This is a genomic window from Bifidobacterium sp. B4079 (genome assembly GCF_026537385.1).
Lineage (GTDB): Bacteria > Actinomycetota > Actinomycetes > Actinomycetales > Bifidobacteriaceae > Bombiscardovia > Bombiscardovia asteroides_I.
In genome coordinates this window covers 230687-288357 of record NZ_JAFNMH010000003.1, presented here as the reverse complement: position 1 = coordinate 288357, position 57671 = coordinate 230687, and the positions used below count along the sequence as shown (strand labels likewise).

The 57671-nt window shown below is 59.8% G+C and carries 47 protein-coding genes, 2 tRNA genes and 1 pseudogene (2 of these 50 running past the window's edge); 14 read left to right on the top strand and 36 right to left on the bottom strand.

Annotated elements, in window-relative coordinates:
* From ffh to rimM, 5 genes are all read left to right on the top strand, one after another.
* Window positions 1-1006 carry the 3' portion of a signal recognition particle protein gene (ffh, locus tag J3T95_RS07860; RefSeq protein ID WP_267451033.1) on the top strand. Its footprint begins 611 nt before the window's first position, so the window shows 1006 of its 1617 coding nt (coding positions 612-1617); its start codon lies beyond the left edge, outside the window; it ends in the stop codon at window positions 1004-1006.
* Window positions 1007-1035: 29 nt separating this feature from the next.
* Window positions 1036-1998, top strand: a complete 963-nt coding sequence (locus J3T95_RS07855) for an endonuclease/exonuclease/phosphatase family protein (protein WP_267451032.1) — start codon at window positions 1036-1038, stop codon at window positions 1996-1998.
* A 171-nt stretch (window positions 1999-2169) separates the two neighbouring features.
* The gene (gene rpsP, locus J3T95_RS07850) at window positions 2170-2628 is read left to right on the top strand and encodes a 30S ribosomal protein S16 (RefSeq protein ID WP_220236852.1); all 459 of its coding nucleotides are present in this window, start codon (window positions 2170-2172) and stop codon (window positions 2626-2628) included.
* 35 nt (window positions 2629-2663) lie between these two features.
* Window positions 2664-2897, top strand: a complete 234-nt coding sequence (locus J3T95_RS07845; protein ID WP_015021362.1) for an RNA-binding protein — start codon at window positions 2664-2666, stop codon at window positions 2895-2897.
* Window positions 2894-3499 (top strand): ribosome maturation factor RimM, encoded by a 606-nt coding sequence (gene rimM / locus J3T95_RS07840; RefSeq protein WP_267451031.1) that lies wholly within the window; start codon window positions 2894-2896, stop codon window positions 3497-3499. Before J3T95_RS07845 ends, rimM begins: the two co-directional genes overlap by 4 nt.
* Before the next feature lie 106 nt (window positions 3500-3605).
* Here rimM and J3T95_RS07835 read toward each other — a convergent pair whose 3' ends face one another.
* The 3 genes from J3T95_RS07835 to J3T95_RS07825 are packed head-to-tail and all read right to left on the bottom strand — an operon-like array spanning window position 3606 to window position 6627.
* Complete coding sequence (locus J3T95_RS07835) at window positions 3606-4310, bottom strand: LutC/YkgG family protein (protein WP_045935029.1); 705 nt, start codon at window positions 4308-4310, stop codon at window positions 3606-3608.
* Entirely contained in the window at window positions 4307-5812 is a 1506-nt protein-coding gene (locus J3T95_RS07830) for a LutB/LldF family L-lactate oxidation iron-sulfur protein (RefSeq protein ID WP_267451030.1), read from the bottom strand. The genes J3T95_RS07835 and J3T95_RS07830 overlap by 4 nt, the downstream gene beginning before the upstream one ends.
* Entirely contained in the window at window positions 5809-6627 is an 819-nt protein-coding gene (locus J3T95_RS07825; protein ID WP_267451029.1) for a (Fe-S)-binding protein, read from the bottom strand. The genes J3T95_RS07830 and J3T95_RS07825 overlap by 4 nt, the downstream gene beginning before the upstream one ends.
* A 348-nt stretch (window positions 6628-6975) precedes the next feature.
* Here J3T95_RS07825 and J3T95_RS07820 point away from each other — a divergent pair, with 348 nt between their 5' ends.
* A complete protein-coding gene (locus J3T95_RS07820) occupies window positions 6976-7992 on the top strand; it encodes a YdcF family protein (RefSeq protein WP_258561541.1) in 1017 nt (338 codons plus the stop codon).
* Window positions 7993-8022: 30 nt separating this feature from the next.
* Here J3T95_RS07820 and J3T95_RS07815 read toward each other — a convergent pair whose 3' ends face one another.
* Window positions 8023-9426 carry an MFS transporter gene (locus J3T95_RS07815; RefSeq protein WP_267451028.1) on the bottom strand — a complete coding sequence of 468 codons (1404 nt, stop codon included), beginning with the start codon at window positions 9424-9426 and terminating at the stop codon, window positions 8023-8025.
* A 281-nt stretch (window positions 9427-9707) separates the two neighbouring features.
* Between J3T95_RS07815 and trmD the strand changes: the two genes are divergently transcribed.
* A complete protein-coding gene (gene trmD, locus J3T95_RS07810; protein ID WP_267451027.1) occupies window positions 9708-10658 on the top strand; it encodes a tRNA (guanosine(37)-N1)-methyltransferase TrmD in 951 nt (316 codons plus the stop codon).
* Window positions 10659-10680: 22 nt separating this feature from the next.
* Here trmD and rsmD read toward each other — a convergent pair.
* The 5 genes and pseudogenes from rsmD to J3T95_RS07785 all read right to left on the bottom strand — a co-directional run.
* A pseudogene (rsmD, locus tag J3T95_RS07805) lies at window positions 10681-11286 on the bottom strand (16S rRNA (guanine(966)-N(2))-methyltransferase RsmD); the annotation flags it as partial.
* 10 nt (window positions 11287-11296) lie between these two features.
* Entirely contained in the window at window positions 11297-13774 is a 2478-nt protein-coding gene (locus J3T95_RS07800; RefSeq protein WP_267451026.1) for an ATP-dependent DNA helicase RecG, read from the bottom strand.
* Between the two features lie 101 nt (window positions 13775-13875).
* Complete coding sequence (gene rpmB / locus J3T95_RS07795; protein ID WP_220236845.1) at window positions 13876-14070, bottom strand: 50S ribosomal protein L28; 195 nt, start codon at window positions 14068-14070, stop codon at window positions 13876-13878.
* A gap of 84 nt (window positions 14071-14154) precedes the next feature.
* Complete coding sequence (locus tag J3T95_RS07790; RefSeq protein WP_267451025.1) at window positions 14155-14439, bottom strand: hypothetical protein; 285 nt, start codon at window positions 14437-14439, stop codon at window positions 14155-14157.
* Entirely contained in the window at window positions 14370-15281 is a 912-nt protein-coding gene (locus J3T95_RS07785) for a helix-turn-helix transcriptional regulator (protein WP_267451024.1), read from the bottom strand. The genes J3T95_RS07790 and J3T95_RS07785 overlap by 70 nt, the downstream gene beginning before the upstream one ends.
* Window positions 15282-15671: 390 nt before the next feature.
* Between J3T95_RS07785 and J3T95_RS07780 the strand changes: the two genes are divergently transcribed.
* Window positions 15672-16454, top strand: coding sequence for an ABC transporter ATP-binding protein (locus J3T95_RS07780; protein ID WP_267451023.1), 783 nt, complete (start codon window positions 15672-15674; stop codon window positions 16452-16454).
* On the opposite strand, the gene J3T95_RS07775 is transcribed toward J3T95_RS07780, so the two are convergent.
* On the bottom strand, window positions 16414-17085 hold the full coding sequence (locus tag J3T95_RS07775) for a sugar O-acetyltransferase (RefSeq protein WP_258561540.1): 672 nt from the start codon (window positions 17083-17085) through the stop codon (window positions 16414-16416). The two genes, J3T95_RS07780 and J3T95_RS07775, sit on opposite strands and share 41 nt — an antisense overlap.
* A gap of 201 nt (window positions 17086-17286) precedes the next feature.
* Between J3T95_RS07775 and J3T95_RS07770 the strand changes: the two genes are divergently transcribed.
* Window positions 17287-17736, top strand: a complete 450-nt coding sequence (locus J3T95_RS07770; protein ID WP_220236840.1) for a GNAT family N-acetyltransferase — start codon at window positions 17287-17289, stop codon at window positions 17734-17736.
* Window positions 17736-18641, top strand: coding sequence for a mechanosensitive ion channel family protein (locus J3T95_RS07765; RefSeq protein WP_258561539.1), 906 nt, complete (start codon window positions 17736-17738; stop codon window positions 18639-18641). Before J3T95_RS07770 ends, J3T95_RS07765 begins: the two co-directional genes overlap by 1 nt.
* Window positions 18642-18795: 154 nt before the next feature.
* Here J3T95_RS07765 and rbsD read toward each other — a convergent pair whose 3' ends face one another.
* The 14 genes from rbsD to leuC all read right to left on the bottom strand — a co-directional run bounded on the left by rbsD (window position 18796) and on the right by leuC (window position 36897).
* Window positions 18796-19191, bottom strand: a complete 396-nt coding sequence (gene rbsD, locus J3T95_RS07760) for a D-ribose pyranase (RefSeq protein ID WP_220236839.1) — start codon at window positions 19189-19191, stop codon at window positions 18796-18798.
* Between the two features lie 80 nt (window positions 19192-19271).
* The gene (locus J3T95_RS07755) at window positions 19272-20219 is read right to left on the bottom strand and encodes a substrate-binding domain-containing protein (RefSeq protein ID WP_267451022.1); all 948 of its coding nucleotides are present in this window, start codon (window positions 20217-20219) and stop codon (window positions 19272-19274) included.
* A 38-nt stretch (window positions 20220-20257) separates the two neighbouring features.
* Complete coding sequence (locus J3T95_RS07750; RefSeq protein ID WP_396020001.1) at window positions 20258-21232, bottom strand: ABC transporter permease; 975 nt, start codon at window positions 21230-21232, stop codon at window positions 20258-20260.
* 33 nt (window positions 21233-21265) lie between these two features.
* Window positions 21266-22765: a sugar ABC transporter ATP-binding protein gene (locus J3T95_RS07745; protein ID WP_267451021.1), complete on the bottom strand. Its 1500-nt coding sequence runs from the start codon at window positions 22763-22765 to the stop codon at window positions 21266-21268.
* 181 nt (window positions 22766-22946) lie between these two features.
* Complete coding sequence (locus J3T95_RS07740; RefSeq protein WP_267451020.1) at window positions 22947-23954, bottom strand: LacI family DNA-binding transcriptional regulator; 1008 nt, start codon at window positions 23952-23954, stop codon at window positions 22947-22949.
* A 768-nt stretch (window positions 23955-24722) separates the two neighbouring features.
* Window positions 24723-25871: a D-alanine--D-alanine ligase family protein gene (locus J3T95_RS07735; RefSeq protein ID WP_267451051.1), complete on the bottom strand. Its 1149-nt coding sequence runs from the start codon at window positions 25869-25871 to the stop codon at window positions 24723-24725.
* Window positions 25872-26164: 293 nt separating this feature from the next.
* Window positions 26165-27163, bottom strand: a complete 999-nt coding sequence (locus tag J3T95_RS07730) for an NAD(P)H-dependent glycerol-3-phosphate dehydrogenase (protein WP_220237352.1) — start codon at window positions 27161-27163, stop codon at window positions 26165-26167.
* Window positions 27164-27279: 116 nt separating this feature from the next.
* Entirely contained in the window at window positions 27280-28173 is an 894-nt protein-coding gene (locus J3T95_RS07725; protein ID WP_267451019.1) for a lysophospholipid acyltransferase family protein, read from the bottom strand.
* 17 nt (window positions 28174-28190) lie between these two features.
* Window positions 28191-29522 carry a UDP-N-acetylglucosamine 1-carboxyvinyltransferase gene (murA, locus tag J3T95_RS07720; RefSeq protein ID WP_267451018.1) on the bottom strand — a complete coding sequence of 444 codons (1332 nt, stop codon included), beginning with the start codon at window positions 29520-29522 and terminating at the stop codon, window positions 28191-28193.
* Between the two features lie 140 nt (window positions 29523-29662).
* Window positions 29663-30715 carry a CPBP family intramembrane glutamic endopeptidase gene (locus tag J3T95_RS07715; RefSeq protein WP_267451017.1) on the bottom strand — a complete coding sequence of 351 codons (1053 nt, stop codon included), beginning with the start codon at window positions 30713-30715 and terminating at the stop codon, window positions 29663-29665.
* Between the two features lie 103 nt (window positions 30716-30818).
* Complete coding sequence (locus tag J3T95_RS07710; protein WP_267451016.1) at window positions 30819-33506, bottom strand: CPBP family glutamic-type intramembrane protease; 2688 nt, start codon at window positions 33504-33506, stop codon at window positions 30819-30821.
* A gap of 169 nt (window positions 33507-33675) precedes the next feature.
* Window positions 33676-34635 carry a CPBP family intramembrane glutamic endopeptidase gene (locus J3T95_RS07705; RefSeq protein WP_267451015.1) on the bottom strand — a complete coding sequence of 320 codons (960 nt, stop codon included), beginning with the start codon at window positions 34633-34635 and terminating at the stop codon, window positions 33676-33678.
* Between the two features lie 114 nt (window positions 34636-34749).
* Window positions 34750-35436: a 3-isopropylmalate dehydratase small subunit gene (gene leuD / locus J3T95_RS07700; protein WP_220236830.1), complete on the bottom strand. Its 687-nt coding sequence runs from the start codon at window positions 35434-35436 to the stop codon at window positions 34750-34752.
* A 57-nt stretch (window positions 35437-35493) separates the two neighbouring features.
* A complete protein-coding gene (gene leuC / locus J3T95_RS07695) occupies window positions 35494-36897 on the bottom strand; it encodes a 3-isopropylmalate dehydratase large subunit (RefSeq protein WP_267451014.1) in 1404 nt (467 codons plus the stop codon).
* Window positions 36898-37032: 135 nt separating this feature from the next.
* Between leuC and J3T95_RS07690 the strand changes: the two genes are divergently transcribed.
* A complete protein-coding gene (locus J3T95_RS07690) occupies window positions 37033-37833 on the top strand; it encodes an IclR family transcriptional regulator (protein ID WP_258561538.1) in 801 nt (266 codons plus the stop codon).
* Window positions 37834-37849: 16 nt separating this feature from the next.
* Here J3T95_RS07690 and J3T95_RS07685 read toward each other — a convergent pair whose 3' ends face one another.
* A complete protein-coding gene (locus tag J3T95_RS07685) occupies window positions 37850-39316 on the bottom strand; it encodes a serine/threonine protein phosphatase (protein ID WP_267444708.1) in 1467 nt (488 codons plus the stop codon).
* 252 nt (window positions 39317-39568) lie between these two features.
* Here J3T95_RS07685 and J3T95_RS07680 point away from each other — a divergent pair, with 252 nt between their 5' ends.
* Window positions 39569-40528 (top strand): polyprenyl synthetase family protein, encoded by a 960-nt coding sequence (locus J3T95_RS07680; RefSeq protein ID WP_267451013.1) that lies wholly within the window; start codon window positions 39569-39571, stop codon window positions 40526-40528.
* A 210-nt stretch (window positions 40529-40738) separates the two neighbouring features.
* Here the strand turns inward: J3T95_RS07680 and J3T95_RS07675 are convergent, their stop codons facing one another.
* The 11 genes from J3T95_RS07675 to J3T95_RS07625 form a co-directional block, all read right to left on the bottom strand.
* Window positions 40739-42232 (bottom strand): cytochrome ubiquinol oxidase subunit I, encoded by a 1494-nt coding sequence (locus J3T95_RS07675; protein WP_267451012.1) that lies wholly within the window; start codon window positions 42230-42232, stop codon window positions 40739-40741.
* Between the two features lie 263 nt (window positions 42233-42495).
* Window positions 42496-44397, bottom strand: coding sequence for a thiol reductant ABC exporter subunit CydC (cydC, locus tag J3T95_RS07670; RefSeq protein ID WP_267451011.1), 1902 nt, complete (start codon window positions 44395-44397; stop codon window positions 42496-42498).
* Entirely contained in the window at window positions 44375-46345 is a 1971-nt protein-coding gene (locus J3T95_RS07665; RefSeq protein WP_267451010.1) for an ABC transporter ATP-binding protein/permease, read from the bottom strand. The genes cydC and J3T95_RS07665 overlap by 23 nt, the downstream gene beginning before the upstream one ends.
* Before the next feature lie 60 nt (window positions 46346-46405).
* Entirely contained in the window at window positions 46406-47458 is a 1053-nt protein-coding gene (gene cydB, locus J3T95_RS07660; RefSeq protein WP_267400541.1) for a cytochrome d ubiquinol oxidase subunit II, read from the bottom strand.
* A 301-nt stretch (window positions 47459-47759) separates the two neighbouring features.
* Window positions 47760-48935: an NAD(P)/FAD-dependent oxidoreductase gene (locus J3T95_RS07655; protein ID WP_267444704.1), complete on the bottom strand. Its 1176-nt coding sequence runs from the start codon at window positions 48933-48935 to the stop codon at window positions 47760-47762.
* 316 nt (window positions 48936-49251) lie between these two features.
* Window positions 49252-49323: transfer RNA gene (locus tag J3T95_RS07650), tRNA-Gln, on the bottom strand.
* Between the two features lie 41 nt (window positions 49324-49364).
* Window positions 49365-49437: transfer RNA gene (locus tag J3T95_RS07645), tRNA-Glu, on the bottom strand.
* Window positions 49438-49505: 68 nt separating this feature from the next.
* Entirely contained in the window at window positions 49506-51032 is a 1527-nt protein-coding gene (gene gltX / locus J3T95_RS07640; protein ID WP_267451009.1) for a glutamate--tRNA ligase, read from the bottom strand.
* A 56-nt stretch (window positions 51033-51088) separates the two neighbouring features.
* Window positions 51089-51811 carry an anaerobic ribonucleoside-triphosphate reductase activating protein gene (gene nrdG, locus J3T95_RS07635; protein ID WP_220236822.1) on the bottom strand — a complete coding sequence of 241 codons (723 nt, stop codon included), beginning with the start codon at window positions 51809-51811 and terminating at the stop codon, window positions 51089-51091.
* Window positions 51812-51880: 69 nt separating this feature from the next.
* Window positions 51881-54277, bottom strand: a complete 2397-nt coding sequence (gene nrdD / locus J3T95_RS07630; RefSeq protein ID WP_258561586.1) for an anaerobic ribonucleoside-triphosphate reductase — start codon at window positions 54275-54277, stop codon at window positions 51881-51883.
* 350 nt (window positions 54278-54627) lie between these two features.
* The gene (locus J3T95_RS07625) at window positions 54628-55632 is read right to left on the bottom strand and encodes a LacI family DNA-binding transcriptional regulator (protein ID WP_267451008.1); all 1005 of its coding nucleotides are present in this window, start codon (window positions 55630-55632) and stop codon (window positions 54628-54630) included.
* A gap of 316 nt (window positions 55633-55948) precedes the next feature.
* Here J3T95_RS07625 and J3T95_RS07620 point away from each other — a divergent pair, with 316 nt between their 5' ends.
* Together J3T95_RS07620 and J3T95_RS07615 are read left to right on the top strand one after the other, a co-directional pair.
* Window positions 55949-57052: an ABC transporter substrate-binding protein gene (locus tag J3T95_RS07620; protein ID WP_267451007.1), complete on the top strand. Its 1104-nt coding sequence runs from the start codon at window positions 55949-55951 to the stop codon at window positions 57050-57052.
* On the top strand, window positions 57049-57671 hold the 5' portion of the coding sequence (locus tag J3T95_RS07615) for an ABC transporter permease (RefSeq protein ID WP_267451006.1). The gene runs 166 nt beyond the window's last position; 623 of the gene's 789 nt are visible here — the first part of the coding sequence; its start codon is at window positions 57049-57051; its stop codon lies off the right edge, out of view. Before J3T95_RS07620 ends, J3T95_RS07615 begins: the two co-directional genes overlap by 4 nt.

Genomic DNA, 57671 nt, shown 5'->3' with positions numbered 1-57671 from the left:
CATCATTGATACGGCCGGACGGCTGGGCGTGGATCAGGAGCTGATGGAACAGGCCCGCAATATCCGCGATGCCGTCCACCCCGACGAGATCCTCTTCGTCATCGATGCCATGATCGGCCAGGACGCCGTCGCCACAGCCAAGGCCTTCGACCAGGGCGTGGACTTCACCGGCGTGGTCCTATCCAAGCTGGACGGCGATGCCCGCGGCGGCGCGGCCCTGTCGGTGGCCTCGGTGACCGGCAAGCCCATCCTCTTCGATTCCAACGGCGAAGGTCTCAAGGACTTCGAGGTCTTCCACCCCGACCGGATGGCCTCCCGCATTCTGGATATGGGCGACATCCTGACCCTGATCGAGCAGGCCCAGCGTCAGTTCGACGAGGAGGAGGCCCGCAAGGCCGCCGGGAAGATGTCCGAGGGCAGCTTTGGCTTGGACGACTTTCTGGAACAGCTCCAGCAGGTTCGCAAGCTGGGCTCCTTCAAGAGCATCCTAGGCATGATCCCGGGCATGGCCCAGCACCGCAAGGAGCTTGAACAGTTCGATGAGAAGGAAGTGGACCGGACCCAGGCAATCATCCAGTCGATGACTCCCCAGGAACGACGCGACCCCAGCATCATCGACGGCTCACGTCGGGCCCGGATCGCCTATGGCGCCGGCACTACGGTCTCAGCTGTGAACGGCCTGCTGCAGCGGTTCGAGCAAGCAGCCAAGATGATGAAGCGGATGACCAATGGCAGCCGTTCAATCCCAGGCATGGGTGGCATGGGCGCTGGCGGCGGCAAGAAGGGCAAAAAAGGCAAGAAAGGCCGCAAGGGTTCCCGTTCAGGCAATCCCATGAAGCGTGAGGCCGAAGAAAAGGCTTTACGCGAGCGCCTGTCCGGCAAGGGCAAATCTTCCGGCGGCTCGGCCTTCGCTAAGCGCCCTCAAACTCCGCAGATGCCTGAAGGCCTGCCGGACCTGCCCCCCAACCTTGGCGGCGGACTGGGCGGTCTCTTCGGCGGTCGCTAACCCCTCCCTCATGCAGGAGACAATGGCACGTGAACACGCTTCTCTGGATTCTCTTGGGTCTCATCGCCTTGTGGATGGCCCTGCGCTTCCTGCCTGCCGGAGCTGATTGGCACCGCCCCCTGGTAGAGCTGATCGCCCTGATCGACCTGCTGACCGCTCCCCTGTTGGCCATACTGATATGGACGGTCTTCGCACACGCCTGGCCCCAATGCCTGCTGGCGCTGATAGAACTCACTCTGGCCAGCTGCCAGCGTCTATGCTACCGACTGCCTCCAGCAGACCGGACCAGTCAATCATCTTCCGACCATGGACTGAGCGTCATGACTCTGAACTGTCGCTTCGGCCAGTCCAATCCTGAAGAGGTCGTGCGTTGCGTGCGGGCCTATGGAATAGAGGTACTAGCCCTGCAGGAGGTAGAGGGGAAGCTGCTGGAATCGCTTCAGGCCGCAGGTCTGGATCGGCTCCTGCCCTACCTGACACAGGGAACTGCGAGCCCTGACGACAATGGCGGCCAGAACGCTATCCTCTCAGCCACGCAACCCGTCAAAACCTCGCCATCGGCTCTGGACCTTCCGGCGGCTGCAGTACCTCTAGTCGAGCTCAAGACCAGCTCTGGACCGATCCGAGTGGCCAGCGTCCATCCCAAATCACCCCAACGAGGTGCCGGACAGTGGGGTTTGGGCATCGCCGCACTGGCCAAACTGACCCATCCGCCTGTACCCACCATCGTCATGGGCGATTGCAACGCCACCCTGCAACATCCGACCTTCCGGGCTACGCTGGCCAAATCCGGACTGCATGACGCATCTTTGCACCTGAAAGCCGGCAGCCATCCGACTTTCCCCTCCGCAAGCACGCTGCCGCCGTTGATCGAAATCGACCATATTTTGACGGACGGCGGCCTAATTCCGCAATCCATGCATGCCCTCAGGATTCCCGGCAGCGACCACCGAGCGCTGGTGGCCCGGTTGACTCTGCCTCGTCGGCTCTGAAATCCTTACAGGCTCACCACCCGCCATATCCCACGGTGGAGGTATACTTTTGCTGTTATTCATGTCCGGAGGAGCCCTCTCATTCCGACGGCCGTGAGGAACACGCCAGGAGCGCCACCATGCCCCACATGGAGACGCCGCCGGGCACACCAAGTACCAAGGAGAGCCGTTTTGGCAACCAGAATTCGTCTGAAGAGAATGGGCAAGAAGTTCTACCCCTTCTACCGCGTGGTCGTGGTCGATTCCCGCAAAAAGCGCGATGGCAAGGTCATTGAGGAGATCGGCACCTACGATCCCAACACCCAACCCTCTTCAATCAAGATCGACTCCGATCGCGCCCAGTACTGGCTGGGTGTGGGCGCTCAGCCCAGTGACCCTGTTTTCAACCTTCTGAAGATCACCGGCGACTGGCAGAAGTTCAAGGATCTGCCCGGCAAGGAAGGCACTCTTAAGGTGCCGCAGGCCGAGGTCGACGCCCAGGCCCGCATCGAGCAGGCACAGAACGAAGCCCAGAAGCTCAAGGCCGCCAAGTCCGAGGCTGACGCCAAGGCCAAGGCTGAGGCGGAGAAGGAAGCCCCCAAGGCCGATGAGTCGGCGGATGCCGCCCAGGCCGAGCAGGCTGCTGAGTAAGGCACATTCACTGAGGACTGGAAGGACCGGCTATCATGCTTGCACAGGCTGTTGAGCACCTGATCAGGAACATCGTGGACTTCCCCGATGACGTGTCGGTCAAGTCCCACGAGAACTCTCGCGGGGAGCTGTTGCGGGTGCGGGTCAACCCCGAGGACATCGGCCGCGTGATCGGCAGGGGCGGCAGGACCGCCAACGCCATCCGCACCGTGATCCAGGCGTTGGCCGACCACAAGGTGCGCGTCGATATCATGGACGTGCGCCGGTGAGCCCCAGCCGGTCCGCCAATCACGACCCGCAGGGTCCGGACCCTCAGCAGCGAAGGTTGCTGAGGGTCTGCCGTATCGGCCGCGCCCAAGGGCTCAAGGGCGAGGTCAACGTATATGTCTGCACCGACGAGCCTGAGCGACGCTTCGCCCCCGGCTCCCAGTTGCAGACCAGGGACGGTCAGGTTTTCACGGTGGTCTCCTCCCGCCGCTTCAAACAGCGTTGGATCGTCCTCTTCCAAGGAGTCGAAGACAGGAACGCCTCCGAAGCATTGAACGGCATCGAGCTGTATACCCATGCCGATCCAGCAGAGGAGCTGGCGCAGGAGGATGCCTGGTACTCCGATGATCTGATTGGACTCGAGGTTCGCATGGCTCCGGGCAACTCACTGGGTGAGCCCTCCGGACGAGTGGTCGGCCAGGTCAGCGACGTGCTGGACGGCGTAGCCCAGCAGCAGCTGCAGATCCGCATGACCGTCGAAGAAGGCGACGAGGAGACGGAAGGGCTGATACCCTTCGTCGAAGCCTTGGTGCCCCAGGTTGATATTGAAAACGGGTATGTGGCCATCGATCCACCTGGAGGACTTCTGCCTGGCCTGGGCTGACCCCGTCTCTTAACAAGAAGGTAGGTGGGGAGTCAGCGGCTCGAAGAAGGACGCTGACTCCCCACCTGCGGGAAATGCACCTGCCGAAGCAGGAAATGATATAGAGCTACATATCTTCAACCACCAGATATGTCATATCCAGAGGGCCATGCACGCCCACCACGATCACCATTTCGATATCGCCCGTGTTGGAGGGGCCAGTGATGAAGTTGATGTTGGAGGTCTTGAGCTCTCCTGAAACCAGGGCTGGATCATAGTAGTCCATGGCCTGCCGGGTTCGCGGCAGGATCTTGGACTTGCGGATGATGCTCAGATAGTGCACCGGGAGGAAGTGGAAAGCACGACCCTGACCAGGAGTGGTTGCCACGGTGATGGTGCCAGACTCTGCCAGCAGGAAGTCCGCAAAGGCAATCGCCGTACCAGACTCGTCAGCAGTCCTGATGTTCTCCTCGCGGCTGGCCCCCGGCTTCCAGAAAGTGGCAGGCGGATTCAGGCCATCCCGCCACTCCTCCAGACCGAAGTCTGCGAACAGGTCGGAGGTGGGCAGCATCACATGGTCGCTGTCGTCCTTGCGCGAATCGATGAACTCGTCCAAGGCAGTGGGCAACCCGGCCTTGGTGCAGGTGCGGAAGTCCACATGGACGGCCTCGCTGCTCTTCCGGGCGATCTCCAGCAGCTCGTCCTGGGTGTGGCCAGACAAAGTGGTCTCCGGCAGATCGTTGACCGGCACCAAAGGATGGTCCTTGAGCTGGTGGCGTGGTCTGCCGCTCTTCTTAGCCAGGTAGTCCAGGAATACCTCACGATCGGTCATGCCTGCTGCTCCTTCTTGTGATGAGCGAACCAACTGCGGAAGTTCTGCCCGTGCTTGGGCGGATCCGGCAGATCACGAACCTTGGTCCAACCGCCGAAGACGAAGGGCATCCATTCCACATGCCGATCACTGGCGAAGAGGTTCTTGGCCGTTTCCGGCTGCTTCTTGGATATGGGCGTCAGCATGGTGTGATCCACCCCTAGGGCGGTACGGAAGAGCGAGGAGTGGCCGGTTCCCAGGCCCATGACCCTCATGACGGTGTCGTCAATCAGATTGGCCTTGGACTGGTCGTCCATCATGATCCTTCTGTGCTCGATCATGAGCTGATGCAGGGGGATCTTGACCGGACAGGTGGCCGTACACGCGGCGCACAGGCTGCAGGCGTAGGGCAGGTCTCCGAAATCGTCGTAGCCGCCATCCAGCACCGGCGAGAGCACCGAACCCACAGGACCGGGATAGATGGATCCGTAGCCGTGACCGCCAATGTGCCGGTAAATGGGGCAGACGTTCAGGCAGGAGGCGCAACGGATGCACTGGAGGATGGGCTCGAAAACCGTTCCCAGAGCGTTGGAGCGCCCATTGTCCAGAATTACCACATAGACATCGTCCGGCCCGTCCGACTCCTGGCCGGTGCGTGGTGCAGTGTAGGTCAGATAGGAGGTCAGCTTCTGGCCGACAGCGGACCGGGCCAGCATGTTGTCCATGGTCTCGGCCTCTTTCATGGTCGGCACCAGACGCTCCATGCCCATGACCACCACCTGGGTCCTGGGGATGCACATGGCCAGGTCGGCGTTGCCCTCGTTGGTCACCAGGTTGATCATGCCCGTGTCAGCCACGGCGAAGTTGCAGCCGGTGATGCCCATGTCGGCCTCAAGGAAGTGCTTGCGCAGAACCTTGCGCGAGAATCGAGCCATGTGCTGAGGATCGTTGTCGCCCTTGTAGCCCAGCTTCTTCTCGAAAACCTGACGAACCTGTTCACGGTTCTTGTGCAGGGCAGGGAAGACCAGATGCGTGGGCTGGTCCCAGTCGTCCTCCTCCAGGATGAACTCGGCCAGGTCGGTCTCCAGCACTTCCAGGCCGGGCACAGTCATCAGCGTAGGATCCAGGTTGATCTCGCTGGTCACCATGGACTTGCTCTTGACGACGTGCTTGGCCTTCTTTTCGATGGCGATCTGCTTGATGTACTGGGCAGCCTCATCGTCGGTCTGAGCGAAGAAGACATGGCCGCCGCGCCTCTCTACGTTGTCGGCGAATTCCTCCAGGTAGTCAGGCAGGTAGCGGATGACGTGCTGGCGAATCTGCTCGCCCAGGTCGCGCCACTGTTCCCAGTTGCCCAGTTCCTGACGGGCGGCCTCCCGCTTGACCCACTGCGCATCCTGGGCCTTGGCCACGGCCTGTTGGGCAAATTCGTCCTGTTCGGACTCTTTGACCCTGGTCAGGAAGGGAGCCTTGCTGGTCCGCAGATATTGCGCAGCCTTCTTGCCATTGACCATGCTGCTCATACCAGAGCCCCCTCTTCCTTGGCAGCCCTGAGGGAACCCGCGGCCCCATCGCCTGCAGAGCGGCCTTCCACATACTTGACGCGGCTCATGTCCGCGTTGTGATTGAGCACCTCAGCCAGGTGCATGATGGTGATCTTCTCGCCACGCCGGTTGAAGCGGCCGCCGATGTTCATCAGACAGCCCGGATCGCAGGAGATGAGGACGCTGGCCTTGGTGCTGAGCACGTCGTTCACCTTCTCATCCACCATCTGCTTGGAGATCTCAGGCTCCTTCATGGAGAACATGCCGCCGAACCCGCAGCAGTTCTCGATGTGCGGCAGGGGGATCATGGTCAAGCCCTTGACATGGTCCAGCAGAACGAAGGGGCTGGTCCGTTCCCCAAGCAGCCGGGTCATGTGGCAGGAGCGATGATAGGTGGCCACAGCGTCAAGTTCGGCGCCCGCATCCAGCACACCCAGCACCCGATAGAGAAACTGTGAGAACTCATAGGTCTTGTCAGCCATGGTCTGGGCTTTGGCCGCGTAGACCGGGTCACTCTTCAGATGGAAGGGCAGCTCCTTGAGCATATTCACGCAAGATCCCGCCGGGCCCACGATGTAGTCGGCATCCACACTCAGCAGAGCATCCACCTCGTTGCGCATGACCTGCATGCTTTCCTTGACATATCCGCTGTTGAAGGTGGGCTGGGCGCAGCATATCTGCTCCTTGGGAAGATAGGTGTCGCAGCCGAACCGCTCCAGCACCTCCACCATGGCCTTCCCCACGTTCGGAAACATGAGGTCCACCACGCAGGTGGAGAAAATCACTACTTTCATTACCACACCTCTCTACAGCCTTGTACGCCAGGTCCGGACCGCCTCCGGATCGTGCAGGAGCCCAAAACAGCATCCGCCTCTCAACGCATCGCTGCCTTGCGACTGGCCATGCCCATGCGGTCACCGATGTGCAATCCAAAAGGACCCCTCATCATCATGATATCGATCTGTGGTGCGCACCGTCGGGAAACACCCACACTCATCCTCCAAGGTGTGAGATTTACCACTTATATGGTACCACGGCTGTCAGGGAACCTCTGGCATGTCAAGGATAGGCGCCGGCTGGCTGATTCGCTACAGTGGAAGCAGACCCTGCGCGGCCATTCTCGTGAAAGGGGCAATCGGCGCATGTCCAACCACCTGCAACTCCTCCTGCTCTATGCACCCGCCATCATCTTCGGCCTGCTTTTCCTCTGGGATCTGCACAAGGAACCACGGCAGTTCCGCAATGCCATCTGGCTCCTGCTCCTGCTGCTGTCCCTGGGCGGAGCGCTTCTTCTGCAGTTCGGGATGCGCTGGCTGATCCTGCCCCTGGTCATCCTGCTCATTGCCTCTCCCCTGCTGGTGATCTGCTTCCTGTTGGCCAACACGGCCATCGTCATCCGACACGAGGGAATCTCCCTGACCACTCTGTTGCCCGGACTGCTAGCACTGGCCGTGGTGGCCTACATGATCCTTTCACCCCTCTTGGCTGGGTTTGGCGCCCCCTCATGGATGCAGAAGCTGGCTGGGCTAATCGACCTAGAAGCCACCTGGTTCTTCTTCTCCTTCCTGGCCCTGCTGCTCTATTCCAGCTTTTACAGGCTGCTGCCCCGCAAGCGTCGCTACGACTACATCATCATCCATGGAGCCGGTCTGCGCGGCGAAGAGCCCACGCCCCTGCTCCGGGGACGGTTGGACAAGGCTGTAGACCTCTGGAAGCGGCAGGGACGGCTGGGGCGCTTCGTGGTCTCCGGCGGGCAAGGCCCCGATGAGGTCATCAGCGAGGCAAGGGCCATGGCTCAGTATTTGCGCAACTCATGCGGGGTGCCAGCCGAGGCCATCATCATGGAGGACAGGTCGACCACCACCTTGGAGAATCTGCGTTACTCCAAGCAGATCCTGGATGACCGCTACAAGATGGGCACGGGGCCTGAACATTACCGGGTGGCCCTGGTCACCAGCGACTACCACGTCTTCCGGGCCAGCGAATACGCCAGCAAAGTGGGACTCAATGCCGACGGAATCGGCTCGCACACCAAGGGCTACTACTGGCCAACTGCATTCATCCGTGAGTTCGTAGCCATCACCCGCATGCACTGGTGGCCCTACCTGGTCCTTGCACTAGGCTGGGCCGTCTGGGTCGGCATCTCATTGCTGAATTAAAACCATTGGTCTTCCAGAAGGAGTCGGAGGTCATACAACCTGAGCCCCACCCTTATCCTGACTGGCCAGGCTGTGCTCTAGGAACCAGGCCACCAGGAGGATGACCAGGACGATGAAAAAGACGAAAGCGAAAGCCCAAACAGCTCCGAACTGGAAAGCTTGAGCGCCGGCATGAATCCCTCTGGCCATTGGCATGCCAGTGATGATGGCAGCCAGGACGCCGGTCGAAGCGGCGCCTGAATACTGTTGAAGGGTGTTGAAGAGCGCGTTGCCGTCGGGCACCAGTTTCGCTGGGACATGCTGCAGTCCAACCGTAAGCAGGTTGTTGAAGACACAAGCCTGACCGACCATGTAGCAGGCGTAGAGAAGAACCATCAGCGGAACGGACAAATGCCGACTGAGAACCAGAAAGCCTAAGGCCGAGAGGAAGAAGGCAGCGCTTCCCACAGCCAGTAGTCCACGCAGGCCATGACCGTCCAAATAGCCGCCTGTGATGGGCTGGCAGAGGGCCGAAAGCAGGCTCCCCGGCAGCAGAAGCAGACCTGCGACGGTGGAGGTTTCTCCCAGGACGGACTGGGCCATGTTGGGCAGGATGAATGTCAGGCCAATCTGGACGAACTGAACCAAAAAGTAGAGGATCAGGGCAGGAGCAAAGATACGGTTCCGAAAAACTGCGATGTTGATCAGGCTGTAGCGCTGATGCGTAAGGGTCCAGATCCCTGCAACCAGGGCCAGAACACCGATGAACAGGGACAGCCAAGTAATAGGACCGTGCACATCCAGGGTGCTCAGACCCATGGTGAGACCAGTCAGGAAAATACCCAGAAGAAGAAATTGGAGCCAGGCGAAGGGACCGACATGGGCGCTCTCCCTGTCGACTGATATGAGTGCTATGACCCCGAAGATCAGCTCTATGGGCAGCACGATCAGAAAGATGGCTCGCCAGGACAAGGCCTGGATAACGGCTCCGCCAAAAGTCGGGCCCAGGGAGGGCGCCAGGGCCACCGTCATGCCGGCGCTGCCCACGTAGCGACCCTGAACGTGAAGAGGGACCTTCCTCATGATCAGGGAAAACACCAAGGGAAGGGCTATACCAGTGCTAATGCCCTGCAGGAGACGTCCCACCATAAGGACGGGGAAGCATGGAGCGAGGATGCACATCAGGTCACTGCCCAGGAATATCCCCACGCTGGCAAGAATCAAAATGCGGGTCGTGAATGAATGCTCCAGCCAGGCGGCAGCCAGAACCGTCAAGGCCACCACCAGCAGATAGCCGGTGGTCAGCCATTGGACCGTGCCCAGCCCAGTTTTGAAGTACCGGGTCATCTCCGGAAAGGTGACGTTGAGCGAGGTCTCCAAGAGGACCCCGCAGAAAGCGAGCCCGGCAGTGCCGGCAATCAGCAGTCTTGTTTTCTTATCAACATGGTCGACCATGGACCGTCCGCTCCTCACGCATCAGACTGTTCGCATAGCCATCACCACGGATCCGTACGGCATGGCATCATCCGATGCCGCTCTCATTGCTGTTTGCGCAACGGTTATAGCTCTCTGGCTGCGTTGATGACATCTTCCAAAGCGGCGCCGGGCTGACAGCCGCATGCTGCGACGAGCCGGTTCGCCTCCACAACTTTTGAAGACCCAGCCAGTGTAGCACCCGCAGACGTACCGATCCGCGTCCGCTACGGACCTAAACAGGCTTAGGTAGAGTTGGTGACATGCAAATCGATATCGTCTCCGTCTTCCCCGAGTATTTTGACGTAACTGGACTCAGCCTGCTGGGCAAGGCCCAGGAGAAAGGCCTGGTGACCATACGCGCCCACAATCTGCGCGACTGGACCCATGACGTGCACCACTCCGTGGACGATACGCCGGTGGGCGGCGGAGCAGGCATGGTGATGAAACCTGAAGTCTGGGGCCGATGCCTGGACGATTTGTTGGGCATTCCAGACCAATCGGCTCTGCAACAAGCCACCACGGACCAAACAGCCAACACTGCTGATGCCGAAGAACAAAAAGAAGCGATGAAGAGTTCCGGCGAGAAAAGCGATGGCGTAGCATCCCAGACAGATACATCTGCAGACAGCCACGAGGCTGGCATGACCGAACCAGTCCTGATCTTCCCCAACCCATCCGCGCCCCTGTTCACCCAGGCCGATGCGACCAGGCTGTCACAGGCGAAGCGGTTGGTATTCGGCTGCGGCCGCTACGAAGGCTACGACGCACGCATCCCCGACTACTACCGAAACAAAGGGGTCGATGTCCGAGAGTACTCCATCGGCGACTACGTGCTCAATGGGGGCGAGGTGGCAGTCTCGGTCATGCTGGAGGCCATCACCCGTCTCCTGCCCGGCTTCATGGGCAATCCTGACTCCATCGTGCAGGAGTCCTACACCGGGGACGAGCCGCTGCTGGAATATCGCCAGTACACACGACCCACCACCTGGCGGGGTATGGCCGTGCCCGAGATACTGACCAGTGGCGACCACGGAAAGGTGGACAGATTCCGACGCGATGAGGCCATCAGGCGAACCAGTCGAATCCGTCCCGACCTGATCGCTCGATTGGACTGCTCCACTCTCGATAAGCATGACCGCCGTCTCTTGGAGGACCTGGGCTGGGATACACGAGAAACCCATCCGAGGCCTCTAAATGAGCCGTCAAATTGATAAGTCTACAATACAGGGATAATCAGCGGGCCGTCATATAGTAGACTGCCGTTTTCCCGTAGGTACGAACCTGATCAATGACCCATCCTTCAGGAGCCGTGGGCGGCGGAGTGCGTGTGGATCGCTCCAGAATGATCATGCCTCTATCGTCCACCATTGCTCGGGCGGTCAGGCCGGTCACAATGCTTTGGCAGTCATCCCTCGACAGATCATAAGGCGGGTCCATGAAGACCAGGTCGAAGCAGGCCTCGGACAGACCGACATCCTCATGACCGGAAGAGAGAGGACGAACAAAGCGCTCGGCACGGTTTCTGCTGACGCGAATATCCATGGCTTGATCCCAGGCAGGATGATGGCGCAACCCTGCGGCCGAACGTGACAGCACTCCGGCAACACGACCAGAAGACTCCACAGCCACCAGGCTCTGAGCACCGCGGGAGAGGGCTTCGAATCCCAAAGCCCCTGTGCCGGCGAACAGGTCCAAGACCCGAGCGCCGGACAACAGGCCTTCGGACTCCAGATGGGAGAAAATAGCCTCCTTGGTCCGATCGGTGGTGGGCCGGGTGCCTTTGAGGGCTGCGGGAATGGGGAATCCCTTGAAGCGGCCGGCGATGATGTGCATATGGTCTGTTGTCCTTTCAGCTGGAGACCAGGAAGCCTTCGTTGCCCCTCATGAAGTCCAGGACAGCGCCAGCCAGCTCGGGCTGCCCGGCCAGAGCGGGGTCGGATTCCAGCAGTTGGCCTGCCTGTGTGCGGGCACGGGCGATCATGGGCGCGTCGGTGACCACCCGCAGAAGCTTCAGGGAGGAATGACCACCGGACTGGGCATCACCCAACACGTCGCCAGCCCCCCTGATGCGAATGTCCTCCTCGGCGATTTTTGCCCCGTCAGTGGTGTCACGAATGACCTCAAGCCGCTCCGCAGCAGGGGAATCCGCAGGGGCGCGCGAGATCAGGAAGGCCCAAGAGTCAGTGCCGCCGCGTCCTACCCTGCCGCGCAGCTGATGAAGCTGGGAGAGCCCGAACCGATCGGCATCGAAGATGACGATGCAGGAGGCTTGGGGCACATCCACCCCCACTTCCACAACCGTGGTGGCCACCAGCAGGGGGGTGCGACCCGAGGCGAAGTCCGCCATAACAGCATTCTTGGTGGCATCGTCATCTCGTCCGGTCAGCGTGGCCATGGCAATGCCTTGGAACTGCGGCAGGGCGGCTAGTCGCTGGCTCATTTCGGCCACTGAATGCAGAGGCGGACGGTGGCCATCGCCCTGGCCCTCCTCAACCAGCAGTTCAGGTTGGGAGTCAGACGCACTGGATTGGCCGGGACGGTCAGAGGAGGTCGAGGGATCATCTTCGTCGTCAATGCGGGCGCAGATGACATAGGCTCGTTCCCCAGCATCGATCCGTCGACGCAGGTGCAGGAACATGGCGCCCATGGTCGCTCCGTCAGACTCGGCGATGACGTGGGTGCGCACTGGTTTGCGGTTGCTGGGCAGCTCGGTCAGGGTGGAGATGTCAAGATCTCCGAACCAGGTCATGGCGGCTGTGCGCGGTATGGGTGTAGCGGTCATGATCAGCAGGTGGGGAACCCGCTCGGATTTGCGGCGCAGCTTCTCGCGCTGCTCAACGCCGAAACGATGCTGCTCGTCGATGACGGTCAAGGCCAGATTTGGAGCCTGGAAGGTCTTGGAGAAGGCCGCATGGGTGGCGACGACAATGCAGGGACGGCCCGAGGCCGAGACAGCCAGGGCAGAGCGACGCTGGGCCAGCCTCATACCTCCGGTCAGCAGCACCAGAGGCAGGACCAGCTGATCCGTCATACGGATCATAGTGACGTTGTCCACAGGCTTATGGCGTCCTTCTACGGCGGTCGCGGTCACATCGGCGCCCATGGCCTTGAGCATGCCGCCGATAGAGGCATAGTGTTGCTCGGCCAACACCTGGGTCGGAGCCACCAAGACAGCCTGATGGCCAGCCTGGACCGCCTGAAGCATGGCTGCCAGGGCCACCACGGTCTTGCCGGAGCCGACCTCGCCTTGCAGAAGCCGCTGCATGGGCTGATCCTGGGCCATGTCGACGCCTATATCGTTGATGACCTGACGCTGGCCATCGGTAAGCTGGAATGGCAGGGAGTCGACGAAACGGGCGGGCAGGGTGTCTGGACGGTCAGCCCCCGAATCCGCGCATGGATAGGTGGGTTGCTGCTGGGTCTGGTGACGGGTCTGCAGAAGGGCCGTCTGCGAGACGAAGGCCTCCTCGTAACGTAGGGTCTTGCGTGCCGCAGCGAAGTCGTCAGGGCTGTCGGGGGCATGCATCTCCAGCAGAGCACGGGCACGATGCATCAGCTCCTGGTCGGCACGGACATGTTCGGGCAGCACATCAGGTATGGCCCGACCCAAGGCTTCTGGATCAATGCGGACCTCGGCGCTGCTCTGCCCCTCCTCGGCGGCACCTGCTACAGGAGTGGGGCTGGATGCATCATCAGCCCGTGTCAGCAGGCGCAGAAAACCCAGAATGACATCGTGAATATGGTCCGAGGAGATGCGGGAGCTGGCGTGATAGACCGGGCGCGGACGACGGACGCGCTCCAGGGCCTCATCAAGGCTGGCCGCACCGGGCCGAGAAGCGTCCGCTGAAGCCTTTTGATCGGCATTGGCAACAATCAGGGTCTCGGGATGGGTGAACTGAAGCTGGTCCATGTAGATGCCGGGCTCACCGGCCACGACCAGATCCGCCCCTACCTGCAGCCGACGGACCATCCAGTCCATATAAGGCTTCTTATGAGAGAAGAAAACCAGTCTGACCGCCAGCGGAGTGCCACCCCGACTGTTGGCGAAGGCTGCATCGTCCACCATCACATCCAGCCGGAAGCCACGGTGAGCGCTCAGTGGCACCAAACGCACCTGATCTACCCGGGCGGCGAAGGCACAGGGCTCCCCAAGCCGAATGCCGGCAATAGTGGTGACCTGCATGGGATCGGTGATGCGGAAAGGATAATAGGTCAGCGCATCCCCGACCGTGACCACGCCTAGAGCCTTGAGCGCGCTCACCCGACGCCTGTTGGCCACCAGCGAGGCCACGGTGCTGTGCAGACCAACACGAGCCACTGCCGACATACCCGATCACCTCCCGCAAGCGCCAACCATCATCCCTCAGGACGACAAGAACCCCCGGAGCTTATGCCTCCGGGGGTCCATATACGACCGACGAACCGCACTTAGGCGGCGACGCGCTGCACCTTACCGGCTTTGAGGCATTTGACGCAGACGCGCAGACGCACGTTCTGACCATCAACGGTGGTGTGCACCGACTGCAGGTTGGGGCGGAAGACGCGCTTATTACGGATATGCGAATGAGAAACACTGTAACCGGTCTGCGGGCCCTTGCCGCACACCGCGCAACGAGCTGCCATGATGACTCCCTTTACGTTGTTTTTCCAAGTCGTTCCAGGTGTTCATACCGGCAGCACAAGGCTACGGTCAAACACACAACTTTGTCAGGCTACTACATTTGACCGACGAAGGCAAGTCATCAGGTCGGCACGAGGGGGCTTGTGGAAGATGCCGATCAGGGCCTGCACCAACCCGCAGACGACTTCGTCGATGACCCAGAAGGCCCAGAATGGCACGTGGAAGCCCAGGAAGTTGTTTTCGTTGCCCGAGAAGAGTATGACCAAGGCCACCACCGTGCACAGGCCCATGATGATGCCGCTTATGGAGTTGGAGACCCGGTTCCCGTCAGCGCCCGAATCCTCGAAGCCATGTTCCTCGCTCTCCCCCACTTCGTTGCCTTGATGTTCATCATTTTTCTGGTGGTGCCGGCATGGACCAGGAGGAGGACCCCGAAGGCCAAGAGGGCGAAGAGGATGAAGCCCCTGACCTGGTCCGACCAGCCCCAGATCAGGAAGCCGGCGGTGTTGATCGGCACATCCAGAAGAATCAGAGCCAGGCCGCAGACCTGCTCCCAGGTGGTCTGACGGGAGGCCCGAGAACACTTCTCATCGGTGTAGAAATCAACCACGCAAGGATGCCTGCAGCGGAAGTCCTTCCTGGCCGAGACCACCGGCAGCAGGCAGGCCAGACCCAAGGCGATGCCGATCATCAGAGAGAGGATGGCCAGGCCGTTCTGCGCGTCCGTCGGGTGGCTCCCTCCGGCGAAGAGGCCACTGAAGGCCAGCCCCAACAGGATGGCGGCGACGCCGAGGGCCGATCGCAGACTGTAGACGTTACTGAAGGAGGCGTATCCGGGCGCGGTCGGCCGAGCGGGCCTGGCCTGGGGGATCGTCGAGGACCCCCGGCCGGTGCCGCCCCGGCCCACGGCGGGCATGGATGAGGATACGGCTTCCGGCTGGTCAGGAGCGCCATCATCCCGCCCAGCCAGGCCCTGCGCTTTCGGATCATCATGCCGACCGGAGCCCGGCCGGCGGACATCGCCCAGGACCAGGTCATCCAGGGTGCAGCCGAACAGGTCGCAGATGGCCAGGATCTTGTCCATCTCCGGGTAGGCCTTGTCGGACTCCCACTTGGACACTGCCTGACGGGATACCCCTACCAGCATGGCCAGTCGCTCCTGGGTCACGTTGCGTTGCGACCGCAGGTCCTGCAGGTTGGTTCTGAAACTCATGATGTTTTTCTTCCGATCGACGGGACGCCGATTCACCCGGCGACGGAACCATGATGGAATACCCAGGTCCCCGGCCGCCACCAGCTTTGGGTCGCCTCTGGCAAAGACACCAATATTTTCTGTCAACCGACGGTTGCATCCTTGCAGTTTCAAGGAAACAAGCGGTCGCTAAGTCCCTGTCAGCCTGTGAATAACGCGCCCATCAATCCCCCTCCCCTCCCTTCCGGAAGGAATGCGAATCTTGCGAACCACAACCCTGAATCGTCCCCGATTCGACCCTGAAAACACCCTGACAGGAGCGCTCGCCATGGTCTTATGGAGGAAGAGACCAAGCAGGCGACGGCCGAAAGGGAGGCAAGGATGCAGCATCGGACGGCAAAGAAACCATACATGCAGACCCCACTCATTCTGAACAAGATCTGCTACGACTACGGAACTCGGCAGAAGCAGGGAGCCCGGGTGCTAGACGAGATCAGCCTGGAGTGTCAGGCAGGGGCCTGGACGGCCATCATGGGCCCTTCAGGCGCCGGCAAATCGACCCTCCTCTATTGCGCCGCAGGGCTGCTCCAGGTCAGGCAGGGCAAGGTGGCCATCGCCGGGGAAGACCTGACACGAATGAAGGAGAAGGAGCTGACCAGACTCCGGCGCGACCATATCGGCTTCGTCTTCCAGGACTACAACCTGGTCAACGCCTTCACCTGCCTGCAGAACACCATGCTGTCAAGCCTCTTCGGCGGCAGGAAAATCTCCGTCCAAGCAGCCCTGTCTGCCCTGTCGAGCGTCGGATTGGAAGGGTACGCCAACACCTATCCGGCCGACATGAGCGGAGGCCAGCAGCAGCGCGTGGCCATCGCGAGGTCCCTGGCCGCCAGCCCGGAGATCATTATGGCCGACGAGCCCACCGGCGCCTTGGACACCCATAGCTCGCGGGAGGTCATGGACCTCTTCGACCTGGCCGTCCGCAGCGGCCAGACCATCCTCATGGTGACCCACGACCCCAATGTCGCCGCCCGGGCCCACCGCGTCATCTTCCTCCAAGACGGACGCATTCAGGCAACCTGCCCGGGCGGAGACCCGCAGAACATAGCCCGGCAACTGGCCAGCATGGATGCTCTGCCAGACCAGGAGGCCTTCAGCCCTCCCCTGGCAGTTCCATCCGATCATCCTCGGTGATGGCCCGGATCGCCCGGCATGGCACGCCCGCAGCCAGGGAGTCAGGCGCAATGTCATGGGTGACCACGGATCCGGCCCCGATGACCGCACCATCGCCGATGGTCACTCCCCCGGCCACGGTCACGTTTGATGCCAGCCAGCAGTTGGATCCGATGGTGATTGGAGCGCCTAACTCGTAGTCGTAGAGGGAGCCATCCTCATGGCTCCTCAGTTTCCGCTCCTGCCACCGCAGAGGATGCAGGGGCGTAGCCAAGGTGACGTTGGGGCCGATCATCACATCGTCGCCAATCTGCACAGGGCAAGTATCCAGAACAGTGAAGTTGAAATTGGCGAAAATACGCGAGCCAAGCTTGGTAAAGCACCCATAGTCGAAGTAGATAGGCCCCATAAAGTCAACGTCCCGACCGTGTTTGGGCACCAGATCGTCCAGAAGTCGGCTGCGCAGGTCCCGCTCCTGCTCAGAAGACGCGTTGAAAAGACGGCAAAGTTCGTGGGCCTTGACCCGCAGCTGGCCCAATTCAGGATCCGAGGCATCATAGAGCTCGCCAGCAAGCATCCGCTCCCTCTGCGAGCGCCAAGCCCCTTTACCGGCTCCGCCAGCTGCACCTGTCAGTTTTGAGTCCTTGTCCATGGCCATCCCATCGTTTCCGCGTCACTTCAGCGTCCCTACTGCAAGTTTGCACTGCTTACAGCTTCTCTATTCATGTAATCGTCTGGGTCAGACAGCCGATAGCCGCACCTACCATTCGTTATCCGGTTCCGGACATGCGTTCACGCCCAGGGACAAACTTGGTAGATTGGAGACAACGGAGGACCGTGGCGAGGAGGAAGCATGCGGTATGAGGTGAGCGAGGCCATTCCCGAGGATGCCAAGGCCATCCGCAAGGCCGTATTTGTGGAGGAGCAGGGCTTTCATAACGAGTTCGATCGAACCGACGATGCCAGCCTCCATATTGTGGCCTATGACGGGAATGAACCCGTCGGGGTATGCCGAATCTTCACCGACCGAGACGAGGCATGGACCCTGGGCCGCTTGGCTGTTCTGAAACCCTACCGCGGTCAGCATTGTGGCGCCAATTTGGTAGGCAAAGCGGAGGAAACCGCTCGAAGCCACGGAGCGGACCGAATCACACTCCATGCCCAAGAACGGGTGTCGGGCTTCTATAAGTCTTTAGGCTATAGGGACATGGGCATTCACGACCAGGACGAGGGATGCCCGCACATGTGGATGGACAAGCCTCTAACGAGCAAGGCCGGCAGCGAGTCAGAGGACGAGGCCTGATGAATCTGACCGTCAATTTTGCCAGCGAGGTTTCAGCTCTGACCAGCACAAGCATCACTACGGATAAGGATCCCATGGGAAGATCCGAACAGGCCATCTCCAGCTTCAGCGATGCCGTCATCTACTGGTTCCGTCAGAACTTCGGAAAGATCATCCTTCTGATCGTCGTGGCCGTATGCGCTGCGTTGATCTCCAAGATTGTAGCGGCGGCCATGCGACGTGCCCTGGAACGGACCAACCTGCCCAGTGCCTCCATCTTCGTCAACATCGTCCGCGCCCTGATCTGGATCTTCGCTGCTGCCACAGTCCTGCAACCCGTTTTCGGAATCAACCCGTCCACTGTGGTCGCCGCCTTGGGCGTCAGCGGCCTTGCCCTATCCTTCGGATTGAAGGATACGATTGCCAACATTGTCGGCGGATTCGGACTGATGGTCAGCAAGGTGGTCCAGCCCGGCGACATCATCACCATCCAGGGCACCACCGGAACCGTCCGCGATGTGACCTGGCGTCATACCATCGTCATCGACAGGACCGGCAACCAGCTGCTGATCCCCAACTCCATCCTCAACACCACGGCGCTCGAGAAGATCACCGAGGCCGGTGAGGCCGCCACCACGGTTCCCTTCACCCTGCGAGGGGATGCCGATATAGCCAAGTCCTCACATTCAATTGCACAGGTGGTGGCCCAGGCAACCAAGGGCATGGCCATGCCATCCAACCCACCCATTGCCCAGCTCCAGGGCTTCACCCCTTACGGCATCAAGGGCCAGGTGGTCATGTTCGCCAAGCAGGGCGTGATCGCCGCCGATATGCAGGATGCCGCCACCCGCGCTTTGGCCGGCCAGGACTACCTGGTCCAGGAGGTCGAGCTGCAGATAGGCGGCATGGAAGACAAGAAGAGCTAAGGATTGCTCATCAGTTTCGAGCAGCCTTCTTATAATCCACAGCTTCTAATCTCGTAGAATAAGAACGAGAAGACGCCTCTGACGATCATTAAGAAGCGGCCAAAATAGTAAAGAACAACTGTACCCTCACCTTGTCTGCTCTTATCAGTCAAATTCAGAAGGGAACCCCGCAGCGAAAAATCACATTAGAATATGAAGTCGTTTCACCGGTGCGTATGACGAATCGCACACCTTTCATTCTGGTTTTGAAACCGTTTTCGCCATCATGCGTGCAGTATGTTAGGGGAATATCGAAACGATCCTTCACCCAGCGTTCGGCTTCGGTCCCTCTAGCTTCATCCGCCATAAGGCCTGACTCCAGAATTAATTCCGGTTTAAGCACATCCAAGACCTGACAAAAACGAGGCACTCCAAAAGCCACTGCCAAGTCAATCACTTCCACACCATCCGGAACTGGCAGGCCTGCATCTGATATGACAAACCTATCCTTGTGTCTGAGCCGAGCCACTGCGGCGGCCATCTGCGCATTCAATATCCCATGAGTTAGCATTTTGTTCCCCTTACATGCTTTGCGCGCACGACGACACGGGTGCGGCAAGAGCCGCACCCGTGTCGTTCGCATGCCAATCTTTACTGGAATTGCGAAACATTTTCCTTGGTCACGGTCTTCACCTCAATTGCCTGTGTCTTTTGGACTTTCTGACCCTTGAGAATCCTCGAAGCCGCCTGGACAGCCTTCTGGCCCAGCACCTTAGGCTGCTGGGCTATGGTGCCCACAGCCTTGCCATCAGCGACTGATTTGAGTCCGTCTTTGGTTCCGTCGAAGCCAAAGATCTTGACATCCTTGCCAGCTTTTTCACCCAAGGCTTGAACGCCGCCTAGGAGCATCTCGTCATTCTCAGCATAGATGCCTGTGGCATCCGGGTGTGATTGCATGAGGTTGGTTGTGACATTGAGAGCTTCTGCACGATCGAAGTTGGCCGTCTGCTCAGCTACGACCTGAATACCTGAGTACTTCTTAATCCGATCCTTAAAGCCCTTGCCGCGATCACGAGTAGAAGCTGCTCCGGGAGTCCCCTGCAGGATGATGACCTTGCCTTTCTCGCCGATAGACTTGGCAAGCTCATCAGCTGCCTGGGCGCCGCCAGCCACATTGTTGGAAGCAATATGAGATTCGACGCTCTCGCCAGTGACGGCACGGTCCACGGATATGACCGGCACCTTAGAGGAGAGGAGAGGAGCAACGGCTGATGCAGCTGCATCTGAATCCACTGGATTGATGATCACAGCCTTGGCCCCTTGTGATTGAGCATTCTGGGCTTGGTTCTGCTGAGTCGCTGAATCATTCTGAGCATCCGAAACCTGAAGGTCGATATTTAGCTTCTGGGCCTCTGCCTTTGCCCCGTCCCGAAGATCCACGAAGAAGGGATTATTGAGTGTGGATACCAGGAGAGTCACCTTTTCATTGCCAGAAGATGAGCTTGACGGTCCGCATGCCGACAGACCCGCCATAAACGTGCCAGCACATACCAGTGCCAGAGCTGCTTTCAAGCCCTTTTGGAATTTTACATTAATCATTTCATTCTCTTTCCTTGTTTTTTGCTACTTGTTTGGTTTCAGTGAGCATCCTCTTTGCGGCGCAAGGTATCAAAGCTCACGGCAGCTGCGATCACAAGACCGATGACAACCTGCTGCCAGAAGGAGGAGACATTCAGGATATTGAGGCCATTACGGATTACTGCAAGAAGAATGGCGCCCACGAAAGTCCCGGAGACTTTACCTTTGCCTCCGGAAAGGGAGGCTCCACCGATGACAGTCGAAGCGATGGCATCCATTTCATATCCCGTAGCAGCCTGCGGCTGTGCAGAGTGGAGTCGACCCGCAATAACCAGCCCGGCCACGGCCGCGAAGATGCCTGAAAGAATGAAGACGACTATCTGCGTCTTATGAACTGAAATGCCAGACAACCTGGAAGCCTCCATGTTGCCGCCGACGGCATACATGGAACGTCCAATGGTTGTGAAATTCAAAATAATAGCTGCGATGATCCCCATGATGATCATCATGACAATGGGTACCGGAATATTGAGGATCGTACCTCCGAAGAAATTTACCACAGCTGAGGTGCTGATAGGTCTGCCGTCCGATATGACCAGTGTCAACCCTCTGGCAACCGACATCATCGCCAATGTAGCAATGAAGGAGGGAAGCTTGAGATACGCATTGGCGATGCCGCTCAAAGCTCCGAAGACAGCACCGGCTACGATGCCAACGACAACAGTCAACCATGCCGGCATGCCCATGGAGGCTCCGGCATACGCAGCGAACATACTGGAAACAGCCGCAACAGATCCGACGGAAAGATCAATGCCAGCGGCAACAATGGCAAAGGTTTCCCCGAAAGCCAGGATGGCGACTGTCGCAGCCTGTATGCCTACGTTAAGGATGTTCGACCCAGTGAGGAAGGCAGGTGCGGCGAGGGAAAGAACGACAGCCAGCAGTATAAGGCCAATCAAGGCCCCATTCCTCATGGCGAATCTCTTGATTTCTTCCCCTGCGGATCTTCTGACAGCTGTGTTGCCCTCATTCATCTTTTCAGACATTTTTTCTCCTTCACGCTTTGATCAGCCGTTTGCGGCTGCTTCATCCATATGGGACACTGCCAACGCCATGACTTTCTGCTGATCAGCCTCGGCGGCGGTCATGGAGCCGCTGACCTTGCCGTTGCTCATGACGATGACTCGATCAGACATGCCCAGGACCTCCGGCAGATCTGAGGAAGCCATGAGCACCGCCCCACCGTTGGCAGTTACCTGGTTGATCAGCTCGTAGATTTCGACACGAGCCCCGACATCCACACCACGCGTGGGCTCGTCCAAAAGCAGGACCTTGACCTGAGCCATGGCCCATTTGCCGAATACGACTTTCTGCTGATTGCCTCCCGACAGGGACCCGGCGCTTTGATTGATGCCCGCCATGCGGATCGACAGTTTTTCGGCAGTCAGCTCTTCGCGTTTCTTTTGTCCAGAGCGATCCACGAACCCCATACGGGCAGTTGAACGCATGGTAGGCAGGCCCAGATTCTCACTGACCGCTGCCTCTGCGATAAGCCCCTGTGCGCGTCTGTCTTCAGGTACTAGACCAACCCCAGCGTTTATAGCCGCATTGATGGAATTCTTAGGAAGAGCCTTGCCTTCTACGGCCACTGAACCAGAGTCATAATCATCAGCGCCGAAGATGGCCCGGATGACTTCCGTCCTACCCGCACCAACCAAGCCGGCCATGCCGACCACCTCTCCTGCCTTGAGTTCGAAGGAAACGTCCTCCATGGTGCCTTGGCGGGTCAGGCCGTCTACTTTCAGAAGCACCTTTCCGGGCTGCTGCGCCTGGCGAGGATACTGATCCTCAATGTTGCGCCCAACCATGAGCTTTATAAGCTCAGGCTCCGGCGTGGTTGCAGGAACAGTATCGATATACTGCCCATCGCGCAAGACAGTAACGATATCGCCCACCTTGGCGAGCTCATCTAGATGGTGGGAGATGAAGACCATGCCCACACCCTTGGCCTTGAGATCACGCATGATGTCGAAGAGATGCTCACACTCACGGTGAGTCAAGGCAGCGGTGGGCTCGTCCAGGATAAGAATGGATGCGTCCTGCATGAGCGCCTTTGCTATCTCTACCATCTGCTGACGGGCCACGCCTAGCTCCCCCATCGGCCTGGAGACATCCTCATCCAGCTGTATCAGCTTCAAGGCCTCTTTGGCCTTGCGCTTCATTGCTCTCTTATTCACTAAGCCAGATGAGGAAGGCAGATTACCCAAGAACAGATTTTCCATGATCGAGAGTTGGGGAACCATATTCAGCTCTTGATGGATGACTGCAATCCCCAGCTTCCTGGCAGCATCGACATTCGGAATGCGTACCTGTTGACCGTCGATTTCGATGTGTCCTTCATCCGGCTGGTAAATTCCGCTCATCATTTTGATGACCGTGGACTTACCTGCACCGTTTTCCCCAAGAAGAACGTGTACCTTGCCTGGTTCAACGGTAATAGATACTCGATCGACCACCTTGGTAACGCCGAACTTTTTCGATACTCCGACAAGAGATAATTGTGTCATAGTGTTCACTTTCATATAAACTCAATGAGCTCCATTGCGGCTGCGCTTATTGAAATCATTCATCGGGCCGTGCGAAAAGCGGGCTACAGCAGTGAAGTACCGCTCTTTATAATCGGCTTACCCGTGCGAACTGGGTCGTCGCCGGTTCCCTCTTCTCCTATTGCAGGTGAGGCAAGGGTGATTACCTTATTCTCGGAGTACCCAGTGAACCTCGGGGTATGTAAATCGTCTTCACTCGCTCGTGAAACTCGATTTCCTTGCCAGCCAACATATCCAGGAAAAGACGTGCACCCTTGTGGCCGATTTCCTGCACTTGTTGGGATATGACCGAGATCTTGGGAGATGAAAGCGAAAAAATGTCCAGATCATCAAACGAGATCATCGACATTTCCTCACCCAGCGTGGCGCCTGTGTCATTCAACAGAGACATCGCTCTCACCGCATCCGGCGAATACCCGAATATCATGGCATCCGCACCTACGTCACTCATACGTTGAAGGACAGAAGCGCAGGAAGCCTGATCAAAACTGGTCGATTCCACGAATAGGTTCTCTTCACCAAACAAACGAGATGCCACCTGCCGAAAAGCCAGTTCGCGCTCTTGCAAGGACGGAGAATCCAACACCGGGCCGGACACATAACCAACCTTGCTGAATCCATGGTCACGAACATCACGCAGAGCCGACTCCATGCCGGGGAAAGGATCGGAATCCACCACCGGGACATCTCGCATGCCCTTGACATGCCGATCAACGAAGATCACCGGCAGGCCGCGTGCTACAAGCTGACGCAGGGCCCTCGTCTGCTCTCCCTGTGGAACGATGATGGCTCCATCGATTCGTTGCGACAGAATGCTCATGATAAAGGCATCCTGACGAGAACCGCTTTCTGAAGAGGTACCAATGAACGTGCTGTAATTTCGTTTAAATAAGGTGTCTTGAATCGCATACGCCAAGTCTGCAAAGTAACCGTTACGGATATCTGGAACCAGCAAACCCACGGTCTTGGTTCTGGAAGAACGCATGGCTCGGGCCCGCGAATCCGGTATGTAATCCAGTTCCTTGGCGATTTGTTCTATTCTCGCTTCGGTCACATGGGATACACGTCCAGCATGGTTCAATGCCCTGGAAACCGTAGATACCGATACCCCGGCACGTTGGGCCACTTCGCGGATTGTCACGTATGCCATCACACCTCCTCTCAGTAAACGCTAGCATTCAGTACTCACCTGACGACGTCCCTTGCGCACCAGCCTGATTGCTCTATCAATCGAGCAGGTACAAAAAGTTCCAGAAGAGTAGGGATGAATGTCTGACTTGATTCATACGACTTCTATAGATCCGCGACGTCGGGGATACGGATTGATTGCGCTCTTTGGGTATGAGTGAACAATCATCGTCCACATCCATAACCAATGCAAAAACGTTTCCGCTATTTATGTTCTCTCCTTTCAGAAAAAAGCGGTAACGTTGCCACAAGTATATATCTTTCTGCACAAGGGCCACAACCTGGCTGAAACAAAAGGCGTGTCGCACGGGAAAATTCAGGAATCCCGCCCACTCGAAAACTAGTCACCCCGAACATCGGATCTGCTCAGGCAAGGCGGAGCAATAAGGGCCGTGAACTATCAAGACGCAAACCAAGTGATTAGAAAGGGACAGAGACACCATCAAGGACATGAAAAGCGATACGGCGTCCACTCACGCTCGGGTTCCAGCTGATTAGTTTGAGACACACGATCCTATGCTGTTGTTATGCAATCGACTCCGGTGCTCAGCTGGCTACCCAAGATCAAGCCCGCTCGGCCTTGCAGAGACAGGATCATTGCACACAAATATGCATCTTCCTCATAACTGCCAGCGCTCTCTCTAAGCGAAAGGGGAAAGTCTGCAAGAGAACGGCCTGCAACTGAAGGGGCGCTCAATGTCGGAACTGGCTTTGTCTGCTCCCATAACCATTAGTCCAGGACACCTTCAATCAACTCGGTTATCAAGTCATGCATATCCAGGCCGGTGGCCTCCCAGGCCTTGGCATACATGGAGATAGGTGTGAAGCCAGGCATGGTATTGATCTCGTTGACAATGACCCTGCCCTCGGACGTTACAAAGCAGTCGACACGGCTCAGACCGGCGCCGTCCACGGTTCTGAAGGCCTTGGCGGCCAGATCGCGAACCTTCTGAAGAGTCTCCTCTGGCAGGTTCGCGGGAACCTCCACGTGGGATGCGGAAGAATCCACATACTTGCTGTCGAAGTCGTAGAAGGACTCGTCCTGATCAGCCTTGTCCAGCACCACCTCGCCAGGCCAGGCAGTACGTGGCTTTCTGCCCTTGCCGGAGGCGAGCACGGCGCACTCGATCTCACGCCCTTCGACACCCTCCTCTATCAGGACCCGCCAGTCATGCTTTGCCGCCTCGGCGACCGCAGCAGCCAGAGCTTCAGCTAGGGGCTCTTCTACCTTGACCACGCCAAAGCTGGATCCTGCGCGGGAGGGCTTGACGAAGAGCGGGTAATGCAGCTCCGCCTTTTTCACAGCGGCCAACAGGTCGGTCCCAGACCGCTGTTCACGGGAGTCAATCGTGATGCTTGGCGCCACAGGTATGGCGGCTTGACTGAGCAGAATCTTGGTGTAGTGCTTGTCCATGCATGCGGCAGAGGCGAAGACCCCGCATCCTACGTAGGGCAACCCCATCATTTCAAGCAGGCCCTGCAGGGTGCCGTCCTCACCATAGGGGCCATGAAGCACTGGGAAAACCGCGTCAACACGCCCCAACGGCTCCAGGGAACCGACGGTCCTCGTAGGCTCGGCTCCAGAGACCAGGTCGGCATGGTCGCCGATCAGAAACCCATCCCTACCACGAGCCATGTCAAGGATGACCGGGCGGCTGCCTTCGGTTATCTGCACGGATGGCAGACTGGCATCACCCAGACCCCACTGCCTGGGATCCTGGCCGCCAATAGTCCATCGACCGTCCTTGGTGATGCCAATGGGAATGGGCTCGTATCGGTCGGTATCGATGGCATTGAGCACGCCGGCCGCCGACACGCAGGATATGGAATGTTCGTCCGCTCGCCCGCCATAGAGCACTACAACACGTTTCCTGACCATCATTCCTCGTCTTTCCTCATCCTGGACATGAATTCCAGCCTCACGCACCTGCCCTGGGCAGATACATCACTCAAGACAGCAGGATATTCCCTTGGCGGGCGGCAGGGCCTAGTCAGGGCCGCTCATCTACAAGCTTGGCACGAACAAGGCATCTTGGGAAGCTGATGCAGACACCAGACAAGCCAGGCATACCGTCTGATTCGGAAAACCATTCATCGCCGAGCAAAGGGCTGATAGCGCCGGTTTCACAGCCTATCCCTATAGCCTTCAGAATTTTCTGATGGGCATCAGCCTCATTCTGCAGTGATCTGCCCGCCGAACAGCTCGTCAATCATGCCCCGGCAACTCAGGCCCTGATCCAGCACATGGCTCATGGCCGTAGCCAGCGGGGTCGCCACCTTGTAGCGCTTGCCCAGGGCGACGACAGCATCGGTGGTAGGCACGCCCTCGGCGACACCCTTGCTGACGCGAGTGGCTTCCTCAATGCTTTTGCCCTGGCCCAGATTAAAGCCGAAAGTGTAGTTCCTGCTCAGGGACGACCCACAGGTGGCCACCAGGTCGCCGACTCCTGCAAGACCTGCAAAAGTCTTGGACTTGGCACCGCAGGCCTCTCCTAAGGCAGTGAGTTCAGCCAGCCCCCTGGCCTGGATCATGGCGGCCGTGTTCTCCCCGAATCCAGCCCCCCGTGACATCCCCACGGCCAGCGCAGTGACGTTCTTCAGTGACCCGCACATTTCGAGGCCGATCACATCGTCCGAGACGAAGGCCTTGAAATAGTCGGTCGTGCAGGCACGGGCTACTCTCATAGCGGTATCGGCATCAGCGCTGGCAACCACGGTGGCGCTCGGTTCGCGGGCTGCCACCTCCTTGCTCAGGTTGGGGCCGGATACGGCCGCAAACCTGACTGGGGCCAGGTCCAGCGTCTGGCAGACCACCTGATCCATCCGCCTGTCAGTGCCCCGCTCAATCCCTTTCATCAAAGAAACTGCAATGGCATCATGGCCCAACAGACCCTTGAATTCCGTCAAGGCCTCACAGGCGTGCTGAGCTGCTATGGCCACGACCACGATTTCTGCCCCCGAGACAGCCTCGGCCCGGTCACCCTCAGCGTGGATGGCCTCGGGAAGCCTCTTCACATTCGGCAGACGGCGAGCATTCGAATGTTGACTGTTGATTTCGTCCACGACATCCGGGGCGACATCCCACATGACCACCTGATTGCCTGAGTCAGCCAACACTTGGGCAAAAGCGGTTCCCCATGCGCCTGCTCCCAATACCGCGATCTTCGTCATCATTCTCCTTTGCATAATGCCGTGCGCACGGGAACGCCGACTAGCAGCCTTATTCTTGTCCCTACCATCCTATGACACCACCGCCAGACAGGAGGAATTAGAGGTGAGTTCCGGCCTTATTGCTCGCTTCTGGGCCGACGGGTCATGGTCAAGTAGTCGAAGTAACCAGCCTTTGGGGGTTCTTCGCCACGAATCTCGGCCATGACCTCCTCCATACGGTTGCGCAGGCGAACACAGAAGGCATGCACGGACTGCTTGGGGGGTTCCGCACCCCACTGATCCATATCTTCAAGCAGGTCGGAATAGTCAAGGAGCCGGTCATAGCACATGACCACGTTCTTGCGAGGCCATGGCCACTTGTGATTGATCGAAGCCGCCCCCCAGGTGATGCTGGGATACAGAGGAACCATGCGACCCAGCTGCCGCGAGGCCTCCAGAGCGATGAATCCGACCCCGGGCTTGAGCGACATGGGCCACTTCAGGGGGTCACGGGTCACGGTTCCCTCCGGCCAGATGGTCAGTGGCCTGCCGGAGGTGATGATGCCGATCGACTCCTCCTCAATCGACCTGGCCTTGCCGGACTTGCGTTCCACCGGCTGCATGCCCACCATGCAGAACCAGCTGCCAATCATAGGCCAATGGGCCATCTCGGCCTTGGCCATGTAGCGTGGACGACGCCCCTGGTGGAAGAGGGCCATCATGGGAATGAAAACATCGAACTGGGTCACATGGGTGGCTGCGGTGATAAAAGGCCCGGTCTGCGGCACCCGCTCCAGCCCCCAGGCATAGACCCGGCAGGAGTCACGCACCACTTGGGAGACCCCGCGCAGTAGACGGGTGGTGCCCACGGGGTGTTGACCGTCTATCTCGTCCAGGGCCGGGGTGCGGTGTCCAGTGGGATAGTAGCGGGTCGGATCCACCAGCCTGTGCCTTTGGGCCAGCAGGGCCACCTGCTGGTCGGACAAGGAAGGCACCGCAGACCGGGGGGAGGGTTTGCCTTTGGAAGCCATCTATGATGCCTGCCGGATCAGTCGATCTGTGCGTCCAGGGCCAGCAGCTTGTCGCGGAAGTCCTCGTAGCCACGGTCGATCAGGGAGATGCCGTGGACGGTGGAGGGGCCGGAAGCTGTCAGTGCGGCGATCAGGTGACTGAAACCGCCACGCAGGTCGGGCACATCGATGTCCTGGCCGGTCAGCGGGGTGGGCCCGAAGATGACAGCCGAGTGGTTGAAGTTGCGCTGCTGGAAGCGGCAGGGCAGGGACCCCAGGCACTCCTTGTAGAGTTGGATGGTAGCGCCCATCCGAATCAGCGGCTTGGTGAAGCCGAAACGATTCTCATAGACGGTCTCGTGAACGATGGAAAGACCCTTGGCCTGGGTCAGAGCGACCACCAGGGGCTGCTGCCAGTCGGTCATGAACCCGGGGTGCACGTCGGTCTCGATGGCTACGGGCCGCAGGTCGCCGCCCGGATGCCAGAAGCGGATGCCGTCGTCACGTACATCGAACTGGCCGCCTATCTTGCGGAAGACGTTCAAGTAAGTCATCATGTCAGGCTGGTGGGCGCCCTCGACCATGATGTCGCCATGGGTGGCCAAAGCGGCAGAGGCCCAGGAGGCAGCTTCGATCCGGTCGGGCAGGGAAGTATGGGTGAAGCCCTTCAGGGAGGGCACCCCCTCGATGCGGATGGTCCGGTCCACGTCCACGGAGATCTGCGCGCCCATCTTCTGCAGGACCGCCACCAAGTCCATGATTTCGGGTTCGGTCGCAGCCCCTGACAGCTCGGTGCGGCCCTCGGCAAGAACGGCCGCCAGCAGGGTCTGTTCCGTGGCGCCCACAGAAGGGTAAGGCAGGTGGATTTTGGCCCCATGCAGACCATCGGGCGCAGTGATGTGGATGCCGGCCTCATGCTCCTTGTCAACATCGGCCCCTAGCTTACGCAGGGTTTCCAGATGGAAATCAATGGGCCGGCTGCCGATGCGGCAACCGCCCAAGGCGGGGATGAAGGCCTCCCCCATCCGATGCAGAAGCGGACCCGAGAAGAGTATGGGGATTCGGGAGGAGCCGGACAGGGTGTCTACGTCGGCCACGTCGGCCAGCTCCACATGGCTGGCATCGATGGTGACCACGCCCTCCTGCGGGCGGACATCCACCTTGACCCCGTGCAGCCTCAGCAAATCCGAAACGACCTGGACATCACGGATCTCAGGCACATTCTTGAGTACCGAGACACCAGGAGCCAAAAGGGCGGCCACCATAGCCTTGCTGACGAAGTTCTTGGCCCCGCGGACCTGTATGGTGCCATGCAGGGGTCTGCCGCCCACCACATGCAGCACATCATTCTGTGTATTCACCTTGGGCATTTATCGGCTTCTTTCTCGTATCCGCTCAGAGCCGGGCTTTGGCGCGTCATCGGCCCCTATTTGCAAGTCTGCCACAGGGGGTGTGGGGACACCGTGAATTGTCGCCTCAGGCATAGAGCATCCACCCAGTCAGATACTGGTCAGGCGCCGGCTGAAACGAAGGGGATCAGCATCGTGAAGCCCATGATCAGCAGCAGCATGATAAAGAACGGGCAGGCCCAGGCACCATAGACGTTCGTATAGGTGCGGTTTTCCCGCAGAAAAGCGACAATCCGATGACGGCCCAGATAAAGGACCAGGACGGCTGCCAGCATGCCTGCCAGCATCATGAGCACGTTTATGTAGGAGGACATATTGTCACTCATAAAGCCGAGAAGGAGTTCCAACCCGTCGCTGACGACCAGGTTGTTGAACACATGCAGAGCCATGGACCAGAAGATGGAGTATTCGCAGGCCAGATAGCCCAAGAGCAGACCCATAATGAAAGCGAAGAACCCCTGGCCAAGATCGCCATGGAAGAAGCCGAACATAACGGCGGAGGTGACGATGGCGAAGACATGGCCATAGGGCTTCAGCGCGTGCAGGATGGCCCCTCTGAAGACCAGTTCCTCGATGACCGGAGCCAGCAGGCTGACGTAAATAAACATGGGAATGGTACCCGAAGCCTGCTGGATCTGCTCAGTGGTGGTCCAGGACTGCTGCACTCCCAACCGCGCCGTGGTCCAGTCCATGCCTGACTGATACCAGTCAGCCAGGGTCTGCCCAGTCAGCGTCAGCGCAAAGCACCCCAGCAGAACCTGCCAGGTCATGCGATGCAGATCCGTGTGGAAAATGCCCAGAGGGCCTGAATCGCAAATCTGCCGACGTCGTGTGAAGACCAGGAAGCAGAGGCCTGTGCAGGCGGCGATCAGATTGATGGTGCCGCCATACTCCTTGTCGGCATGGCTCGTCACATATACAAATCCCGAGTGGGCAGGCACTGGATCAAACACGGCATTCCACTCCATCTGAGCCAGAACACCGAACAGAAGGCCGACGCTGCTGATGATAAGCAGGTAGACCAGCAGCAGGGCCGCTTGACGGTTGAGCATGCCCCTGGCCGCGCTCATCCATGCGCGATCCGCTGTGCCTCGTCTGGGCTTCTGAGTCTGCCTGATCCCTGACGCGTCGGCTGCCGTCGCTGTCTGCCCCATGTCACCATGCCCTTTCATGATCCTCCGCAGGTTTGGCCGTTCAGCACCGACCTCCAGCTGGTCCAAGTCTACGCCACCAGCGGCGGCACCTATGCGTCATGCTCTAGAGCAGGCCGGGTACGAACTTGAAGATTGCCAGCAGCAGGCAGAGCAGCAAATAGAGCAGGAACCAGGGCTGCCTCCAGGACGCATAGGTCCCCCTAGGGGCTCGATAGCGCCGCCGGTAATCCAAGAGACTGGCGCGGTGCAGGAAGAACATGAGCAACCCAGCCAGCATCAAGACCAGAGCCACTGCCAAAACCAGCAGACGGGCAGTTCGCGAGGCGCTCATCAGATAACGGTTGGGCAGACCGCTGAAGAGCAGATCGCCGACCACACGGGCTCCGATGGCCCAGATCAGACCATACTCCAGGGAGCAGTATCCCAATGCCAGCCCCAGCAGGAAGATCCAAAGCCCAGAGACCGGATCACACTGCAGCAGGGCGCAAAGCAGGGATGAGGTCAGAATGGCAAAGACCCGGCCAAACCGACGCAGTCCGTTGAGGATGATGCCACGGAAAACCAGCTCCTCAGCCAAGGGAACCGCCAGGAGGGCATACAGGGCCATCATCGGCGAGGACGCGCCTGTGACCAGCAGGCTGCGCGAGGCCAAGGAGGGGATGTGCAGAAGCAGACAGAAGTGGTTGAAGAACTTGTTCAGTTCATGGACCATCCCCTGGCCGAGCAGGAGAACTGCTATAAGAGCCAGCAGAGCCGCCAGCGTCATTCTTCTATCTGTGCGCCAATGGACGGCGTCCTCTCTTCGCCGATCCTCACCTCGAATAACGCTCCACTCTGAAATGCAGGCATAGGTCAGCGCCAGCAGGACCGACAGGAGGGTGATTCCATCGGATAGGAAGGCTATGGATCCGGGGTCTTTGACCTGTTCCATGATGGCAGGCAGAATCATCCCCGAACCGACCATGAGCACCAGAACGGATATGGCCAGGTAGACGAAAGCGAAGGCGGCCTGCCCGTTGACGGCATGAAGAACCCCCGAACTGGCTGTGTAGGCGGTGGACTTTTGGGCAGCGGGCTTAGCCGTCTGCGATTCTGCCCGACCTTGGGATTGGGCCGCAACTGCAGCAGCTGGCTTGGCAGCATCAAGTTCACTTGGAACAGCAATCGGCTGTGAACCGACCGGCACCGGACGGCTTGCGCCTGCGACGGGTGCTGCCGAAGCATTGGAAACGCCCCTGGGGGCTGTCGGCTCGACTGAAGGACGGGTGCGGTTACGAGCAGATCGCCGCTTGGACGGCCGACGGGCTTCTCCACTTCTTTCATGGCCTCTGGCGGGAAGGCCGAGATGAAGACCCCCGAAACGCTTGCGAAAACCACGCGAAGAGCCGGACGGCTTGGTTGCGTCCGTCGCGGCATCCTCGGTCTCGGCCGACTCGGCCTTGGCAGCCACGGCAGCTGCAGCAGCCTCGGCAGCCTTGGCAGCAAGAGCTACCGAAGCACCCGGAGAGGATGCGGACGTCGGCGAAGATGCAAACTGGACAACCGACTGCGTCCCTGGAGCTGCGTTCACAGCCTCAGAAGTTCCGGAGGGAGCAGACTGAACGGCAATGCCTTCTTGGCCGGTCTGCAGGGGCTGACCGACACGATCCTTCTGCGCGAGCGCAGTCCCCTGTCCGTCAATAGCCTTTGACGAAACGACCCGACCACCGGAACCGTTACCGGCGACTGCAGTAGGCTGGACAACTACCCGTGGAGTCGAACAGACCCGACGTCCATGATGATCGGCTTCGCTGACCGCGGATCGTGTACCAGCATCATTCTCCGCTGGAGCCGACGAACCAGTGACCAGGGAATCCCAGTCCGCATCCGAGCGACGGACAACGACTGGTCGGTCGGCGAATACCACGGAAGTTGCAGGTGCAGAGACCTCCGAACCCGGTTTCGCAGACATCGAATCCTCAGAACCAGAGGCCGATGGCGTTCCGGCCGTGGTCACCGATTTGGGTTCAGCTGTATCGACTGAAGAAGGAGCGGGAGCAGAAGCTTTTGAAGACTCCTGCTCAGCCTTGGAAGGTGCCAGAGCAGCTGAATTGACGGCATTGGCAGATGACGCAGGAACGGATGAAGTCTTGGCCACGAAAGCTGCAGGTTTGCCTGCACGGGTGCTTGCGGAGGGCTTACGACGCTTGGGCATATTCCAAGAGAAGACCGGACCTTTGTTCGTCTCGGGCTTGGTCCAGGACCAGACGACCTTGACCGCAGGCTGCTCCTGCTGTGCCGGGGTCTCTTTGGCCGTCCCGGTGGCCCTGGAAGCCTCCAGCTCTCGACGAACCACCACGCGCCGCGGGGACGGCTCCTGGCTAGAATCCTTCCCGCCGTGCTCATCAGCTGGCAGGCCTGTCGGAAGAAACGCGGGAACTTCCGGTTGACTGGCCATGGTGACCGAGTTCAAAAAATTATAGGATCCGGGAAGCACCGAAGGTCGTTCACCGACTGGCAGGGCACCCTTGTGCCCCTTGCCACCGGCTCCTTCATCACCCAGAACCGCCGTCTTCCTATGAGCTATCCGCCCCGGGTAGGCCAATCCATCATCCACGGCCTCCCCCGGCAGGCTCAAGGGTGGCAGGTCGACGGATCCTTCCTCATAATCCCAGTGGCGTGCGTAGTCCTTGCTGGCACTGTGGGTTGCGGTCATGAGGGCAATAGAGGAGCGCGACACTTTCCAGCGCCCCTGATCGCTTTGGGCATCGGCAGACTCGCTGCCGCTGCTGCGATCCTCATCATCCCTCATCCGTCGATGATCCTTCCCCTTCATGCACTACCGTACGGCCGTCAAGGACGTCCAGCGACACGAACCTTTCCCCGTCTTCTTATCATGACACCGCACATCCGAGTCTAGCCCGACCCCGCCCTTCCCTCGACAGAACCCCGACAACGGGCCGGCATTATCGACTGCCCGGTCAAGCCAGCCCCGGCACGAATTCGCTCAGGGCCATCAGCAGGCATGCCAGGCAGAAGAGCAGGAACCAGGGCGCCTTCCAGGAAGCGTATATCCCCTTGGGAGCGCGATTGCTGCGGCAGTAATCACGGAGAGACCTAATCTTGAACAGCAGTCCGACGACTCCGGTCAGCAACACCAGGATCATGAGCAGACCTAGGCCGATGCGAACCACCTCGGGTGCCAGGGACATGTACTTGGCCAGCAGACCTGAAGAGAAGGCATTGTTGAGCATGTGCACCAGCAGGGACCAGACCAGCCCGTACTCCATGGCCAGATAGCCCAGAACCAAACCGGAGATGAAACCGAACAGACCCTGAACCAAGGAACCATGCATGAAGCCGAAAAGCAGAGAAGAGGTAATAATGGCAAATACTCGACCAAAGCGGCGCAGGCCGTTCATGATGACCCCACGAAAGACCAGCTCCTCGGCAAAGGGCCCCAAAAGAATGCCATAGAAGAGCATGATCGGCGTATCCATGCCCCCGTCGTCAGACGCGGTCGGCGGATGCAGACCAGTACCGGAGAGAATGGCACTTAATCCGGAGTTAGCCGCCCCGGCCACAAGCTGACTGAGGAAGAAGCAGGCCAGGGCGATGATCAACGCCAGCAGGCTGAATCTGCGCGCAGTGACCCAACGCACCTGGTCCTGGCCATGCCGTTCATGGCCTACGATGACCGGCCATTGACTGATCAAGGCAAACAGCAGGGCCAGCACCACGGAGATAACCACTGTCCGGTCCGACAAAGGACCGTTGTACTGCTCCTTGGAAGCGTGTGGGAAGAGAGCAGGCAGAACCACCTTGCCTCCCAGAAGGCCTGCCAGAGTCTCAATGGCCACATAAATGAAAGCAAAAGCACTTAGGGCATTCACTGCCTGTCTGACGCCCCAGTTGTGCACATCACCGCTGCTGTGCCTCATGATAATCGCCCCTCTTTGTTTGCCAGCCGGTCACAGTCGACCAATGACTGGCACATTCCATGGTAGGCGAAGAGGGAGCGAATGACTTCCATATAAAGGCGCTCGGCCCGTCGGTCAGATGATGCCGCGGTCAGCCAGGGGACCAGGCCAGTCGATTTGACTCTCCCTGGCTGAAGTGACTGGCTCTTCGGGCATGTGCCGGGCCGGCAGGGTACGCGGCTTGAAGGGGAATCGCTCAGCCCGCATGCGCTCATAGGCACGGATGTCATCCTCGTGCTGCAGGGTCAGATCGATGTCGTCGTAGCCGTTCATGAGCCGCCATCGCACATAGTCGTCCACCTGGAAGGGCAGGGTCACATCCGCGCAGGTAACCGTGCGAGCGCCCAGGTCCACGGTCATCTCGGCGCCGGGGTCCTCCTCCAGGAGCTTCCAGAGCAACTCCACTGATTCCTGGGGCATGATGGCGGCCAGGACCCCGTTCTTGGCGGTGTTCCCATAGAAGATGTCAGCAAAACGGGGGGCGATGACCACGCGGAAGCCATAGTCCCGCAGAGCCCAGACCGCATGCTCGCGCGAGGATCCGATGCCGAAATCCGGCCCGGCCACCAGGATGCGGGCACCTGAATATTCGGGCCTGTTGAGTATGAAATTCGGATCCCTTCGCCAGGCGTAGAAGAGCGCATCTTCGAAGCCGGTCTTCTGCACCCGCTTCAGGAACACGGCGGGGATGATCTGATCAGTGTCGACGTTGGAGCGGCGCAAGGGCACCCCTACCCCGGTTACAACGGAAAGTGGCTCCATGATAACCTCCTGCCTTCTGGATGGCGATGACGATGGCGATGGCGAACGATTGATGACTTACAGATCGGCCGGGGAGCAGATGGCTCCCTTGATGGCCGTCGCAGCAGCCACCTCGGGCGAGGCCAGATGCGTCCTGCCGCCCTTGCCCTGACGACCCTGGAAGTTGCGGTTGGATGTGGAAATGGAACGCTCCCCCGGCACCAGCTGGTCGGGATTCATTCCCAGGCACATGGAGCAGCCGGCGTTGCGCCATTCGGCTCCGAAGTCCTCGAAGATGCGGTCCAGCCCCTCCTTCTCGGCCTGAATGCGAACTCGCGAAGAGGCCGGCACCACCAGGACGCGATGGAGGTTCTTGGCCTTGTGATGCCCCTTCATGATGGCCGCTGCCGCGCGAAGATCCTCGATGCGTCCGTTGGTGCAGGAGCCAATAAACACGGTGTCCACGGCGATGTCCCGGATGGGCATCCCCGGCTTCAGCCCCATGTAGTCGATGGCCTCCTGGGCCGCCTGGCGCTTAGCCGGGTCGGCGATCTTTTCTGGCACAGGCACATCAGCTGCGATGGGCAGGCCCTGTCCGGGGTTGGTGCCCCAGGTCACGTAGGGGGTCAGCTGGTCGGCATCCAGGATGACCTCCTTGTCGAAGGCTGCATCCGGATCGGTGGGCAGAGTCCGCCAGTAGTCCAGGGCCTGATCCCACATGGCCCCCTTGGGGGCGTGCGGCCGACCCTCCAAGTAGGCGAAAGTGGTCTCGTCGGGTGCGATCATCCCAGCCCTCGCCCCGGCCTCTATGGACATGTTGCAGATGGTCATGCGCGCATCCATAGACATACGCCGAATGGCGTCACCCCGATATTCCAGAACGTGTCCTTGGCCGCCGCCAGTGCCGATCCTGGCTATGACTGCCAGGATGACATCCTTGGCGCTCACGCCCGGCTTGAGCTGGCCGCGGACGGTGATGGCCATGGTCTTGAAAGGCTTCAGACTCAGGGTCTGGGTGGCCAGAACATGCTCCACCTCGGAGGTTCCGACGCCGAAGGCCAAAGCCCCAAAGGCCCCGTGGGTCGAGGTATGCGAATCGCCGCAGACGATGGTCATGCCGGGCTGGGTCAACCCCAGAAGGGGTGCAAAGGCATGGACGATGCCCTGGTCCGCATCTCCCAATGGATGCAGGCGGACCCCGAACTCGCGACAGTTGCGCTCCAAGGTGGAGATCTGCAAAGCCGAGACCCTGTCGGCGATGGGCCGATCGATGTCGATGGTAGGGGTGTTGTGGTCCTCGGTGGCTATGACCTGGTCCAAGTGGCGGATCTTCCGGCCTGCCAGACGCAGTCCCTCGAAGGCCTGTGGACTGGTCACCTCATGCATGAGCTGCAGATCGATGTAGATCAGATCGGGCTCGCCTCCCTGGCCCTTCCTGACCAAATGGTCAGCCCAGACCTTTTCCGCCATTGTGCGTCCCATATCGCCTCCTACAAGCCTGCACCGGCCAGGGCGCCAACCTCGCCGGCTCCCCGTCGGCCTTTCATCACCGAGTATGGAACTGCCCAACGATTATGAACTTTTGCATTTCATATACTGAGATGGCATAATTCAACCATGGACACACCTTCTAAGAACGACGACAGATTTCCTTCGGCGAATGATCAGAACCTGCATCAGGAGGAGATTCATTCGGGCGTCGGCGTTCTGGACAAGACGGTGCGGATTCTGGATACTTTGGAGACCGGACCCATGACTCTGGGCCAGCTGGTCAACGCGACCGGATTGGCCCGACCCACGGCCCACCGACTGGCCATCGCCTTGGAGCGCCACCGTTTCGTGCTGCGGGACGCGCATGGCCGCTTTGTCCTGGGCTCCCGCTTCGCCGAGCTGGCCGCTGCCGCCGGCGAAGACCGCCTGCTGACCGCCTCAGGGCCCATCCTGCATACACTGCTTACCCGTTCGGGCGAGTCGGCCCAGATTTTCCGCCGCCAAGGCGAGGTCCGGATCTGCATCGCCGCAGTGGAACGCGCCTCCGGCCTGCGTGACTCCATCCCCGTAGGCGCTCTGCTGTCCATGGAGGCCGGGTCGGCTGCACAGATTCTGCTGGCTTGGGAGGAGCCCGAGCGCCTTCATCAGGGTCTGAGACATGCCAAGTTCAACACGGCCACATTGGCCACGGTCCGCAAGCGCGGCTGGGCCGAGTCCATCAACGAGCGAGAAGAGGGGGTATGCTCCATTTCGGCCCCAATCCGCAACGGATCCGGACAAGTCATGGCAGCCATATCCATCTCCGGGCCTGTCAACCGCATGTCCACCACGCCGGGAAGGCGATACGCCCCTCTGGTCATGGCCGCTGGCAAATACCTGACCGAAGCCCTGCTGCGAGCCTCATCCCCCGCCCATCACAGGGTCTGAGCGGATTCCTGGCTCTTCACGGCCGCCTGGTGGAGCGCCAAGAGGCAATCAGCCCCGCCAGGGCCGTCAGGCCACCTGCCAGGAATCCGGGACGACGCAGCAGATTGACCGCATCCCCAGTAGAGGTAGGCACATGGCTCATGGCGAAGGTATAGACCTTGTGGGATCCGGGCCGTCCCACCAATTGGCCGAATTCCAGGAGTTGGGTGCGCGGATTATGGGGATGGCGAATGTCGAACTCGAAGAGCCGTGCCGCCCGCTTGCCGGGCACCGGTCCATAGGAGCCAAATCCGCATGTGGGCGTTGCCCCCAGAGTCAGGTCACCACTGCGTCCGACGAAGCCATTGCGATGGTCATGCCCGGCGAAGAGAGCAAAGTAGCCGCCGTCGCGGGTCAGCAGGTCATACTCCCCGCTGTCCTCGTCCGGACAGGAGACGCCCTCGCCCAGGTAGGAGCCCGGGCAGGTGCGCGATTCATCCAGGATGTAGCAATGGGAGTCGAAGCTTCGGTAGCCCTGGACCGCATAAGCCGTAGTGGCCGGCACTGGCTTAAGCAGATCATAGAACTGGGGAATTGGCATGTGCTGGAACACCATGGATCGGTTGCCTAAGAGATCCGGGACGGCCGCCAGGAAGTCCAGGGCCTGGGCCGAAGGGGGGCCATAGCCGCCGGAGCGGGCATAGTCGCCGGAGTCCAGCAGGACCAGACCCATGACCACCCCATGACCGTCGCAATCCGCCACTGGCAGGGCGAAAGTGCCTGGGGCACAGACGAAGGCCGTCTGGGAGGGCAGGGCCGATCCGATCAACGCGTGGACCCGATCCGGATGGGCGACCGTAGCCTCTGGGTTCAGACAACCGGGCACTTCCCGGTAGATGGCATCCATCTGATCGGTGTCTAGGCCACACTGGAAGTCGTGATTGCCATAGGTAACAACGAAGGGAATCCCCCGTTCTACCAGCGGGCCGGTGATCAGACCGACGGTTCTGCGGACCAGGTCCTCGGTGTGCTTGATATTCTGCCGACGTACAGGCTCGGCACCCCTGCCGGTCTCTCCATGCTCCGATCCCCGGCGGCCCGCAGCCGCTTGGCCATTCTGGGGCTTGGAGGAGCGCCTCAGCGAGGCTCCCCCCAGTCCCAGGGCGCCGCCCATGCTCAGACCTGCTGAGTAGATGCCATCCAGGGGAGTACTCCAACGCCTCTTGCGGAAGGTGTGCTCGTAGGCCGTGTCGTAACCGGCCACCTGGTTGCCCGAGAAGACCACCAGATCAGGCCTGGCTGCATCACAGGCCGCGCCTATCAGCCTGATCGTGTCCGTAGAGACCTTGGGGCCCTCCTGGACATCGGCCAATTGCAAAAGTCTGAACTTGCCCGAGTGATGGAACTGAAGTCGCCCTAGCCGGGCCGAAACGGACAGCGGTCGATCATGCCCTGCCTCGCCGCCTTGTGGGCAGGCCTGATACGCGTGGTAATGCTGACTCATATATCCCAGCCTACTTCACCTGGCTTCGGCCCTCGCCCGATCTGTGCAACCACTTCCCAGAAATGGCCCGTGAAGATGGCATCCTTCACCCTAGGCCGGAGCATCGCCGCAGCGCGGCGGCAGAATGGTGTGAGATTGGCCACATTGGCCACAGCGGCAGCCAGGACCGGGCCAATGATCTCCAGGCATGGTCTTGTACTTGGTATATTGAATATGTTGCGGTTCTCAACAAGCGAGAGGGAGCATACCTCCATGGCAGAAGGACAAGGGCTCCTGTTGCGCAAGGATCTTGAGCGGGTCGTCGACCGCCTGCACCAAGAGCGCACCCATGTGGCTCCCTATCAGGAGGATTACCGTCGACTGCTGGACAACCACGGCAAGATGATCCGAGCCGCTATGGTGGTCCTCTTTGCCCGAGCCGGCACCAGCACTGAAGGACCGGTGGACGACACTGTCATCACCGGCGCAGCCGCCATCGAGATGCTCCATCTGGCCACGCTGGTTCACGACGACGTTCTGGACAGTGCCCCCATCCGCCGCAACAAGCCTACGGTCCACACCATCCGAGGCAACAAGGCCGCCATCTATCTGGGAGATCTGATCCTCTCGCGCTACATGGAGATCATGGCCTCCATAGCCCCTGATACAGCCTTTATCAGGGAGCAGGCCGGCACAGTCTGCGAAATTGTAGGCGGGGAGCTTTATCAGGAGTCCGACCGCCACCACACCCAGATAACCATAGACGACTACGACCGAGCCATCTCCGGCAAAACGGCGGCCCTCTTCCGCCTGGCCTGCCTGACCGGGATCCGCCTCGACGGCCAGCCAACCGACCCGGCACTGGAACGGACTGCCCGAAACTTCGGCAGTAATCTGGGTATGGCCTTCCAAATCATCGACGACATCAATGATTTTGATCTGGATCACGACACCGGCAAGCCCAAGCTGGAGGATATCCGCGATGGGATCTACACTCTGCCGGTTCTGCTGGGATTCCAGGAGGATGAAAACTTCAGAACACTGGTCCAGCAAGACGATCCTGTCCAGGTGGTCGCCTACTTCAGAAGCCATCCCCACCTGATGGAGAGCAGTCGGCAAACAGCCAAAGACTATCTGCGGCGTGCTGCAGACAGTCTGGAGGATTCCCCCGTGGCCAAAGGCGTGCGCGACCTGCTTCAGGGCATGGCAACTACGATGACCGCTCAGATCTGACCGAATCGGCACTACCAAACGAGAGGGAGCGAAGCCGGTCGGATATCATGCATATGCCGAGCATTCGCTAAAACATTCGCTTCATGCTCGGGATTGCCCCCCACTGACGCCAAGGCCTGATGACAGCAAAGCCCCCGTCCCGAACCGTGAGGTCCGAAACGGGGGCTTGCCGAAGGGGAAGAGAGGGTGGGCCAGCTAGCCAGCCAGCCGTCAGGCCAAGGCCACCCGGGCGGGAGTGCCATGCACCTTGGCGGTCTGCGGCCCATTGCCGTCATCCGGCCGGTAGAAGGGTCCCTGGTGCAGGGTCCTCCTGGTATAGAAGACCATGACTCCGCCCAGTACCAGGAAGAGGAGGAAATAGACAGTGCAGGTGAAGAGCAGGTTTGGTACCGTGCTCGTCGGCGAAACTCCATCGGCAATGGTCTGGAAACCGTAGACCAGCCATGGATATCGTCCAAGCTCCGTCACCAGCCAGCCGCTGGTCGTGGCCACGAAGGGGACGAAAGTAAAGATACCCATGATCCAGAGCTTCCAACGAGTGGTGAACAGCGTGTTCTTCTTCTTGCGGGTAAACCAAAGCACCAATGCGGATATCAGAGCGAAGGCAAAGCCGACTCCGGCCATCAGGCGGAAGACCCAGAAAAGGGTGGCGGCCGGTACGTAGTAGTTCATATCCTTGCCATACTTGGCATCATACTTCTCGTGCAGCTCCTTGTTGATGGTGTTCATGCCCTTGACGGCCCCTGTGCTCTTGCCGTAAGCCAGTATGGACATGGCGCCTGGAACCTCGACAGACCCGTCGACCTTGTGATCCTTCTCGTTGACCAAAGCCACAACCGTCCAGGGGGCAGGATCGCCGGTATCCTCGTAGATGCCCTCAGTGGCGGCCAGCTTCATCGGTTGATCGGTCACGATGTACTTGCCCTGCAGATCACCATAGGTAATCACGCAGATGGAGCCGATCAGCCCCATCAGGGCGGCCAGACGGATGGACTTGGTGAAGAAGTTGACCTTGGCCTGCTTACCGGAGTCAGCCTCTACAGCAGCCACGGCCTTATCCTTGTTGCCCAGATGCATCCTCAGCAGGCTGAAGGCGCTGCAGCCCATGACCACAAAGGCCCCTGTGCAGACGGCAGCGAAGAAGACGTGGGGGAATTCTATCCATAACTGGGGGTTGGATACCACCGCGCCGAAATCGGTCAGACGCACATGGCCGGTGGCCTGGTTGATCTCGAAGCCGACCGGATGCTGCATGAAGCTGTTGGCAGCTAGAATCCAGATGGCCGACATGGATGAGCCCAGGAAGGTCAGCCAGATGAAGACCGCATGCACAGCCGGCTTGAAGCGGTTCCAAGTGAACATCCACACACCGATGAATGTGGATTCCAGGAAGAAGGCCAGCAAGGCTTCGATGGCCAATGGGGCGCCGAAGATATCACCCATGAACCTGGAGTAGTTGGACCAGTTCATGCCGAACTGGAACTCCTGGATGATCCCAGTGACCACGCCGACTGCGAAGGAGAGCAGGAAGATCTTGGACCAGAACATGGTCATCTTCTTGTAGACATCCTTCTTGGTCACCACATAGATGGTCTCCATGATCGCGACCGCCAGGGACAGACCGATGGTCATAGGGACATAGAAGAAGTGGAATATCGTCGTCATGGCGAACTGGAATCTAGACAATCCCAATACAGTGAACATCGTTCCTCCCAATCTCTGCAGTGATTCGTCGGGCGTGAGTGCGCGGGTCGAATCCGAACGGATTCAGATGTGACCGGACTTCTTGCCTACGAAAGCCTTTTGGCCCTCCCCGGCTTAGCGATCCTGCCGCTTCTCCGGGCTTCGGCTTCCATACCGTACAGTCCATGAACTGTCGGCATGCAACAACCAGCAGGGAAGCCATCCGCCAAGATCGACGACCTGGCAACCGCGCAAAGCTCACTGCCCGGAAAACAGCCTGATGGTCATTCAACAGGGTTCCGTCCATCCGAATCTGACTGCCGGTCCAAGTATATCCCTTGACCGTCGCTCTTGTCCACGTCCGAGACATCCATGCGATAAAGTTCACGGAAACGTGCGTTCTCCCGATACAGGTCGACCGGGCGCCCTTGCATGACGATGTGCCCGTCCTGCATGAAGATGACCTGGTCGGCCTCCTCCAGCCCCTGCAGGTGATGGGTCACCCAAAGGAGTGTGCGCTTTTGGCTTACTCTGAAAATCATAGCCATGAGCCGTCGCTCGGTAATGGGATCCAGACCGATGGTGGGCTCGTCCAAAAGAATGATGGGAGTGCGCTTGAGCACGATTCTGGCCAAGGCCACACGCTGACGCTGCCCGCCTGAAAGACGGCCGCCGGCCTCCTCCACCGGCGTGTCGATTCCCTGGGGCATGCCCGCAACGACCTTATCCAGCTGAACAGCCTTCAAGGCCTGGCGGACCTGATCGTCATCGGCCTGTGGAGCGCCCAGACGCACGTTGGAGGCAATCGTGGTATTGAAGAGGAATGCCTGCTGGTTCAAATAGCCGAAAAGCTCGGGACGCTGGTCCTGCAAGGCATCGACCGGTATTCCATTGATCAGGATACGGCCACTGGTGGGGCGCAGGTCGCCCAGAAGCAGCTGAAGAACCGTTGTCTTGCCCTCACCGCTGGGACCGAGCAGGGCCACTCGTTGTCCACCCTCGATCCGCAGGCTGAAGTCGTCCAGCAACAGCGGGTCATCAGGCCCGTAGGAGAAACTGACATGATCGAAAACGATCGACCGGATCGGCCCCTCCAGCCTGGTCTGAGCACTGGCCGGAATCCGCCGGGACTCGACCCGCTCGGTCAGTTCATTCAGGTGGTCCAGAGAGTCCGTATAAAGGGGAACCTCAGCCACCGCCTGGGAGACCACGATGAAACAGTCGACCAAAGGAAAAACCGCCAGGACCACTGCTGCCGCGAAGTCCGCAACGGAGGTGGAACTGGTCATACGCAGATCCGCTCCAACGATCAGAGCCACCACCATGAGGGCGAAAATCATCTGGATGCCGCAATTGCGCCATCGTTCGAACCGCTTTTGCTGCCTACGGCCATTGGCGATGTCGTTGAAATCGTCGGACGCTATATCCACGAACCGCCGCCGGCGGCGGGTGATCACCCAATCCCCCAGGCCCATATAGCTCTCAGTTACAGCAGTGTACTGGTCCTGCCGCCTTGCCTTCTCCATGTCATAGCGCCCGTCTGAATAAGCCAGCGAGACCAGCGGGACCAGGATCAGGATCAAGGCGAAAAGCAGGAAGAGCAGGAGCGAGGTCAGCCAGGAGAAGACGCCTACGGCGATGGTGACCACCACCCACATAATATAGGCCACGACCGTGGGGAAGATGGTGCGCAGGTAGAAGTTCTCCAAATGGTCCAGGTCGTCCGAGAGCATGCCCAAAACCTCGCCCGTGCGTTCATGCTCGTTCAGGAAGGCAGCATCCTGCGAGAGGGTGCGATAGAGCTGAACCCGCAGCTTGGAGACTACTCGGAGCACCCAATCATGGCTCTTGATGCGCTCCAGGTACTTGAATGACGGCCGTCCGATGCCGAAGGCCCTGGTCAGGACCACCGGCACGTAGACTGCGAAGATGTTGAAGGGGTGACGGGCCGACCTGCTGATCAGGAAGCCCGAGGTGAACATCAGCCCGGCCGCGCAGACGAAGGTGATGGCCCCCAGGAAAAAGATCAGGGCAAGCAACCCCTTGTTCTGACGAAGGTAGGGCCAGAACCAATGATCCCGGTGCCAGATCTGCATGTAGCCTGACAGCCCGCGGCCGCGGCGGGAGGTCTTCGGCGCCCTCCTGCCGCCTTTTCCGGCGGCATCAGTCCTGCTGGTAGTCGGCAATCTGGTTCCCCCCCATCTCATTGATCAGATCATCCAAGGGCCCGCCCTGACCAATCAGCTCGCGCGGATCGCCTTGGGCTACAATCCGTCCATCCTCCAGCATGATCACCCAATCCATGTTGGCCAGCCAGTGCAGGCGGTGGGTGGCCAGGACGACAAGGTGCCCGTTCATGATGGGCAGCAGTGTCTGCTTCAGATCGTATTCCGTCTCGATGTCCAGGTGGGCGGTGGGCTCGTCAAACAACAGGATCTCGCGTGAGGGGTCCAAGATGCCCCTGGCCAGGGCGATTCGCTGAGCCTGGCCGCCGCTGATGCCACGGTTGCCCTCACCGATTCGGGTGTTCAGACCGTCGGACAGTGTTTTTAGCCAGTCGGTCAACCCGGCCTGGTCGGCTGCACGAGCCACCGCAGCATCGTCTGCATCCTGGTTGTAGAAGCGTATGTTGTCAGCCACGGTGCCATGGAAGATGAAGGGGTTCTGGGGAATATAACTGATGTGCCGCTGCCAGGCAGCCGCATTGCAGTGCTCCAGCAGATGACCGTCCAAGTCGATGCTGCCCGCCTTGGGCTGCTCAAAGCCGGCCAGCAAATCCATCAATGTGGACTTGCCTGCTCCTGAACGGCCGACGACGGCCACCTTGGAAAAGCCGCGCAGGTCCAGCTCCAGCCCGCTCAGGGCCAGGGGCTGCTCCTCGGCATCGCTGTCGACCCGGCGGACCTGTGACTCCGGAACATCCTCGACTTCGGTTCCTCGCGATGCTCCGGAATTGGATGCCACCGAAACCGGCATCCCATCACCGTCATGACCCTTGGATGCCTTGGGCTTATTGCTTTTCTTGCCGGTCTTTTGATTCTCGGATTTGGCCATGGCATCCATCTGCGCCCCGGCTGAAGCATTGCTCTGCAACGGCTTAGGGCCAGGATAGGCGAAGTCGATTCCCTCCAGGTGCAGGTGGCTGTCCTGCTTCCACCCGGACCAGTCCAGCTCCTCCAAGCGCTTAGGCTCAGGCTGGGCCAGCATGTCTACGATGTCATCCAAGGCATTCTTGCCGTTCAGTGTTGCATGGAAGTCGTCTCCGAACTGGCGAATAGGCATGAAGTATTCGGGAGCCAAGATCAGGGCCAGCAGGGAGGGAAAGAGCTCCGCTTTGCCGTCGATCAGGCTGTTGCCCAAGAAGACCGCCATGATGGCGATGGCCAAAGTGGCGAAGAAGTCCAGGGCAAAAGTGGAGGTCATAGCCACCCGGATAACGCTCATGGTCCTCTTCCGGAAGCGGTCAGATACCGAATAGATCTCGTCCTCGTACTCCTTGTCGATGCCCAGCATCTTCAGGGTCGGCAGGCCCAAGACCGTATCCATGAACCTTGTGTTGAGCTTTCGGAACTGGGCGTACTGTCGACTGGAACGATCCCTGGCGGCCAGGCCCAGGATGACCATGAAGAAGATGAGCAGGGGCAGCATAAGCAGGAGAATCAGACCGGAACCTGCATCCTGTGCCCAGACCATGACCAGAACGATCAGGGGGATGAAAATGAGATCCATCAGCTTGGGCAGGACCGTCAACACATAGGTGCGCACCTGGTCGAGTCCGTCCACCAACATGGTGACGGCCGATCCTGTGCCGCGCCGGGCCAGAGCCGATGGGCCCAGCGAGAAGACCTTGTCCTGAATTCGGGGCCGCAGCTGCGCCACGACGGCATCGGCACGATCGGTGGCGATTCGATCCTTGGCCACGTCGCAGAGCTGCCGACAGGTGTAGGCAACCAAAAAGATCAGCACTGGCGCCACCAGCACACTGAGGTTCTGAAGGTGCCAAATGCGCACCAGAGCCAGGGTAAGTCCATAGGCCTGAGCCACCACACCGATTCCCTGGACCAGGGACAGGCCGGCCAGCAGGCCCAGGGTGGACCGGACTCCATCGAAACGGAAGAGATTTTTGTCGATCAATGCATTACCCTTCGGATGTCCTCGGGTCCTGTCGGCGCTGCCTCCCCTGCCCCTTGAATTTCAGAGGGTCTCAGCCACGGTGGCCGAAGGGGCCACAGGCGAGGTCAGGTGGGCGCCATCGGTCTCCAGCCGCTTGCGCTGGATGAAGTAGCTCCAGATGAAGTAGGCCAGCATGATGGGCAGGAGGATGCAAAGCACCACAGTCATGATCTTCATGGTCAGCGGAGAAGCCGAGGCATCCTGGATCAGCAGGTCGTGAGCCGGATTGTCGGCGATCATCACACGGGGGAAGAGCCCGTTGAAGATAAAGGCGATGATGGCCATCAAAGTGATGCCCGAGCAGGTGAAGGCATAGCCGCCGTGCTTCTTGAAGACAGCAAGGTGGCCTCCAATGACGGATGCCAGAATGATCACAGTGATCAGCCAGGTGGACAGGGGGCGGGCCTTGTAGAAGTCGGTGTTGAAGATGGCCAGGAGCACAAAGACGACCAGTGCCGGATAGGCGATCCAATAGGCCTTCTCGCTGACGTTGAGCATCCGGCGTGAATCCATGGCTCCAAGCTTCAGGCTCAGGAAATGCAGGCCGTGGACGAAGCTGAAGAAGACGACTGCTATGCCGCCTACCACGGAAAGCCAGTTGAACACGTCAAAGAACCCGGGCCAGGCATCGCCGTTCTTATCCATGGGAATGCCCTGGATCAGACTGGTCAGCATCATACCCAGGAAGAAGGGCGCAAATAGGGAGCCGATGAAGTTGGCCCACTGCCATACGCCACGTTCACGGCTGGTCAGTGCATGGGAGGCGAACTCGAATGAGACTCCGCGCAGGATCAGGGCGACCAGCACCAGGAAGAGCAGGATGTAATACCCCGAAAAGAGGGAGGCGTACCAGAGCGGGAAAGCCGCGAACATGGCGCCGCCGGCAGTGATCAGCCAGACCTCGTTGCCGTCCCAGTGGGGGCCGATGGCCCTCATGAAAGTGGCACGCTCATCACCATCGCGGGCCACGAACCTGGTAGCCATGCCAACGCCAAAGTCGAACCCCTCGAGCAGGAGGAACCCTGCAAAAAGCAGGCCAATGACGAAAAACCACAAACCTTGTAGGAAACTCATGCTAATGCCACTCTCCTCTCGCTCCTGCCGATCCGCATACGGGCGCGGGATCTCCGCACTCCTGGCGGAAGCCGCAGTCGGCCGGGGTTTCCGCCGGAATGAGAAGGAGCAGGAGGTAGTCAATCATATTGATGAACGCAGGGCCAATGGCAATCCTCGCCGCGAATGATCCGATCCGAGGCTGGAGCGGAACGAACATGCTTTCCGTCGCAGACCGATGCGGCGACTTCCTCATGTCCTGAATCATGTTCGTCCTCCCCTCTTTCATCGCCTTGTCCCTTGCATTCCTTGAGACGCTGGTTCAGTTGCTCTCCAGCATGGTACGCACGTCGGCCAACTCAAGGACCGACCGCTCGTTGACGATCCACTTCAGGACCGAGACCATCCTGCCCCTGAGCTTCAGCGTCCCCATTCGGTCGATTTCGGCGACCCCGGCGTGAGGGCCAAGGGAGCACACAGTTCCTTCGCTCCGGAAGGTGAACCGCTGAGGCTCCTGCCCCCGCGTTCTGGCAAGGACATTCGCGGCCGCGGTATCAGCCTGGGCCATCGAAATCTGTGCAGTAGTTGGGTAGAGCCGACCTGACTGGGGGTCGGGAACGGCGCTCACATCACCCACCAGGAACTCCTCTGGATGCTGCTCCACCGATAGGTCATCCCTGACCACTACACGGTTGCGCTTCTGATTATACCCTGAATCGGCAATAACGTGGCTGCCACGTACGCCCGTTGTCCAAATGATCGTATGGGCCTTGAACTCCTGGTCATTGGAGACCACGGCACCTTGCTTGACCTCGGTGATAGGGGTCGAGGTGTGGAAGTTGACTCCCCGCTTGCTCAGATAATCCACAGCCCAGTCGACCAGGTCCTTGCTGAACATGGGCAGAATCTTGGGCGACGCCTCTATGCAGTCCACCTTGACCCGATCCATGGGGAAGCCCAGGCGCTTCGAAAGCTGAGGCAGCCGATAGACCAGCTCGCCCAGGTACTCGATGCTGGTGAAGCCCGCGCCACAAACCGCTATGCTCAGGTCCAGCGGATCATGGCTGGTCTGGTAGCGGGCCAGCGTCTGCTCCAATTTCCTGCGGGCTGCCAGAGCGGTGTCCACGTCCACGATGGGCCATCCATGCTCTTCGGCCCCCTTGATGCCGAAGGTTTCGGACTCGAAGCCCAGGGCGTTGACCAAGTAATCGTAGGACAGGGGATCGTGATGTTCCAGGCTCACCCGATGGCCGTCCTGATCAATGCCGACCACCTTGTCGACGATCAGTGTCACCGAATCAGGCAGAGACTTGCGCAGGTCGAAGACCACATCCGCTGGCTCCTTGGTTCCCGCCGCCAACTGGTGCAGCTGGGTAGACTCGTAGTGGTACTCATTCTGGTTGACCAGCACCACATGGGCATCCGTCTTGGCATGAGCCAGCCTCTTGACCACGCGAAGGCCCGCATAACCGGCTCCCAACACCATGATTGTCGTCATGTTCACGCACCTTTACCAAAGAAAACCGTACAATGACTCAAACACTGGGTGATGCCGCCCGATCAGCCGATGACCGGGTCCATCACTCAAACTTCTATGCTCAACGTATCAGATTCCACCATCGGAAACTCTGACATGACTGCCTGCCGGGCCTCCTCTTTTTGTTTGCTTGCTCACACCGCGGGCGACTCTCATCGACACGACCGGCCGCCTCTTTGGAAACCGGAAGCATTTCTGAGAAACGCAGCAATACGCATACAAGAAGAGCGGAACATCATTTCGATGCTCCGCTCTTGGGGACTCTGAATCCCTACTGCTGGGGTACCTGGACTCGAACCAAGAATGGATGAACCAGAATCACCTGTGTTGCCAATTACACCATACCCCAATTGGCTGTGCGACAACCGCTTGGACGATTGCCACATGTCGTACCCCCGACCGGATTTGGACCGGTGTTGGCGCCGTGAGAGGGCGTAGTCCTAGACCGCTAGACGACGGGGGCTTCACTTTTCGCCGCGTACGAACCCGGTTCAGCAGGTCAGTAGCACAACAAAAAAGAAATATACCCGCTCAGAGGTTTTGGCGCAAGTTGGCCATCCTCCGGAGTGTTGTGCTCTTGCCCAAGATCTCCAGGGACTCAAACAGGGGTGGCGAGACCCGCCTTCCCGAGACCGCCACCCTGACCGGCCCGAAGGCCAGTCGGGGCTTATAGCCGCCCTCATCCACCAGCGCCTGAGTGAGCAGGTCGTGCAGGTGATCGGTTTTCCAGTCCTGGTCGGATACATCATCCAGAGCGTCAATGGCCAGGTCCAAGACTTGTCCAGCGGAGTCCTTGAGCTGTTTACGGGCATCCGGCTGGGGCTCCAGGTAATCCTCCTTGCTGAGCAGACTGCCTACCATGCCGGAGACCTCGCCCAGCAGACGTACGCGAGGCTGGACCAGGGGGGCGGCAGCGGTCAGGATCCGCTGCTCACGATCGCTCAGGTCCTGCCAGCGCTCAGCACTCACCAGCCTGTCGCGCCTGAGGTAGGGCAAGGACCGGTTCAGGAAGTCCTGTGGCTCCAGCATGCGGATGTGCTCGGCGTTGATAGCTACTGCCTTGTCGATGTCGAAGTGGGCCGGATTGGCCTTGACATCTCGGATGTCAAAGTGCTCAACCATCTCATCCATGGAGAAGACATCCCGGTCGGGGCCAATTGACCAGCCCAGCAGGGCCAGATAGTTGAGCAGACCTTCCGGAATGAAGCCGTGCTCCCGGTGCAGAAAGAGGTTGGACTCAGGGTCGCGCTTAGACAGCTTCTTCTTGCCCTGGCCCATGACATAGGGCAGGTGCCCGAAGAGAGGCATGGCCCGGGCTATGCCCAGCTTCATCAAGTAACGGTAGAGGACGATCTGCCGGGGGGTGGAACTGAGCAGGTCCTCGCCGCGCAGGACCACATTGATGCGCATCAGGGCATCATCCACCGGATTGGTCAGAGTATAAAGCGGATCGCCGTTGGGGCGCACAATCACATAGTCGGGCACGGACCCGGCCTTGAACTCGATATGCCCGCGAATCAGGTCGTCAAAGGCGATGTCCTCGTCAGGCATGCGGATGCGCAGGGCGGGCCGCCGACCCTGGTCGCGGAAGGCCTGACGCTGCTCATTGCTCAGGTCGCGGTCATAGCCGTCGTAGCCGAAAGCCGCCGGTCGACCAGCGGCCAGGTTACGCTCCTTGATCTCCTCGGCAGTGGAATAGGACTCGTAGGCGTAGCCGGCATCCAGCAGCTGCCGGGCTACATCGCGGTAAATATCGCCACGCTCGGACTGCCGGTAGGGGCCATCCGGGCCGCCGACCTCCACACCCTCGTCCCAGTCCAGCCCCAGCCACTTGAGGGCCTCCAGAATCTGCTGGTAGCTCTCCTCGCTGTCGCGCTGGGCATCGGTGTCCTCGATGCGGAAGACGAAGGTACCGTGCGAGTGCCGGGCCTGGGCCCAGTTGAAGAGTGCGGTTCGAACCATGCCCACATGCGGGGTGCCGGTCGGCGAGGGGCAGAAGCGGACCCTCAGATCCTTGGGCAGGTCGGGTTTGGCGTCGTGATCATGCTCATCAGTCATGACACCCATTGTGCCCCGGCAAGGCGACGTAGACCAACTCAGAGCAGGAGCCGGTATCAGCCCCGCTGCTGCTCTTGCTGCCTGTCCTTGCTGTAGGTCTCCGGAATAAACCTGGTCTGGTCATGCAGCTTGGGCCAGATGACCACCTGGCCCTGCTCCAAGGAACGCGGCACATCGATGATCCGCTGGTTGTCCGAGCCTCGGAACTGGAGCAGGCTGTTCTTCCGATTCTCCAAGTAGCGTCCGTCCACCAGCACGTCAAGGTAGGAGATCAGCTGGGCCTTGTCCGGGGTCTCCCCCGGCCGGTTCAGCTCCTCCCATGTATAGCCTGTCCAGCACCAGATATCCTTCTCATGGCCGAACTCGCGCCGGATCCGCTCCGAAAGGCCGAGCAGCATGGGGGTGTTGAGCAGGGGCTCCCCGCCCAGGTAGGTGATGCCCTGCACATAGGACAGCGACAGGTCCTTGACAATGCGGTCCTCAAGCTGCTGGGTATAGGGGTGCCCGGCGCCGAAGTCCCAGATGGAAGCGTTGTAGCACCCCTGGCAACGGAAAGGGCAGCCGCTGACGTAGAGGGAGCAGCGGATCCCCTCGCCGTCGGTCATGACCAGACGCTTGTAGTCCGCCACGATTCCTCGACTAAGCCGACGGCCGTCCCACTGGCCGGCCCTGGGATTGTTGGTCAGCTCAGAGGGGATCCCTGGACCGCGCCCCTGCTCATCAGCAGCGAAGTCACGGTGGCCGCCTGTCTTTCTCATGGCTCCCTGTTTGTCCATCATCTGGTCCTCCTCATGACAATGGCGGGTCGCAAACTACCCGGCCCGCCATGTACTGCGCCTCTTCAGAGCCTATTCGGCCTTGTCGTCGAACCACTCCTTGGTGGATCCGTCCTTGAGGACCACGTGGCCGGTCTCGCCCTCCATGTGCTTGACGCGGTGGGCGATCTCCTCGTGCCTGCCGTGGACCATGGGCCGCTGGACTGGGTTGCCCAGGTAGCCGCAGGTGCGCTTGGTCACGTTGCACTTATCGGGGTCGTCATTGCCGCATTCGGGGCATTTGAAGCCCTCCTCAGTGGGCTCGAAGTCGCCCTCGTAGCCGCAGACGAAGCAGTGGTCGATGGGGGTGTTGGTGCCCAGGTAGCCGATGCCGATGTCGTAGGCGTAGTCCCAGACCGCCTCCAGGGCCTTGGGGTTCTGCTGCATGGATGGGAACTCGCAGTAGTTGATGAACCCGCCCGAGGCCAGGTAAGGGAAGTCCCGCTCGTAGCTGAGCTTCTCCATGGGCGTGGGCCGCAGCCAGACCGGGTAGTGGAAGCTGTTGGTGTAGAAGTCGTGGTCGGTGACGCCGTCGACTACGCCGAACTTCTCCTTGTCCATCCGTGCGAAGCGGTCAGTCAGCGACTCGGCCGGAGTGGAGTAGACCGAATAGTGGTACCCCTCAGCCTTCTCCCACTGCTTGCAGAGCTGGTTCATCCGGCGCACAATGCTTAGGGCGAACTCCTTGCCATCCGGATCCCAGGAGTGGTCCTTCATCCAGTCCTTGCCGTAGAAGACGCTGGTGGCCTCATAGAGTCCGATGTAGCCCAAGGAAACAGTGGAGCGGCTGTTGCGGAAGAGGGTGTCTACGCTGTCGGTGGGCTTCAGCCTGCCGAAGGCGCCGTACTGGTAGAGGGTGGGGGCGTTGATGGGCGTGGCCTGCTTGCAGCGCATGATGCGGAACTGCAGAGCATGGTGGGCCACCTCCATACGCTGGTCAAAGATCTTCCAGAAGCGGTCCTTGTCGCCGCGGGACTCCAGAGCGATGCGGGGGATGTTGACGGTCACGACACCAAGGTTCATGCGACCGTCCTCTTCGTCCTCGCCCGTCTCGGGATTGGTCCAGGCCTGCAGGAAGGAGCGGCAGCCCATGGGGGCCTTGAAGGAGCCGGTGATCTTGACCAAATTCTCGTAGAAGACCACGTCAGGGTACATGCGCTTGGTCGAGCACTCCAGAGCCAGCTGCTTCATGTCGTAGTTGGGATCGCCCTCGTCCGCGTTCAGCCCATGCTTGATGGTGAAGACCAGCTTGGGGAAGATGGCGGTGTGGCGGTCCTTGCCCAGTCCGCGGATGCGAATCAGGAAGATGGCCCGCTGAATCTCCCTGGCGAACCAGGAGGTGCCCAGGCCGAAGCCCACAGTGACGAAGGGGGTCTGACCATTGGAGACACGGTTGGAGTTGATCTGGTACTCCATGGTCTGCATGGCATCGTAGATGTTCTTGCGAGTCAAGATCTTGGCATAGACCTGACGCAGCCGAACAATCTGCGGAGCGTCCAGATCGAAGGGGGCGTCCTCGCCAATGGGAGCACGATCGTCCAAGTGGAGCCAGTCAGCTTCCCGGGCCTTGAGGCCGCGGACGACATCCTTGGCCACGTCGATAGGCTCCTCGTCCGGCAGAACAGCCTCAGCCATGGAATAATTCTTCTTGTAGTCCAGACGCGCATACCTGTCCAGCATCTCGTCACAACGGTTGACGGTCTGACCGCCGTACTGGGAGCCGGCAATGTCCTTGATGATCTGGGTGATCTGCGTAGCAGCGGTGCCGATGGACTTGGGCGAGTCCATCATGGCGTTGCCCAGCTCGAAACCATGGGCCAGCATGTCACCGAAGTCAGGCAGGGAGCAGTTGGTCTCAGCAGTAAAGGGCGAGTAGTCCGCGTCGTGGAAGTGGATGTCGCCCTTCATGTGGGCGTTGGAGACATCCTTGGGCAGCATGGCGAAGGCCGAGGCCTTGGATACCGCGCCGGCCAGCAGGTCGCGCTGGGTGGCGTAGACGTTGGCGTCCTTGTTGGCGTTCTCGCGCACCAGAGTCTCGTCCTTGCTGGTCAGACGATGAACGGCCTCATTGACATCAGTGGCCTTGGCCCGCTGAATGTCACGGTCAAGACGGTAGGAGGTATAGGAGCGAGCAATCTCATAAAGATGGGCATTGACCAGGGCATGCTCGACCAGGGTCTGGATGTCCTCGATCTTGACTGGGTTGGTGTAGCGATCAGTGATCTCGGACTGGACGGTCAGGGCCATACCCCGGATCTGCTGGCGATCCTCAGGACTGACCTCGTGCTTGACATCCTTGAAAGCAGCTTCGATGGCGTTCATGATGTTGACAGGATCAAAATCGACGATCCGGCCGTCGCGCTTCTCGACCAGAATGCCGTCAACAGCATCGCGATCCGAAATGCCACGCTCCTTCACGCTATCGGTCATGACCTCAGTATCCATCGTCACTCCTCATACGGTTGTCATACGGTTACTCATGTGCGCTTGCTTTGGCGTTCCCGAATTCCATACCGGGAACAGCGAATCACATGTATGTCATTTTTGCTGACAGGACTTACTCTATCACGTCGTGACCACCATATGTAGTGTTTGATGATGATTCGTTTCCTACATTTAGTTGTTCCCGTGTTTGGTGGACTAAGTCACCAACAGCGGGGTCTGGACAAGGGCTGCAAATGGCCGAAGAGCCATCGGGGGATCATCTACAGGGACGACGCAGCCGCTCGACACGCACACATTTTGCCCAGCCCCGACCCCTGCACCAAGCAGGAACAGGCCTAAGTCAACAGACCCCGCGGCACAAAGAGGGTCTGGGTGCGCAGGCGGCGATCCACGCTCATGCCCTCCGGGGACTGCCGACCCGGCTCGATCATGGACAGGAGCATGTCAACCCCCTGGCGACCCATGCGGTCCACCTGCTGGGAGATGACCGACACCTGAGGACTGATCAGTTGGAAGACCTCCAGGTCGTCGAAAGAGACCAAGGGCACTCGCGAGCGCTGGTCGCCGTCCCACTCCATAGCAACGGCCTTGATGGCATCGGCAGAGTAGCCGAAGATAACGGCGTCCACCCCCTGACCAAGCAGGTGGCGCATGGTCGCAGCCGCCCGGGGGCGATCCTCGAAACCTTGGCGGACCACCAATCCCGTCAGCCCCTGACAGGCATCCACACCGGCCAGAAAAGCCTGCTCGCGCTCGCGGAAGGTATAGGAGCGGCTCTCTGGGCCCGGGACGAAAGCCACTCGTCTGCAGCCCCTTGCTACTAGCGCCTCCAAGGCTGCCTCCAGGCCAGGCACCGGGTCAGAATCCACCAGAGGAACACCGGGCAGGGTCCGGTCGGGACGGTCTACGAAGACCACAGGAAATTCCCTTGCCAACATGGTGCGAAGCATGGGCGAGGTGGGTCCGTCAGGCACGACCAGAACACCATCCATATGCCGAGACAGAAGGATGCGGTAATAGTCCTCCTGCCTGCTGGCTTGGCAAGAGGACACGCCGATCAGGGGCGCGTAGCCTGCCGAGTAGAGCTGGTCCTGGACGGCGTAGACCAGCTCAGAGAAATAAGGGTTGCGAATGTCGGGGACCAGCAGACCTACGGCATGCGAGCGCGAGGATCGCATGGAACGGGCTCGGCTGTCAGGGATGTAGCCCAGCTCCATGGCCGCCCTGCGAACCCTGTCCTTGGTAGGCGGGGAGATGCGCCCCTTGTTATTGAGCGCCTGGGAGACCGTGGATACGGACATGCCCGCTTGCTTGGCCACATCACTGATGGTCACCGACATGGGAACCCTCTCCGTCGAACCCTACCGAAATCGGTTGTCTTGCTCCTGACGAGACCGACAGCAGCCGGCCCGCGCGGATCTCTCGTGAGCCTCCAGTATACGGGCAAATGATGCAACCTTTCATCACGGCAAGGCAGGATCGGCTGGGTTGGACTAGAGTGGTCTTGTTCGCGCGGCTGGTGGCAGCAGCCGTGACACACATCGCAGAATTCCATCGGTCAAGACCGTACCGGATCGTCGCGCGGGCTCCTCACCTTCCCGTAGCGGCCCCGATGCGGATGGGCACCAGGAGTGCCGGAGAGGCAAGGTGACAGTGATGAGCATGTCGGGGAACAGAGGCTCCAGGAGAATTCCCGGCCACAAACTGATCATGCGGGCGCTCGCCCTGGCAGCTGCGCTCTGCATGGCAGCTACGAGCGCAGCCTGCGGCGCCAAGGGGGCAGAGAACAAGGCCGATGACGGCTCCAGGCTCTCCTTCATGCTGGACTGGACGCCCAACACCAATCATGTAGGCATCTACGTGGCCCGGCACCTAGGCTACTTCGACAAGGCCGGCCTGAAGCTGACCATCCTGCCGACGGCCCAGGCAGGAGCCGAGACCTCCGTTCAGAACGGGGTCGCCGACGTAGGCTTCTCCAAGCTGAGCAACCTGGCCACCTTCAACTCCCAGGGAGCCGACCTGCGGCAGGTCTTCAACATAGGCCAGCATTCCGTGGCGCGCTGGTGCTCGCTGGCCTCGCGCACCGACATCCAGACCCCCAAGGACTTCGACGGCAAAACTCTCGTCAGCTTCGGCTCGGCTGAACAGACGGCCGTAGTCAAGCAGATGATCCGCTACGCAGGAGGCAAGGGCGACTTCAAGCGGGTGACCAGCGGCACCAACACCTTCGCCACACTGACCAGCGGCAAGGGCGACTTCGCCGGCTTCTACGCCAATTGGGAAGGCGTGCAGAGCGAGCTCAAGGGCCCAGCCCTTCACTGCTTCACCCAGGCCGACTGGGGAGTGCCCGGCAACCCCGACCAACTGGGCTTCGTGGTCAAAAATTCCTGGCTGCGGCAGGCTGGCCACCGTCGCGCCTTGACGGCATTCGTCAAGGCCTGCCTGAAGGGCTACGACTACGCCCTGAGCCATCCCGACCAGGCGGCGGACATCCTGGTCAGGGAGACCAAGGGATCGGCCATCGACCCGACCCTGGCCAAGCGCTCCATGGAGAGCATCGTCAAGGAAGGGTACTGGGTCGACAGCCCGGAGCAAAAGAGCATCAGCGGGCTGATCAACGTCAAGGATGCCCAGGACTATCTGGACTTCCAATTCAAGGCGGGCACCTACCGGGATGCCAAGAAGGGCGACCCCAACAAGGCCCCTCGGGCCACGGACCTGTGGACCGATCGCTACGTCCGGGAAGCAGCTGGCCGATGAGGGTGCGGAAGCAGGGCAGAGCCCGGGCGTTGCCTCCGACCCTCACCCTGCTGGCGCTCCTGATCATCTGGGAGCTGGCTGCCCGGCTGGGCGGAGTCAGTGAACAGGTTCTGCCAGCGCCCAGCCGGGTCCTGGCTGCCACAGTGCAATCCCGGGAGGACCTGCTGCCCGCCACCGCTATCACCCTCCTTGAAGGCCTGCTGGGCTTCCTCCTGGCCTCGGTCCTGGGAATAGTGATCGGCCTGGCACTCTACCGCTGGCGAACTCTGCACGACGCCCTCTACCCCCTGATCGCCGGCGCCCAGATGATCCCGCTGATCACCGTCGCCCCCCTGTTCGTGATCTGGTTCGGATTCGAGCCCCTGGGCAAGATAGTCATCGTAGCCGTCTTCGCCCTCTTTCCCATCGTGGTCCAGACCTACCGGGGCCTCAAGTCCGTACCCCGCTTCTACCAGGACGTGGCGCTGAACTGCGGGGCAACTCGAATATGGACCCTCTTGCATGTCAAATTGAGAGTGGCCGCAGGACAGATCTTCGGCGGTCTGCGCATCAGCGCCGCCTATGTTTTCGCCACCGCGGCCACCTCGGAGTATCTGGGCGCCAGAAACGGCCTGGGCAT

What these genes read in the sequence shown, in the direction of transcription:
- J3T95_RS07845 (WP_015021362.1), top strand. Translation starts at nt 2,664, where the DNA reads ATGCTTGCACAGGCTGTTGAGCACCTGATCAGGAACATCGTGGACTTC.
- J3T95_RS07835 (WP_045935029.1), bottom strand. Translation starts at nt 4,310, where the DNA reads ATGACCGATCGTGAGGTATTCCTGGACTACCTGGCTAAGAAGAGCGGC.
- J3T95_RS07830 (WP_267451030.1), bottom strand. Translation starts at nt 5,812, where the DNA reads ATGAGCAGCATGGTCAATGGCAAGAAGGCTGCGCAATATCTGCGGACC.
- J3T95_RS07825 (WP_267451029.1), bottom strand. Translation starts at nt 6,627, where the DNA reads ATGAAAGTAGTGATTTTCTCCACCTGCGTGGTGGACCTCATGTTTCCG.
- J3T95_RS07820 (WP_258561541.1), top strand. Translation starts at nt 6,976, where the DNA reads ATGTCCAACCACCTGCAACTCCTCCTGCTCTATGCACCCGCCATCATC.
- J3T95_RS07815 (WP_267451028.1), bottom strand. Translation starts at nt 9,426, where the DNA reads ATGGTCGACCATGTTGATAAGAAAACAAGACTGCTGATTGCCGGCACT.
- trmD (WP_267451027.1), top strand. Translation starts at nt 9,708, where the DNA reads ATGCAAATCGATATCGTCTCCGTCTTCCCCGAGTATTTTGACGTAACT.
- J3T95_RS07800 (WP_267451026.1), bottom strand. Translation starts at nt 13,774, where the DNA reads ATGTCGGCAGTGGCTCGTGTTGGTCTGCACAGCACCGTGGCCTCGCTG.
- rpmB (WP_220236845.1), bottom strand. Translation starts at nt 14,070, where the DNA reads ATGGCAGCTCGTTGCGCGGTGTGCGGCAAGGGCCCGCAGACCGGTTAC.
- J3T95_RS07785 (WP_267451024.1), bottom strand. Translation starts at nt 15,281, where the DNA reads ATGAGTTTCAGAACCAACCTGCAGGACCTGCGGTCGCAACGCAACGTG.
- J3T95_RS07780 (WP_267451023.1), top strand. Translation starts at nt 15,672, where the DNA reads ATGCAGACCCCACTCATTCTGAACAAGATCTGCTACGACTACGGAACT.
- J3T95_RS07775 (WP_258561540.1), bottom strand. Translation starts at nt 17,085, where the DNA reads ATGGACAAGGACTCAAAACTGACAGGTGCAGCTGGCGGAGCCGGTAAA.
- J3T95_RS07770 (WP_220236840.1), top strand. Translation starts at nt 17,287, where the DNA reads ATGCGGTATGAGGTGAGCGAGGCCATTCCCGAGGATGCCAAGGCCATC.
- J3T95_RS07765 (WP_258561539.1), top strand. Translation starts at nt 17,736, where the DNA reads ATGAATCTGACCGTCAATTTTGCCAGCGAGGTTTCAGCTCTGACCAGC.
- rbsD (WP_220236839.1), bottom strand. Translation starts at nt 19,191, where the DNA reads ATGCTAACTCATGGGATATTGAATGCGCAGATGGCCGCCGCAGTGGCT.
- J3T95_RS07755 (WP_267451022.1), bottom strand. Translation starts at nt 20,219, where the DNA reads ATGATTAATGTAAAATTCCAAAAGGGCTTGAAAGCAGCTCTGGCACTG.
- J3T95_RS07750 (WP_396020001.1), bottom strand. Translation starts at nt 21,232, where the DNA reads ATGAATGAGGGCAACACAGCTGTCAGAAGATCCGCAGGGGAAGAAATC.
- J3T95_RS07745 (WP_267451021.1), bottom strand. Translation starts at nt 22,765, where the DNA reads ATGACACAATTATCTCTTGTCGGAGTATCGAAAAAGTTCGGCGTTACC.
- J3T95_RS07740 (WP_267451020.1), bottom strand. Translation starts at nt 23,954, where the DNA reads ATGGCATACGTGACAATCCGCGAAGTGGCCCAACGTGCCGGGGTATCG.
- J3T95_RS07735 (WP_267451051.1), bottom strand. Translation starts at nt 25,871, where the DNA reads ATGGTCAGGAAACGTGTTGTAGTGCTCTATGGCGGGCGAGCGGACGAA.
- J3T95_RS07730 (WP_220237352.1), bottom strand. Translation starts at nt 27,163, where the DNA reads ATGACGAAGATCGCGGTATTGGGAGCAGGCGCATGGGGAACCGCTTTT.
- J3T95_RS07725 (WP_267451019.1), bottom strand. Translation starts at nt 28,173, where the DNA reads ATGGCTTCCAAAGGCAAACCCTCCCCCCGGTCTGCGGTGCCTTCCTTG.
- murA (WP_267451018.1), bottom strand. Translation starts at nt 29,522, where the DNA reads ATGCCCAAGGTGAATACACAGAATGATGTGCTGCATGTGGTGGGCGGC.
- J3T95_RS07715 (WP_267451017.1), bottom strand. Translation starts at nt 30,715, where the DNA reads ATGGGGCAGACAGCGACGGCAGCCGACGCGTCAGGGATCAGGCAGACT.
- J3T95_RS07710 (WP_267451016.1), bottom strand. Translation starts at nt 33,506, where the DNA reads ATGAGGGATGATGAGGATCGCAGCAGCGGCAGCGAGTCTGCCGATGCC.
- J3T95_RS07705 (WP_267451015.1), bottom strand. Translation starts at nt 34,635, where the DNA reads ATGAGGCACAGCAGCGGTGATGTGCACAACTGGGGCGTCAGACAGGCA.
- leuD (WP_220236830.1), bottom strand. Translation starts at nt 35,436, where the DNA reads ATGGAGCCACTTTCCGTTGTAACCGGGGTAGGGGTGCCCTTGCGCCGC.
- leuC (WP_267451014.1), bottom strand. Translation starts at nt 36,897, where the DNA reads ATGGGACGCACAATGGCGGAAAAGGTCTGGGCTGACCATTTGGTCAGG.
- J3T95_RS07690 (WP_258561538.1), top strand. Translation starts at nt 37,033, where the DNA reads ATGGACACACCTTCTAAGAACGACGACAGATTTCCTTCGGCGAATGAT.
- J3T95_RS07685 (WP_267444708.1), bottom strand. Translation starts at nt 39,316, where the DNA reads ATGAGTCAGCATTACCACGCGTATCAGGCCTGCCCACAAGGCGGCGAG.
- J3T95_RS07680 (WP_267451013.1), top strand. Translation starts at nt 39,569, where the DNA reads ATGGCAGAAGGACAAGGGCTCCTGTTGCGCAAGGATCTTGAGCGGGTC.
- J3T95_RS07675 (WP_267451012.1), bottom strand. Translation starts at nt 42,232, where the DNA reads ATGTTCACTGTATTGGGATTGTCTAGATTCCAGTTCGCCATGACGACG.
- cydB (WP_267400541.1), bottom strand. Translation starts at nt 47,458, where the DNA reads ATGAGTTTCCTACAAGGTTTGTGGTTTTTCGTCATTGGCCTGCTTTTT.
- J3T95_RS07655 (WP_267444704.1), bottom strand. Translation starts at nt 48,935, where the DNA reads ATGACGACAATCATGGTGTTGGGAGCCGGTTATGCGGGCCTTCGCGTG.
- gltX (WP_267451009.1), bottom strand. Translation starts at nt 51,032, where the DNA reads ATGACTGATGAGCATGATCACGACGCCAAACCCGACCTGCCCAAGGAT.
- nrdG (WP_220236822.1), bottom strand. Translation starts at nt 51,811, where the DNA reads ATGATGGACAAACAGGGAGCCATGAGAAAGACAGGCGGCCACCGTGAC.
- nrdD (WP_258561586.1), bottom strand. Translation starts at nt 54,277, where the DNA reads ATGACCGATAGCGTGAAGGAGCGTGGCATTTCGGATCGCGATGCTGTT.
- J3T95_RS07625 (WP_267451008.1), bottom strand. Translation starts at nt 55,632, where the DNA reads ATGTCGGTGACCATCAGTGATGTGGCCAAGCAAGCGGGCATGTCCGTA.
- J3T95_RS07620 (WP_267451007.1), top strand. Translation starts at nt 55,949, where the DNA reads ATGAGCATGTCGGGGAACAGAGGCTCCAGGAGAATTCCCGGCCACAAA.